At 66.3% G+C, this 55,037-nt stretch carries 51 protein-coding genes and 2 pseudogenes (2 of these 53 only partly in view); 26 read left to right on the forward strand and 27 right to left on the reverse strand.

What is annotated here, in order from left to right; genetic code table 11:
- The 3 genes in view from ACW9UL_RS07380 to ACW9UL_RS07390 are tightly spaced (at most 18 nt apart) and all read left to right on the forward strand, a layout consistent with a single transcriptional unit that may run on beyond the window.
- Window positions 1-1,158: the 3' portion of a permease gene (locus tag ACW9UL_RS07380; protein ID WP_457789833.1), read on the forward strand. 195 nt of this gene lie to the left of the window's left edge; 1,158 of the gene's 1,353 nt are visible here — the last part of the coding sequence; the start codon falls outside the window, past its left edge; its stop codon occupies window positions 1,156-1,158.
- Between the two features lie 8 nt (window positions 1,159-1,166).
- The gene (locus ACW9UL_RS07385; RefSeq protein WP_397496485.1) at window positions 1,167-1,397 is read left to right on the forward strand and encodes a thioredoxin family protein; all 231 of its coding nucleotides are present in this window, start codon (window positions 1,167-1,169) and stop codon (window positions 1,395-1,397) included.
- Window positions 1,398-1,415: 18 nt separating this feature from the next.
- A complete protein-coding gene (locus tag ACW9UL_RS07390; protein ID WP_397496486.1) occupies window positions 1,416-2,735 on the forward strand; it encodes a hypothetical protein in 1,320 nt (439 codons plus the stop codon).
- Here ACW9UL_RS07390 and arsJ read toward each other — a convergent pair whose 3' ends face one another.
- The 11 genes from arsJ to ACW9UL_RS07445 form a co-directional block, all read right to left on the reverse strand.
- The gene (gene arsJ, locus ACW9UL_RS07395; RefSeq protein WP_457789834.1) at window positions 2,736-3,953 is read right to left on the reverse strand and encodes an organoarsenical effux MFS transporter ArsJ; all 1,218 of its coding nucleotides are present in this window, start codon (window positions 3,951-3,953) and stop codon (window positions 2,736-2,738) included.
- A gap of 148 nt (window positions 3,954-4,101) precedes the next feature.
- Window positions 4,102-5,106, reverse strand: a complete 1,005-nt coding sequence (locus tag ACW9UL_RS07400; protein ID WP_457789836.1) for an ArsJ-associated glyceraldehyde-3-phosphate dehydrogenase — start codon at window positions 5,104-5,106, stop codon at window positions 4,102-4,104.
- 19 nt (window positions 5,107-5,125) lie between these two features.
- Entirely contained in the window at window positions 5,126-5,626 is a 501-nt protein-coding gene (locus ACW9UL_RS07405; RefSeq protein ID WP_457789838.1) for a cyclin-dependent kinase inhibitor 3 family protein, read from the reverse strand.
- A gap of 15 nt (window positions 5,627-5,641) precedes the next feature.
- Window positions 5,642-6,358, reverse strand: coding sequence for an arsenical resistance protein ArsH (arsH, locus tag ACW9UL_RS07410; RefSeq protein ID WP_457789840.1), 717 nt, complete (start codon window positions 6,356-6,358; stop codon window positions 5,642-5,644).
- Window positions 6,355-7,425, reverse strand: a complete 1,071-nt coding sequence (gene arsB / locus ACW9UL_RS07415; protein ID WP_457789842.1) for an ACR3 family arsenite efflux transporter — start codon at window positions 7,423-7,425, stop codon at window positions 6,355-6,357. Before arsB ends, arsH begins: the two co-directional genes overlap by 4 nt.
- The gene (locus ACW9UL_RS07420; RefSeq protein ID WP_397496493.1) at window positions 7,422-7,904 is read right to left on the reverse strand and encodes an arsenate reductase ArsC; all 483 of its coding nucleotides are present in this window, start codon (window positions 7,902-7,904) and stop codon (window positions 7,422-7,424) included. The genes arsB and ACW9UL_RS07420 overlap by 4 nt, the downstream gene beginning before the upstream one ends.
- 17 nt (window positions 7,905-7,921) lie before the next feature.
- Window positions 7,922-8,278 (reverse strand): metalloregulator ArsR/SmtB family transcription factor, encoded by a 357-nt coding sequence (locus tag ACW9UL_RS07425; RefSeq protein WP_397496494.1) that lies wholly within the window; start codon window positions 8,276-8,278, stop codon window positions 7,922-7,924.
- Between the two features lie 7 nt (window positions 8,279-8,285).
- Entirely contained in the window at window positions 8,286-8,699 is a 414-nt protein-coding gene (locus ACW9UL_RS07430) for an arsenate reductase ArsC (protein WP_457789844.1), read from the reverse strand.
- Between the two features lie 392 nt (window positions 8,700-9,091).
- Entirely contained in the window at window positions 9,092-10,336 is a 1,245-nt protein-coding gene (gene malE / locus ACW9UL_RS07435) for a maltose/maltodextrin ABC transporter substrate-binding protein MalE (protein WP_397496496.1), read from the reverse strand.
- 169 nt (window positions 10,337-10,505) lie between these two features.
- Entirely contained in the window at window positions 10,506-11,429 is a 924-nt protein-coding gene (locus ACW9UL_RS07440; RefSeq protein WP_397496497.1) for a MalM family protein, read from the reverse strand.
- A gap of 209 nt (window positions 11,430-11,638) precedes the next feature.
- Window positions 11,639-12,910 carry a maltoporin gene (locus tag ACW9UL_RS07445; protein ID WP_397496498.1) on the reverse strand — a complete coding sequence of 424 codons (1,272 nt, stop codon included), beginning with the start codon at window positions 12,908-12,910 and terminating at the stop codon, window positions 11,639-11,641.
- A gap of 364 nt (window positions 12,911-13,274) precedes the next feature.
- Between ACW9UL_RS07445 and ACW9UL_RS07450 the strand changes: the two genes are divergently transcribed.
- From ACW9UL_RS07450 to ACW9UL_RS07465, 4 genes and pseudogenes are all read left to right on the forward strand, one after another.
- Window positions 13,275-14,945 carry a glucan 1,4-alpha-maltotetraohydrolase domain-containing protein gene (locus ACW9UL_RS07450; RefSeq protein ID WP_397496499.1) on the forward strand — a complete coding sequence of 557 codons (1,671 nt, stop codon included), beginning with the start codon at window positions 13,275-13,277 and terminating at the stop codon, window positions 14,943-14,945.
- Window positions 14,946-16,032: 1,087 nt separating this feature from the next.
- Window positions 16,033-16,188: pseudogene (locus ACW9UL_RS07455) on the forward strand (HAMP domain-containing protein); the annotation flags it as partial.
- 129 nt (window positions 16,189-16,317) lie between these two features.
- Window positions 16,318-17,043 (forward strand): methyl-accepting chemotaxis protein, encoded by a 726-nt coding sequence (locus ACW9UL_RS07460; protein WP_397496633.1) that lies wholly within the window; start codon window positions 16,318-16,320, stop codon window positions 17,041-17,043.
- Window positions 17,044-17,260: 217 nt separating this feature from the next.
- A complete protein-coding gene (locus ACW9UL_RS07465) occupies window positions 17,261-17,791 on the forward strand; it encodes an REP-associated tyrosine transposase (protein WP_397496500.1) in 531 nt (176 codons plus the stop codon).
- 284 nt (window positions 17,792-18,075) lie between these two features.
- On the opposite strand, the gene ACW9UL_RS07470 is transcribed toward ACW9UL_RS07465, so the two are convergent.
- Window positions 18,076-19,155 (reverse strand): protein kinase family protein, encoded by a 1,080-nt coding sequence (locus ACW9UL_RS07470; RefSeq protein ID WP_457789848.1) that lies wholly within the window; start codon window positions 19,153-19,155, stop codon window positions 18,076-18,078.
- 65 nt (window positions 19,156-19,220) lie between these two features.
- Window positions 19,221-21,284 (reverse strand): alpha-amylase, encoded by a 2,064-nt coding sequence (locus ACW9UL_RS07475; protein WP_457789849.1) that lies wholly within the window; start codon window positions 21,282-21,284, stop codon window positions 19,221-19,223.
- 254 nt (window positions 21,285-21,538) lie between these two features.
- Here ACW9UL_RS07475 and malE (ACW9UL_RS07480) point away from each other — a divergent pair, with 254 nt between their 5' ends.
- From malE (ACW9UL_RS07480) to ACW9UL_RS07510, 7 genes are all read left to right on the forward strand, one after another.
- Entirely contained in the window at window positions 21,539-22,726 is a 1,188-nt protein-coding gene (gene malE / locus ACW9UL_RS07480; RefSeq protein ID WP_125881655.1) for a maltose/maltodextrin ABC transporter substrate-binding protein MalE, read from the forward strand.
- Between the two features lie 101 nt (window positions 22,727-22,827).
- A complete protein-coding gene (gene malF, locus ACW9UL_RS07485; RefSeq protein WP_371919684.1) occupies window positions 22,828-24,360 on the forward strand; it encodes a maltose ABC transporter permease MalF in 1,533 nt (510 codons plus the stop codon).
- Window positions 24,361-24,370: 10 nt separating this feature from the next.
- The gene (gene malG, locus ACW9UL_RS07490; protein ID WP_075748848.1) at window positions 24,371-25,261 is read left to right on the forward strand and encodes a maltose ABC transporter permease MalG; all 891 of its coding nucleotides are present in this window, start codon (window positions 24,371-24,373) and stop codon (window positions 25,259-25,261) included.
- Window positions 25,262-25,338: 77 nt separating this feature from the next.
- Window positions 25,339-28,083, forward strand: coding sequence for an HTH-type transcriptional regulator MalT (gene malT / locus ACW9UL_RS07495; protein WP_457789851.1), 2,745 nt, complete (start codon window positions 25,339-25,341; stop codon window positions 28,081-28,083).
- Window positions 28,084-28,373: 290 nt separating this feature from the next.
- Window positions 28,374-30,002 (forward strand): alpha-glucosidase, encoded by a 1,629-nt coding sequence (locus ACW9UL_RS07500; protein WP_397496506.1) that lies wholly within the window; start codon window positions 28,374-28,376, stop codon window positions 30,000-30,002.
- A gap of 98 nt (window positions 30,003-30,100) precedes the next feature.
- Window positions 30,101-31,216 (forward strand): maltose/maltodextrin ABC transporter ATP-binding protein MalK, encoded by a 1,116-nt coding sequence (gene malK, locus ACW9UL_RS07505; protein ID WP_457789853.1) that lies wholly within the window; start codon window positions 30,101-30,103, stop codon window positions 31,214-31,216.
- Between the two features lie 239 nt (window positions 31,217-31,455).
- On the forward strand, window positions 31,456-32,091 hold the full coding sequence (locus ACW9UL_RS07510; protein WP_457789855.1) for a glutathione S-transferase: 636 nt from the start codon (window positions 31,456-31,458) through the stop codon (window positions 32,089-32,091).
- A 230-nt stretch (window positions 32,092-32,321) separates the two neighbouring features.
- Here ACW9UL_RS07510 and ACW9UL_RS07515 read toward each other — a convergent pair whose 3' ends face one another.
- Entirely contained in the window at window positions 32,322-32,717 is a 396-nt protein-coding gene (locus ACW9UL_RS07515; protein WP_122107667.1) for a hypothetical protein, read from the reverse strand.
- Window positions 32,718-32,728: 11 nt separating this feature from the next.
- Window positions 32,729-33,808 carry an alkene reductase gene (locus ACW9UL_RS07520; protein WP_457789857.1) on the reverse strand — a complete coding sequence of 360 codons (1,080 nt, stop codon included), beginning with the start codon at window positions 33,806-33,808 and terminating at the stop codon, window positions 32,729-32,731.
- Between the two features lie 124 nt (window positions 33,809-33,932).
- On the opposite strand from ACW9UL_RS07520, the gene ACW9UL_RS07525 reads away from it, so the two are divergent.
- Window positions 33,933-34,805, forward strand: coding sequence for a LysR family transcriptional regulator (locus ACW9UL_RS07525; protein ID WP_457789859.1), 873 nt, complete (start codon window positions 33,933-33,935; stop codon window positions 34,803-34,805).
- A gap of 220 nt (window positions 34,806-35,025) precedes the next feature.
- On the opposite strand, the gene ACW9UL_RS07530 is transcribed toward ACW9UL_RS07525, so the two are convergent.
- The 4 genes from ACW9UL_RS07530 to ACW9UL_RS07545 form a co-directional block, all read right to left on the reverse strand.
- Window positions 35,026-35,979 carry an alpha/beta fold hydrolase gene (locus ACW9UL_RS07530; RefSeq protein ID WP_457789861.1) on the reverse strand — a complete coding sequence of 318 codons (954 nt, stop codon included), beginning with the start codon at window positions 35,977-35,979 and terminating at the stop codon, window positions 35,026-35,028.
- 156 nt (window positions 35,980-36,135) lie between these two features.
- Window positions 36,136-37,050, reverse strand: a complete 915-nt coding sequence (locus ACW9UL_RS07535; RefSeq protein ID WP_457789862.1) for a LysR family transcriptional regulator — start codon at window positions 37,048-37,050, stop codon at window positions 36,136-36,138.
- A gap of 143 nt (window positions 37,051-37,193) precedes the next feature.
- A complete protein-coding gene (locus ACW9UL_RS07540; protein WP_457789864.1) occupies window positions 37,194-38,189 on the reverse strand; it encodes an MBL fold metallo-hydrolase in 996 nt (331 codons plus the stop codon).
- A gap of 208 nt (window positions 38,190-38,397) precedes the next feature.
- Window positions 38,398-39,285, reverse strand: coding sequence for a LysR family transcriptional regulator (locus ACW9UL_RS07545; RefSeq protein WP_457789865.1), 888 nt, complete (start codon window positions 39,283-39,285; stop codon window positions 38,398-38,400).
- A 120-nt stretch (window positions 39,286-39,405) separates the two neighbouring features.
- Here ACW9UL_RS07545 and ACW9UL_RS07550 point away from each other — a divergent pair, with 120 nt between their 5' ends.
- Window positions 39,406-39,858 (forward strand): GFA family protein, encoded by a 453-nt coding sequence (locus ACW9UL_RS07550; RefSeq protein ID WP_021444265.1) that lies wholly within the window; start codon window positions 39,406-39,408, stop codon window positions 39,856-39,858.
- Window positions 39,859-40,335: 477 nt separating this feature from the next.
- On the opposite strand, the gene ACW9UL_RS07555 is transcribed toward ACW9UL_RS07550, so the two are convergent.
- The gene (locus ACW9UL_RS07555; RefSeq protein ID WP_457789867.1) at window positions 40,336-41,130 is read right to left on the reverse strand and encodes an SDR family NAD(P)-dependent oxidoreductase; all 795 of its coding nucleotides are present in this window, start codon (window positions 41,128-41,130) and stop codon (window positions 40,336-40,338) included.
- A 104-nt stretch (window positions 41,131-41,234) separates the two neighbouring features.
- Here ACW9UL_RS07555 and ACW9UL_RS07560 point away from each other — a divergent pair, with 104 nt between their 5' ends.
- From ACW9UL_RS07560 to ACW9UL_RS07575, 4 genes and pseudogenes are all read left to right on the forward strand, one after another.
- Entirely contained in the window at window positions 41,235-42,185 is a 951-nt protein-coding gene (locus tag ACW9UL_RS07560; protein ID WP_457789869.1) for a GlxA family transcriptional regulator, read from the forward strand.
- A gap of 185 nt (window positions 42,186-42,370) precedes the next feature.
- Window positions 42,371-42,565: a hypothetical protein gene (locus ACW9UL_RS07565; RefSeq protein ID WP_457789871.1), complete on the forward strand. Its 195-nt coding sequence runs from the start codon at window positions 42,371-42,373 to the stop codon at window positions 42,563-42,565.
- A gap of 302 nt (window positions 42,566-42,867) precedes the next feature.
- Window positions 42,868-43,008 carry a hypothetical protein gene (locus tag ACW9UL_RS07570; protein WP_457789873.1) on the forward strand — a complete coding sequence of 47 codons (141 nt, stop codon included), beginning with the start codon at window positions 42,868-42,870 and terminating at the stop codon, window positions 43,006-43,008.
- A pseudogene (locus ACW9UL_RS07575) lies at window positions 43,005-44,211 on the forward strand (MFS transporter). Before ACW9UL_RS07570 ends, ACW9UL_RS07575 begins: the two are co-directional and overlap by 4 nt.
- Before the next feature lie 130 nt (window positions 44,212-44,341).
- Here ACW9UL_RS07575 and ACW9UL_RS07580 read toward each other — a convergent pair.
- The 3 genes from ACW9UL_RS07580 to ACW9UL_RS07590 form a co-directional block, all read right to left on the reverse strand.
- Window positions 44,342-44,605: an Atu4866 domain-containing protein gene (locus ACW9UL_RS07580; protein WP_457789875.1), complete on the reverse strand. Its 264-nt coding sequence runs from the start codon at window positions 44,603-44,605 to the stop codon at window positions 44,342-44,344.
- Between the two features lie 119 nt (window positions 44,606-44,724).
- Window positions 44,725-45,462 carry an SDR family oxidoreductase gene (locus ACW9UL_RS07585; RefSeq protein WP_457789877.1) on the reverse strand — a complete coding sequence of 246 codons (738 nt, stop codon included), beginning with the start codon at window positions 45,460-45,462 and terminating at the stop codon, window positions 44,725-44,727.
- A 122-nt stretch (window positions 45,463-45,584) separates the two neighbouring features.
- Window positions 45,585-46,121: an NADPH-dependent FMN reductase gene (locus ACW9UL_RS07590; protein WP_457789879.1), complete on the reverse strand. Its 537-nt coding sequence runs from the start codon at window positions 46,119-46,121 to the stop codon at window positions 45,585-45,587.
- A 146-nt stretch (window positions 46,122-46,267) separates the two neighbouring features.
- On the opposite strand from ACW9UL_RS07590, the gene ACW9UL_RS07595 reads away from it, so the two are divergent.
- Both ACW9UL_RS07595 and ACW9UL_RS07600 read left to right on the forward strand, forming a co-directional pair.
- Window positions 46,268-47,176, forward strand: a complete 909-nt coding sequence (locus ACW9UL_RS07595; protein ID WP_457789881.1) for a LysR family transcriptional regulator — start codon at window positions 46,268-46,270, stop codon at window positions 47,174-47,176.
- Between the two features lie 248 nt (window positions 47,177-47,424).
- The gene (locus tag ACW9UL_RS07600; RefSeq protein WP_457789883.1) at window positions 47,425-47,982 is read left to right on the forward strand and encodes a flavin reductase family protein; all 558 of its coding nucleotides are present in this window, start codon (window positions 47,425-47,427) and stop codon (window positions 47,980-47,982) included.
- Window positions 47,983-47,995: 13 nt separating this feature from the next.
- On the opposite strand, the gene ACW9UL_RS07605 is transcribed toward ACW9UL_RS07600, so the two are convergent.
- Both ACW9UL_RS07605 and ACW9UL_RS07610 read right to left on the reverse strand, forming a co-directional pair.
- Window positions 47,996-48,865, reverse strand: a complete 870-nt coding sequence (locus tag ACW9UL_RS07605; protein ID WP_457790922.1) for a helix-turn-helix domain-containing protein — start codon at window positions 48,863-48,865, stop codon at window positions 47,996-47,998.
- Between the two features lie 43 nt (window positions 48,866-48,908).
- On the reverse strand, window positions 48,909-49,214 hold the full coding sequence (locus tag ACW9UL_RS07610; RefSeq protein ID WP_457789885.1) for a nuclear transport factor 2-like protein: 306 nt from the start codon (window positions 49,212-49,214) through the stop codon (window positions 48,909-48,911).
- A 257-nt stretch (window positions 49,215-49,471) separates the two neighbouring features.
- On the opposite strand from ACW9UL_RS07610, the gene ACW9UL_RS07615 reads away from it, so the two are divergent.
- The 4 genes from ACW9UL_RS07615 to ACW9UL_RS07630 all read left to right on the forward strand — a co-directional run bounded on the left by ACW9UL_RS07615 (window position 49,472) and on the right by ACW9UL_RS07630 (window position 51,975).
- Entirely contained in the window at window positions 49,472-50,236 is a 765-nt protein-coding gene (locus ACW9UL_RS07615) for an SDR family NAD(P)-dependent oxidoreductase (protein WP_457789887.1), read from the forward strand.
- A gap of 416 nt (window positions 50,237-50,652) precedes the next feature.
- On the forward strand, window positions 50,653-51,078 hold the full coding sequence (locus tag ACW9UL_RS07620; protein ID WP_457789889.1) for a YciI family protein: 426 nt from the start codon (window positions 50,653-50,655) through the stop codon (window positions 51,076-51,078).
- 13 nt (window positions 51,079-51,091) lie between these two features.
- Window positions 51,092-51,511, forward strand: coding sequence for a VOC family protein (locus ACW9UL_RS07625; RefSeq protein ID WP_397496515.1), 420 nt, complete (start codon window positions 51,092-51,094; stop codon window positions 51,509-51,511).
- Window positions 51,512-51,645: 134 nt separating this feature from the next.
- Entirely contained in the window at window positions 51,646-51,975 is a 330-nt protein-coding gene (locus ACW9UL_RS07630; protein ID WP_457789891.1) for a hypothetical protein, read from the forward strand.
- A gap of 44 nt (window positions 51,976-52,019) precedes the next feature.
- On the opposite strand, the gene ggpS is transcribed toward ACW9UL_RS07630, so the two are convergent.
- Both ggpS and ACW9UL_RS07640 read right to left on the reverse strand, forming a co-directional pair.
- Window positions 52,020-54,278: a glucosylglycerol-phosphate synthase gene (ggpS, locus tag ACW9UL_RS07635; protein WP_457789893.1), complete on the reverse strand. Its 2,259-nt coding sequence runs from the start codon at window positions 54,276-54,278 to the stop codon at window positions 52,020-52,022.
- 118 nt (window positions 54,279-54,396) lie between these two features.
- Window positions 54,397-55,037 carry the 3' portion of an MFS transporter gene (locus ACW9UL_RS07640; protein ID WP_397496518.1) on the reverse strand. The gene runs 610 nt beyond the window's last position, so only the last 641 of its 1,251 coding nucleotides appear in the window; its start codon lies beyond the right edge, outside the window — the gene reads right to left on this strand; the stop codon is at window positions 54,397-54,399.

A 55,037-nucleotide genomic window follows, 5' to 3' on the forward strand; every position in this document is an offset into this window, starting at 1 on the left:
GAGCACGTGATCCTGTGCCTGCTGCCGGCCTTCGTCATCGCTGGTGCCATGGCGGTCTATATCAGCCAGGGCGCGGTGATGAAGCATCTCGGGCCGCAGGCACCCAAGCCGCTAGCCTTCACCGTCGCCTCGGTGGCCGGCACCCTGCTGGCGGTCTGTTCCTGCACCGTGCTGCCGCTGTTCGGCGGCATCTACCGCCGCGGCGCCGGCCTGGGCGCGGCCATCGCCTTTCTCTATGCCGGGCCGGCGATCAACGTCATGGCCATAGTGGTCACCGCCAAGGTGCTGGGGGCCGAGCTGGGCATCGCCCGGGCGCTGGGGGCGATCGGCTTCGCCCTGATGATCGGCGCGGCGATGCAGCTGCTCTACCGCCGCGAGGAGGCGGCCCGGGCGACCGTGGGTGCGCGGGGCTTCGCCGAGGCGGATGACGGCCATCCGCTGCGCGACGTGGTGGCCCTGTTCGGCCTGATGGTGGGCATCCTGGTGTTCGCCAACTGGGCGCCTGCCGACAGTGGCCCATGGATGCTGATCCATGCCTGGAAATGGCCGGTCACCGCGCTGCTGGCGGCGCTGCTGGGCTGGCTGCTGGTGGTGCGCTGGCATTGGTCGCCACGCCCGCTATTGCTGATTGCGGCGCTGATCGCGCTGGTGGCGGTGGCCGCGCCCGCGTGGCCGGAACTGGCCATGGTCATCGGCATCGCCGGGCTGATGCTGCAGGCCAGCCGCGAGAATGACGCGGGCCGCGAGTGGGTCGGGCAGAGCTGGGACTTCACCAAGCAGATCATGCCGCTGCTGCTCGGCGGCGTACTGATCGCCGGCCTGCTGCTCGGCCGCCCCGGCCATGAAGGCCTGATCCCCGCAAGCTGGGTGGTGGCGGCGGTGGGCGACAACAGCCTGGCCTCGACCCTGCTGGCGGCGCTGCTGGGCGCCTTCATGTACTTCTCCACCCTGACCGAGGTGCCGATAGTCGAAGGCCTGCTCGGGGCGGGGATGGGCAAGGGCCCGGCGCTGGCCATTCTGCTCGCGGGGCCGGCGCTGTCGCTGCCCAACATGCTGGTGATCCGCACCGTGCTGGGGACCGAGAAGACTCTGGTGTACTGCGCGCTGGTGGTGGTGATGGCCACCCTCAGCGGCTATCTCTATGGCCAACTGATGTGAGGCAGGCGATGAAACTGACGATCTATGGTTCCGGCTGCGCCAAGTGCCAGCAACTGACCGCCAACGCCGAGGCGGCCGCGCGCCGGCTGGGCCTCGCGTTCGAGGTGGAGAAGGTCACCGAGCTGAACGCCATCATCGACGCCGGGGTCATGCGTACCCCGGCGCTGGCGGTGGACGACGAGATCCTGGTCGAGGGCAAGGTGCCGAGCAGCGACGAGATCCAGACGCTGCTCGGCTGAGCGGGCGGGAGCCGAGCAATGCACGAGAGTCTATCCGAGGCGCCGCTGGCGCAGCTGGCTTCGCTGGCCGGGCTGAGCGTCGAGACGCTGAACAGCCGCTGCTTCTGCATCAGTCTCGATGACGAGGCGCTGCGCACCGCGCTGGAAAGCAATCTGGGCCGGCCGGAGCTGTACCGCCTGCTGCGCGAGCGCTGCCCCTACCTGTTCGCCGCCCAGCCGGTGTTCGTCGCCCCGGCTCAGCTGCAGCGCATGGCCGCGGTGATCGCCGCCATCGAGGCGGTGGTGGCGCTGCCGGCCTACCGCGAGCGGGTGCTGGCGCGGGCGCCGGCCATCGCCCGGCACGATCCCGGCGCGCGGGGCGTGTTCTTCGGCTACGACTTCCATGTCACCGAGACCGGCTTCGGTCTGATCGAGATCAACAGCAACGCCGGCGGCGCCATGCTCAACGCGTTGCTGGCGCGTGCGCAGCGCGCCTGCTGCCCGGCCCTGGAACGCCTGCTGCCGCCGGCGCGCCAGGCAGAGGCGCTGGAGCAGGCGATCATCGCCATGTTCCGCGAGGAATGGACCCTGGCCGGGCAGTCGCGCCCGCTGCGCAGCATCGCGATAGTCGACCAGGCGCCCGAGCAGCAGTACCTCTATCCGGAGTTCCTGCTGTTCCAGCAACTGTTTCAACGCCATGGTCTGCAGGCGGTGATCAGTGACCCGGGCGACCTGCAGCTGCGCGACGGCCGGCTGTGGCACGGCGAGCTGGCCATCGACCTGGTCTACAACCGGCTGACCGACTTCGCCCTGCAGGCGCCGGAGCTTGGCACCTTGCGCCAGGCCTACCTGGACGGCGCGGTGCTGCTCACCCCGCATCCGCGCGCCCATGCGCTGTACGCCGACAAGCACAACCTGGCACTGCTCGGCGACGCCCGCGAGCTGCAACGGCTCGGCGTGCCACCGGCCACCTGCGCCCTGCTGCAGGCGGCGATCCCGGCCACCGAGGCGGTGGGCCCGGGCAACGCCGAGCGCCTGTGGCGCCAGCGCAAGCAGCTGTTCTTCAAGCCCTGCGCGGGCTATGGCAGCCGCGCTGCCTACCGCGGAGACAAGCTGACCCAGCGGGTCTGGCAGGAGATCCTGGCCGGCGACTACGTGGCCCAGGCCCTGGTGCTGCCGGGGCAGCGCGCACTGTCGGAGGCGGCGCCGGCGCTCAAGTACGACCTGCGCGCCTACGTCTACCAGGGCCAGGTGCAGTGGCTGGCGGCGCGCCTGTACCAGGGCCAGACCACCAACTTCCGCACCCCCGGCGGCGGCTTCGCGCCGGTCTACCCGGGGGCCGCCGAGGGCTGCAGCTGATCAGACCGGTCGGTGTCGCGGCAGCCCCAGCGAGATCAGCGCTGCGGCCAGCACGAAGGCGCTCGACACCCACAGGCAGGCCGCCAGGCCCCAGCTCTGGAACACCCAGCCGGAGAGCAGGGTGCCGAGCAATCGGCCGAGGGCGTTGGACATGTAGTAGAAGCCGACGTCCAGCGACACGCCGTCTTCCTGGGCGTAGCTGACGATCAGGTAGCTGTGCAGCGAGGAGTTGACCGCGAACAGCACGCCGAACGCCAGCAGGCCGCCGATCAGCACCGCCTGCGCCGGTAGCGCGCTGCCCAGGCCGAGGGCGATGGCCGCCGGCAGGCCGGCCAGCAGCGCGGCCCAGACGCAGGCGGCGCGGCCGTCCGGCACCTGGCCGCGGCGCTTGCCAGTGATCGCCGGAGCCAGGCTCTGGACGATGCCGTAGCCGATGATCCAGCAGGCGAGAAAACCGCCGACCCACCAGAAGTCCCAGCCGAGCGTGCTGGCCAGGTACACCGGCAGGGCCACCACGAACCAGACGTCACGCGCCCCGAACAGGAACAGCCTGGCGGCGGAGAGGATATTGATCGCCCGGCTCTTGGACAGCAGGTCGCGGAACTTGGGCTTGGCCTTGGCCCTGCCCAGGTCCTGCTTCAGCAGCGCCAGGCTGGCCAGCCAGATGACGCCGAGCGCCAGGGCCATGGCCAGCACCGCGCCGGCGAAGCCGAGCATGCCGAGCAGGGCGCCGCCGAGAAAGAAACCGACGCCCTTGAGCGCGTTCTTCGAGCCGGTCAGGCGCGCGACCCAGGCGTACAGGGTGGCCTGCCGGTCGCCGGGCACCAAGAGCTTGATCGCGCTTTTGGCGCTCATCTTGTTGAGATCCTTGGCGATGCCGGACAGTGCCTGCGCGCCCATTACCCAGGGCACCGTGAGCATGGCCGCCGGCACCGTCAGCATCAGCAGGGCGAGCACCTGCAGCGCCAGCCCCAGGTTCATGGTGCGGTTCAGGCCGATGCGTGCACCGAGCCAGCCGCCCAGCAGGTTGGTGACGACGCCGAAGATCTCGTAGAACAGGAACAACGCGGCGATGGCCAGCGGCGTATAGCCCAGGCTGTGGAAGTGCAGCACCACCAGCATGCGCAGCGCGCCGTCGGTGAAGGTGAAGGCCCAGTAGTTGCCGGTGACCAGCAGGTACTGGCGCACTTCGGGGGTGAGCCGGGCGAGGGCGTGCATAAGGTTATCCAGTAGGGTGTCGCGGGGCCGCCTAGGCTGTGCGCAACGTTGAGGAACATGGCCTGTGTGAGCGGCTGGGCGGCATTTCGCGTTAGCCGCGACTTGTGGCGCTCCGGTCGCGGCTAAAGCCCCTCCCACAAGAGCAGAGTCAGCTGGCCTGCCCGACCATGCGCGCCAGCTCCACGGCGCGGTTGGCGTAGCCCCATTCGTTGTCGTACCAGGCGTAGATCTTCACCTGGGTGCCGCCCACCACCAGGGTCGACAGCGCATCGACGATGGACGAGCGCGGGTCGCTGCGGTAGTCGATGGACACCAGCGGCCGCTCCTCGTAACCGAGAATGCCGGCCAGCGGGCCTGCGGCGGCGGCCTTGAGTAGGGCGTTGACCTCCTCGGCGCTGGTCGCGCGCTCGACCTCGAACACGCAGTCGGTCAGCGAGGCATTGGCCAGCGGCACGCGCACCGCGTGGCCGTCGAGCTTGCCGCGCAGTTCGGGAAAGATCTCGGCGATCGCCGTGGCCGAGCCGGTGGTGGTGGGGATCAGGCTCATGCCGCTGGCCCGCGCCCGGCGCAGATCCTTGTGTGGCGTATCGAGGATGCTCTGGGTATTGGTCAGGTCGTGGATGGTGGTGATCGAGCCGTGGCGGATGCGCAGGTTTTCGTGGATCACCTTGACCACCGGGGCCAGGCAGTTGGTGGTGCAGGACGCCGCGGTGACGATGCGGTGCACGGCCGGGTCGAACAGCTGCTGGTTGACCCCCATCACCACGTTCAGCGCGCCGGGCTCCTTGACCGGCGCGCAGACCACCACGCGCTTCACGCCCTGGTCCAGATAAGCCTGCAGCACCTCGACCGTCTTCATCTTGCCGCTGGCCTCGAGCACCAGGTCGCAGTCGCTCCAGTCGGTATCGGCGATGGCCTTGTTGGCCGTCACCTGGATGCGCTGGCCGCCCACCACCACGCAGTCGCGGTCGCTGCCCGCCTCGTGCTGCCAGCGGCCGTGCACCGAGTCGAAATTCAGCAGGTGGGCGTGGCTGGCGGCGTCGCCGGCCGGGTCGTTGATCCGTACGAACTCGAGTTCCGGCCAGTCCCAGGCGGCGCGCAGGGCCAGGCGGCCGATGCGGCCGAATCCGTTGATACCGACTTTGATGCTCATGTGCTGGTCTCCGCTGGGGTCAGTGAGTGGCGTCGAACTGGTTGATCCAGTCGACGTGCGCCGGGTGTTGGATGGCCTTGGGGCGCAGCGCCTGGACCAGGGCGATGGCCTCGCTGCGCGCTACGCCGGCCTCGATCAGCAGGCGCGCGGCGATCAGCCCGGTGCGTCCGGATCCACCCTTGCAGTGCAGGGCCAGGCGCTGCCCGGCGCGCAGGCGTGCCAGGATGGCGGCGCTGGACTGCTGCCAGGCCGCGGCGAAGTCGTCCAGCGGCACCTGTTCGTCGGCCACCGGCAGGTGGAACCAGGCCAGGCCCAGGGCCTGGCAGCGCGCGTCGATGGCTTCGACCGCATTGGCGGCCAGTTCGCTGTGCGGCATCAGGCTGATCACCGCGCTGGCGCCGGCCTGCTGCAGGGTGGCCAGGGCCTCGTCGAGCGAGCTGCCCTTGGTGCCGGGGCAGGGGGTGAAGATCAGCTGGCCGGCGCAGCCGGGAATGCTCAGCAGGTCGTAGGGATGGCTCATGCAGGCTTCCTTTATTCAGATGGCGCGCTGGTTGACCCGCGCGGACAGTTGTTCGGCGGATTCCTTGCGCTCGGAGTAGCGGTCGACCAGGTAGTCGGTGCGCTCGCGCAGCAGCAGGGTGAACTTGACCAGTTCCTCCATCACGTCCACCAGGCGGTCGTAGTAGGACGAGGCTTTCATCCGCCCCTGCCCGTCGAATTCGAGGAAGGCCTTGGGCACCGAGGACTGGTTGGGGATGGTGAACATGCGCATCCAGCGCCCGAGCACGCGCAGCTGGTTGACCACGTTGAACGACTGCGAGCCGCCGCACACCTGCATCACCGCCAGGGTCTTGCCCTGGGTCGGGCGCACCGCGCCCATGGCCAGCGGCACCCAGTCGATCTGCGCCTTGAACACCGCGGTCATCGCCCCGTGACGCTCCGGCGAGCACCACACCTGGCCTTCGGACCACTGCATCAGCTCGCGCAGCTCCTGCACCTTGGGGTGGCTGTCCGGCGCGTCGTCCGGCAGCGGCAGGCCGGCGGGGTGGAAGATACGGGTCTCGGCGCCGAAGCGCTGGAGCAGGCGCGCGGCTTCCTCGGTCAGCAGGCGGCTGAACGAGCGCTCGCGGTTGGAGCCGTACAGCAGCAGGATGCGCGGCTTGTGGGCAAACTGCCGGGCGATGTCGAGGCGCTCGGCGCTGGGCGGTTGGGCCAAGTCGGCAGCGAGTTGGGGGATGTGATCGTCGTTCATTTGCTCTGCTCCTGGGCCAGTGCGGCCTCGTCGCTATCGAACCAGCGGCGTTTGAGCCACGGCGCCACGCCGACCAGGGCGATCAGCACCGGTACTTCCACCAGCGGGCCGATCACCGTGGCGAAGGCCACCGGCGAGGCCAGGCCGAAGGTGGCGATGGCCACGGCGATGGCCAGTTCGAAGTTGTTGCTGGCGGCGGTAAAGGCCAGCGAGGTGGTGCGCGGATAGTCGGCGTCGAGCAGCCTGCCCATGGCGAAGCTGATGGCGAACATCACCACGAAGTAAATGGTCAGCGGGATGGCGATGCGCAGCACGTCCAGCGGCAACTGCAGCACCATGTCGCCCTTGAGACTGAACATCGCCACTATGGTCAGCAGCAGCGCCACCAGGGTCAGCGGGCCGATGCGCGGGATAAAGCGTTCGCTGTACCACTGCTCGCCGCGGCGCGCGATCAGCAGCTTGCGGGTGAGGAAGCCGGCGAGGAAGGGGATGCCCAGATAGATCAGCACCGACTCGGCGATGGTCAGGAAACTCACGTCGATCACGTTGCCTTGCAGCCCCAGCAGCGGCGGCAGCACGCCGAGGAACAGCCAGGCGTAGAGGCTGAAGAAGGCGATCTGGAACAGGCTGTTGAAGGCCACCAGGCCGGCGACGTACTGGTTGTCGCCGCCGGCGATCTGGTTCCACACCAGCACCATGGCGATGCAGCGCGCCAGGCCGATAAGGATCAGCCCGGTCATGTACTCGGGCTGATCGCGCAGGAAGATCACCGCCAGGGCGAACATCAGCAGCGGGCCGATCAGCCAGTTCTGCACCAGCGACAGCGCGAGGATGCGCTTGTCGCGGAACACCTGCGGCAGCTCCTCGTATTTCACCTTGGCCAGCGGCGGGTACATCATCAGGATCAGGCCGATGGCGATGGGGATATTGGTGCTGCCGAGCGACAGGCTGTCGAGCCAGGCCGGCAGGCCTTCGAACAGGCTGCCCAGGCCCACGCCCAGGCCCATGGCGAGGAAGATCCACAGAGTCAGATTACGGTCGAGAAACGACAGACGGCTGTTGCTCATGGTCGGGCTCCCAGGGTGCCGATGCGGGCCAGTTCGGCCTGCAGCTGCGCGCGGCTCAGGTGTTGCAGCGGCAGGGCGAGAAAGGCCTCTACACGGGTACGGATGATCGTCAGGGCGCTATCGAAGGCTGCTTCGATCTCCCTGGTGCAGCCTGTCAGCTCGGACGGGTCGCACAGGCCCCAGTGCGCCTTCGCCGCCGGGCCGAAGAACACCGGGCAGGACTCGCCGGCGGCCTTGTCGCATACCGTGATGACCAGGTCCGGGGCGAGCTCGGCGTGGGCTTCGCAGGCCTTGCTGTGCAGGCCTTCGCAGGCGATGCCGGCGCGGCGCAGGGCGGCCAGGCTCAGCGGATGCACCTCGCCCCGGGGCTGGCTGCCGGCGCTGTAGGCGCGCAGGCCGGCCGGGGCCAGGTGGTTGAACAGCGCCTCGCTCAAGATGCTGCGGCAGCTGTTGGCGGTGCAGAGAAACAGCAATTTCATCCGGGCTTCCTTGATCTTCAGCAGCACACGGCGATGCGTTGCGGGCGCTCGCCCATGGCGGCCAGGCGTTTGCTGTCCGGGCTCAGCCAGTGGCTGTTGGCCGCCAGCGTGGCGTCGAGCACGGCGATCACCCAGTCCGGCAGGTGCGGGTGCAGGCGGTAGTAGACCCACTGGCCCTGGCGGCGGTCGGCCAGCAGGCCGCAGCTGCGCAGTTGCGCCAGGTGGCGCGAAACCTTGGGCTGGCTCTCGCCGAGGGCGCAGGTCAGCTCGCACACGCACAGCTCCTGTTCGCGGGCGACCAGCAGCATCAGGCGTACACGGGTGTCGTCGGCCAGGCATTTGAAGACGCTGGTGGGGGTGAGCAGTTCGGCCATGGCTACCTCAGCGCTTGGTCTTGACCAGCACGAACATCTTGATCCGTTCGTGGATCTCGTGCAGGCAGTGGCGGAAGGCCTCGGGCTGGGTGCTGGTCACCGGGTCCTCGCAGTGCCAGGCCAGCCGCTGGCCCTCGAAGGGGATGTGCTGGCATTCCTGGCTGGCCTTGTCGCACAGGCTGATGACGTACTCGAAATCGTTCCAGTGGAAGGCGTCCAGGCCCTTGCTGTGCAGCCCGTCGGTGTTCACGCCGAGGTGCTGCAGGGCGGCCAGGGCGCGCGAGTCGACCTCGCCCGGCTGGCTGCCGGCACTGTGCGCCTCGAAGTTGTCCGAATCGGTGTGGCGCAGCAGGGCCTCGGCCATCTGCGAGCGGGCGGCGTTGGCGGTACAGACGAACAGCACGCGGGTCTTGTAGGCCATCTCTGACATCTCGCTTAGATATGGTTTGGCGAATATATGGATTTTCGTATGAGTGGTAAAGACGTCGCTGCCTTGTGCACTTGCCCGGGATTACCCAGATTATGCTCTGCCTGGCGGCAGTGCGTGCTTGATTGCCACACCGTTATATTCGCTTAATCGCATATTTGTGGCCGTTCACGAATCCGTCCTACCGGCGGCGCTCAGTCCTGCCCAACCCGATTCCCGCGAGGAACCTTGCGACGAGCAGCTAAGGCTCTGTTCCGTCCTCACTGACGAGAGTGCGTGTGTTGCTGGGGGCCTGCCGCGGGGCGAAGAGTCGGCGGCGGAGCGGACAAAAAAAGAGCGGCCGAGGCCGCCCGAATTTCCCTGGAGGGGATGGGGAGTGGGGGCGCTCAGGGCGCCCCCGCCGTGGAGTCGGCGAGCGGGTAGTGACGACGGCGCCAGGCCTGCACCTCGCCGGCGGCGCGCAGGCGCTGGGCGATCTGTTCCAGGGTGGCGGCGATCGGCTTCTCGCCCTTGAGCATGGCGCCCAGGCGCGAGGCGAACAGCACCCAGAAGCGCTTCATCTCCGGGATGTCCGGCATGATCTCGCCGCTGGCGGCGGACTCGTAGGTGTGTTCGATCAGCGGGTCGTGGCGCAGCTGGGCCATGACCTCTAGGTTAGCCACCGCCCCCAGCGGCTTGTCGGCGTTGAGGCTGCGCAGGCCCTCGGCGCTGCTCAGGTAGTCCTCGACAAAGCGTCGGGCCTGCGCCTTGTGCGGGCTGTTGGCGTTGATCGCTGCGGCGAGGATGCCGACGAAGGGCCGGCCCTGGCGCGTTTCGTCGATGCCCGGCACGTGGCCGACGGCGAAGTCGAGGCCGGCGTCGCGCAGCTCGTTCCACACCCAGGGACCGTTGACGATCATGGCGATGCGGCCCTGCTTGAAGCCGTCCAGGGCGCTGGCGTAATCGTCGCCGGGCTCCAGCACCCCTTGATCGAGCAGTTGCTTGAGCGCCTCCACGCCGGCGATGGCGCCGGGGGTGGCGACGCCGACATCGGCCAGGTCGTAGATGCCGCCCTGCTTGCGCAGGCTGTAGCCGCCGGCGCCGGCGATGATCGGCCAGGAGAAGTACAGGTTGTTGTAGTCCCAGGCGATGGCGCGCTTGCCCTGGGCGCGCAGGCGCCTGTCCAGCGTGGCGACTTCGGCGAGGGTGCGCGGTGGGCTGGCCAGCAGGCTGCGGTTGTAGATCAGGCTGACCACCTCGGTGGCCAGGGGGTAGCCGAAACGCTGCGCGCCCACGGTCAGCGCTTCCCAGGCGAAGCCGGGGGCGCGCTGCAGGGCTTCTGCGCTGGGCTGCACCGGCGCGAGCAGGCCGTTGTTGATCCAGGAACCGAAGCGGTCGTGGGCGAAGATGACGATATCCGGACCCTTGGCGGTGGCGGCGAGCCTGTCGTACTGGCCGGGCAGGTCATCCGGGGTGGCGACCTTGACCGGCATGCCGCTGTCGGCGGTGTAGCGCTGGCCGATCTCGGCGAGGCCGTTGAAGCCCTTGTCCTGGCCGATCCAGACGGTCAGCACGTTCTTCTCGAAGGCCAGAGCTGGCCAGGGGGTGGTGCACAGCAGAATCAGTGTCGCGAGCCTTATTGTTGTTCTCATCTCGACCTCTGGTTGGGCGGTCGGTCGTCAAGCCTGCCCGCCTCTGTAGGAGCCGCGCCCCGCGGCGAATGCGCGGGACGGCAACCCGGAGCCAGCACAGCTTCGCCCCGGGGTGGGGCTCCTACGGCTGCGGCGGTGGCGCCGGCCAGGTCACCCCGGGACGATCGTTTCAGCGGATCTGGATACGTTCGAGCAGATAGGCCTTGGCGCTGTCGTCGCCGACCCGCGCGGCCTCGTCGGCCAGGCGCAGGGCACGTTCGAGGTCCTTGCTGGCGAGGGCGGCGTCGATGGCCTGGCGGTAGTAGGCCTGGGTCTCGGGCAGTACCGCCGGGGCCGGCACGCTGGGCAGCTGGTTGCCCATCTCGCGGCCGATGCTGAACGGCGGCACGTAGCTGTTGGCCTGCTGGCCGGCGACCTTGTCCTCAATCAGCACCATCTTGATCACACCCACCGGCGCATGCTTGGCCACCGGGTCGGGGATGTTCGGCGCCTCGTTACCGAGGGCACGGGCATAGGCCTTGGCCGGGTGTTCGATGACGGTCCGGCCGCGCATCTGCGCCTCGCTGGTGTAGAGCACCAGGTAATGTTCGTTGCCCGGGTTGTCCAGGTACAGGCGGTCGACGCGCAGGCGCGCGTCCAGGCTGTCGCCCTTGAGGCCGGACGCCGGGGCGTAGACGAAATCCTCGGCGCCGAGCAGGCGCGTGACGCGGAACTGGCTGTCGAGCAGCATGGCGTTGGGCGCCAGCACCGTGTCGCCGGCCTGGCTGTACAGGCGGATCTCGAACGACTTGCTGGCGGCCGGCAGCTGGAAGGCGCGGAAATAGCTCTTGCCGCTGTCGAAGGCGAAGGCGGGCGCGCCAGTGTCGATGCGCACCTCGCCGCTGAAGTTCACCGGGATCGGCTGGTAGGGCAGCTCGCGCAGCGAGGTGCAGCAGGACGGGGCGGCGGCCAGGGCCTGTTCGGCGTTGCCGGCCGAGGTCTGCAGGGGGGCGGGGCTGGCGCTCAGGGCGTCGATGCGCCGCAGCGGTTCGCTGGCGCAGCCGGTCAATAGCAGGGTGAGCAGCGCGAGGCTGGCGATCTTGAACGGTGGCATGGGTTATTCCTCTTATTAGTCTGGAAGTCGCGCAGCGACGCCCTCCTTGATGCCCTTCTCCCCCTGGGAGAAGGTGGCGCGAAGCGCCGGATGAGGGCAGCGGGCACGCTAGGTAAAAGGCCCCGGCCTATTGCAGAACCGGGGCAAGGACCACAGGAGCAGCGTTACGGAATTTGCCAGTCATCCGGATGCAACGGATGACTGAGCGCTTACCACCAGGCTTCGGCCTGGACGCCAAAGGTGAGGCCGTCGTCGTCGCCGGCATCGATGGATTCGCTGGCGGCGTTGTACTTGCCGCCGTCCCACATGGCGTAGGTGGCGAACACGCGGATCTGCGGGCGTGCCCAGAAGCTGCGGCCGGCCGACCATTGCTGGGCCAGGGTGATCTTCTTCAGATCGCGGGATTCCTCGCCATCGGCCTGCGGGTCGATATGGTCGTAGCCGAACTCCAGCGCGGTGCTCATGGTGTTGCTCCACTTGTACACCGGGCGCACGCCGAACGACGCCCAGGTCTGCCCGGAGTCGTTGTCGAAGTCCTTATCTTCGTAGATCTGCACGTACATCATCTCGATGTCGTCGGTCAGGCCGACCACGCCCTGGTTGACCAGGCGGAACATCTTGCCGTCGCTGTTGCCGGTGCTGTTGCGCCCGGTGCTGCCGATGATGCCGTCGGTGCCGTACTGCAGGGCGAGCTTGTTGAAGCCGCCGAACCAGTTGCCCTGGATGTGTTGCGCGGTGAGCAGATGACCCTTCTGGTCGGTGTAGCCGGGATCGTCCTTCTGCTCCTCGGTGAGGTTGGCCTTGCCGTAGTCGTAGCCGAATTCCAGCTTGCCGTCGGTGTTGAAGTCGATATCGGTCAGGCGCAGGTCGAGGGTGTCGTTGGCCACGTTGGTGCCAGTGCCGGTGCCGTTGTAGACCCACTCGCCATCGGTGTTGCGCATCCAGGCCACGTGCGCCTTGGCGAAGCCCAGGTCGATGTCCTCGATGCCGGCGCCGGGGCCGGAAACGTCCCAGTAGTAGTAGTCGTTGATGTGCACGTCGTTGCGCTTGTAGTAGCGCTTGCCGGCCCACAGGGTGGCGCCGGGCAGGGCGGGCAGGAAGTTCTTGGCCTGCACGTTGAACTGGCGGATCGAGCTGGTGCCGTTGGCGTAGGGGTTGCCGTCGCTGTCGGTGGCTTCCCAGTCGTTCGCCTGATCCGACTTGTAGGCGATCATGCTGTCGATATAGAAGCTCTGATCGCCTTCCTTCCACGCCTCGTGACCGAGACCGATCTCGGCATAGGTCTCGCACTCGTTGCCGAGGCGATACTTGGCCGGCGCGCCGGCGGCCTGGAAGCAGGCCTGGTCGCCGCCGCCGGCGGTGGCGCCGATGCCGGAGCGCATGTAGCCATGGAAGTCCACGGCCAGGGCCGGGGTGGCCAGCAGCATGGCGGCGAACAGGGCGCTGGGACGCAGCAGCTGGGCGGGTTGCTTGGTGTTCATCGTGGGTCCTTCTTTCTTGTTGGATTCGGTGTCGGACTGACTGGGCGCGACAGGGCAGGCAGTCGGCCCGGTGGCGCTGCGGGCAAGAGTCGGGCAAGGCAAGGCGCCACCACATCCTCCCCGGGGCGCTTTTTTCGAGGTGGAGCGGCAGGGCGTAGCGAAGCGGCGGGGGGTATGGCTGGCAGGCGGAATTTCTACGCCTGTGCCCTACGCCTGCAGAAAGTGCGCGGGGGAGGTTTGGTGGTGCGGCCAGGCGCGGCAGGCTGCCGTGATCGGGTCGCCCGCGCGGTGCTCCGATCAGTCCATCCGGGGGCTGTCCCCCGTAGTCGGATGCTCACAACAATGACAAGAACGGAGCTTCAAGATGAACCGATACCTGCGAATGGCCGGCCTGGTGCTGGCCATGGCCCCGCTCGCCTACCCCTGGGGCAACCTGGTCAGGGCGGCGGACGCGCCGGGCAAGAGCGCCAGCGGCGTGCGCTACCACGGCGGTGACGAAGTCATCCTCCAGGGCTTTCACTGGAACACGGTGCGTACCACCTCCAGCAACTGGTACGCGACCCTGTCCAGCATGGCGCCGACCCTGGCCGCCGATGGTTTCAGCGCGATCTGGATGCCGGTGCCCTGGCGCGACTTCTCCAGCTGGAGCGACCCCAACAACGGCACCTCGGGCGGCGGCGAAGGCTACTTCTGGCACGACTTCAACAAGAACGGCCGCTACGGCAGCGACAGCCTGCTCAAGCAGGCCGCCAATGCGCTGAACGCCGCCGGGGTCAAGCCGATCTACGACGTGGTGCCCAACCACATGAACCGCGGCTACCCGGACAAGGAAATCAACCTGCCGGCCGGCCAGGGGCTGTGGCGCCACGACTGCAATGACCCGGGCAACTACGCCAACGACTGCGACGACGGCGACCGCTTCATGGGCGGCGACGCCGACCTCAATACCGGCCACCCGCAGAACCAGGCGATGTTCCGCGACGAGTTCGCCAACCTGCGCAGCCAGTACGGCGCCGGCGGTTTTCGCTTCGACTTCGTCCGCGGCTATGCCGGTGAGCGGGTCGACGGCTGGATGAGCGATGCCCACGACAACGGCTTCTGCCTCGGCGAGCTGTGGAAGGCGCCGGGCGAATACCCGAGCTGGGACTGGCGCAACGGCGCCAGCTGGCAGCAGATCCTCAAGGACTGGTCGGATCGGGCCAAGTGCACCATCTTCGACTTCGCCCTCAAGGAGCGCATGCAGAACGGCGGCATAGCCGACTGGCGCCACGGCCTCAACGGCAATCCCGATGCGCGCTGGCGCGAGGTGGCGGTGACCTTCGTCGACAACCACGACACCGGCTACTCGCCCGGCCCCAACGGCGGCCAGCACCACTGGCCGCTGCCGGATCATCGCCTCAAGCAGGCCTACGCCTACATCCTCAGCAGCCCCGGCACGCCGGTGGTGTACTGGCCGCACATGTACGACTGGGGCCATGGCGACTTCATCCGCCAGCTGATCCAGATTCGCCGCGCGGCCGGGGTCAAGGCCGCCTCAGCGATCCAGTTCCATGAGGGCTTCTCCGGCCTGGTGGCGACGGTCAGCGGCAGCCAGCAGCAGCTGCTGATCGCCCTGGACTCCAACCTGTCCTCGCCCGGCCAGGTGGCCAGCGGCGACTTCACCCAGGCGCTCAACGCCGACAACGGTGCGATCCGTATCTGGCGCAGCGGCCAGGGTGACGATGAAGAGCAGGGCGAGCTGGTCAGCGTCAACTTCCGCTGCGACAACGGCGTGACCCAGTGGGGCGACAGCGTCTATGCGGTGGGTAACGTCGCCCAGCTGGGCAACTGGAGCGCGGCCAGCGCGGTGCGCCTGAGCGACACCAGCGCCTACCCGACCTGGAAGGGCAGCATCGCCCTGCCGGCCGGCCAGCAGGTGGAGTGGAAATGCATCATCCGTAACGAGAGCGACCCGACCCAGGTCAAGACCTGGCAGCCGGGAGGCAACAATAGCCTGACGGTTACGGCCGGGGCCACCACCAGCGGCGGCTTCTGAGTCTGCCGGGCCGCCGCGCCGTTCCCGGCGGCCCGGTCTCTATCGACAGGAGAGATCGATGTTGTCCCCTCTTGTAAACCGGCTGACCGCCTTCAAGGTCGGCTTCCTGCCGCGGCTGTACCTGCTGATCGCGGCGCTGGCCCTGCTGCTGGTGCTGCTCGGCGGCAGCAGCCTGAGCGCCATCGGCGAGCTGCAGGGCTCGGGCGAACGCATCGCCCACAGCGCCGCGCGGCTGCAGGCCAGCCAGAGCTTCTTCAGTGCCCTGCAGGGCCTGACCCAGAACCTGTCCGATGCCCTCGGCGCCGAACGCGCCGAGGAGCTCGAGGCCTTCGCCACCGCGCATGGGCAGCATGCCGAACGGGTCGACGCCCGCCTGGACGTCATGCGGACCCTGGGGAACGGCGCCGAACAGGCCGAGCTGGTGCGGCTGGGGCAGTTGCTGCCGCAGCTGGACGCGCAGAGCCGCGAACTGCTGGAGGCGCAGCGCCAGGTGCTGGCGCGGGTCGAGCGCACCGCGGTGACGCTGCGCAACCTGCAGCTGCAACTGTCGCGCTTCAAGCAGGACCTGCTCAGGGTGCAGGCGGTCACCAAGGACGACTACGTCGCCTACTCGCTCAAGCAGTTCATCATTCCGCTGGAGCAGGTCGAGGCACTGGTCTTCGACGCGGTCGGCAGCGCCTCGCCGCAGCGCCTGCAGCAGGCCGAGGCCAAGGTCAGGGAACGCCTGCCCAATCTACATGACAAGCTGGGGCGGGTGCTGGACGACCTACTGCCCCACCAGGACAGTCGCACCGACTATGTGCATACCTATCGGGGTGAGTTCGCCGAGATCGAGCGCAACCTGCTGCTCGACGGCCAGGGCGCGCTGGCCCAGTACGCCGGCTGGCTCGCCGACAAGCAGGCTAACCAGGAGCGCAAGCGCCAGCTGCAGGCGTTGCAGGCGCAGGTGGGCGAGCAGGTCGGGCAACTGATCGAGGCGAGCGAGCGCGACGCCCGGGCGCAGCTCGAACAGGCGCGCCTGACCTATCGGCGCGGCTTCGATCGCCTGCTGTGGCTGGCCGCGCTGTCGCTCGGCATCGCCCTGAGCATGGGCGTTTGGCTCAGCCGCACCATGCGCCGGGCGCTGGGCGCGGTGTCCGGCGCGCTGAACCGGTTGGCCGAGGGCGATCTGCGCGGCCGCTGCGATTACCAGCGGGCAGACGAGTTCGGCCGGGTCGCAGCGGACGTCAATCGGGTCGCCGGCAACCTGCGCGACGCCCTGGCGCAGCTGGGCCGCGCCGCCGACCAGCAGGACGCCATCGCCCGTGGCAATGCCGATTCCTGCGCCGACGCGCGCCAGGGCCTGGATCGGCAGCGCTCGAGCATCGGTGCGCTGGCCGCCAGCCTGACCCAGATGGAATCGAGCTTCGCCGAGGTGGCGGTGCATGCCGAGCAGACCGCGCGGCGGGTCGACAGCGTCGGCGCCTGCGTCGACAGCGGCAGCCAGATCATGGCCGGCACCATCCGCAGCACCCAGGCGCTGGCGCAGCAGCTGCAGGGCAGCGTGGCCGAGATCGCCGAGGTCGAGGCCGGCGGGCAGCGCATCGGCCAGATCCTCGCGGTGATCCGCAGCATCGCCGAGCAGACCAACCTGCTGGCCCTCAACGCGGCCATCGAGGCGGCGCGTGCCGGCGAGCAGGGCCGCGGCTTCGCCGTGGTCGCCGACGAGGTGCGTAGCCTGGCCTTGCGCACGGCCAGCTCCACCGGCGAGATCCAGTCGCATATCGACGGTCTGCTGCAGGGCATCCAGGCGGCGGTACAGTCGCTGGAGCTGAGCCGCCAGCACATGCAGGCCAACCTGGCCCAGGTCGGCGAGGCCGATCAGGCGATGCAGCGGATCCACGAGCAGGTCGGCGCCATCGCCGGCATGTCGCGGCAGATCAGCCAGGCCACCGCCCAGCAGCGCCTGGCTGCCGAAGACGTGACGCGCAGCATGCACGACATCCACGCGGTGGCCGAGGACAACATGCAGCGCATCGTCGGTATCACCGAGAGCAGCGAGCGCCAGGCGGCCATGGTGGCCGAGCAGCAGGCGCTGTGCGCCCGCTACCTGACCTGAGCGATCGGTGCCTGCTGCGCGAAGGCGTGTATCCGGCGGATTGGGGCGGTGCCGGGGACAACGATAAGGGCGGGTTCGGCGACTGACCGCGCAAGCCGCGGTGCGCACGGTGCACCCTACGAAATGCAGCACCGTGCCGAGCGTGGCGATCCCGGTAGGCGGCGCTGCGCGCACCGGAGGCTATCCTGTACAGGCAATCAGCGCCAGGAGACAGGGAATGTCCGACTACCGCCGTGCCCGGGAGCAGGGCGCCTGCTATTTCCTCACCCAGGTCAGCCACCAGCGTCGGCCGCTGCTCACCGAGGCGCCGCTGCGCGCGGCCTTGCGCGGGGCCATCGAGCAGGTGCGCCAGCGTTATCCCTTTGCCATTCACGGCTGGGTGCTGCTGCCCGATCACCTGCACTGCCTGTGGCAACTGCCACCGGGCGATGCCGACTTTGCCCTGCGCTGGTCGATGATCAAGCGCCTGACCAGCCAGGCCCTGCCGCAAGCCGATGGTGTCAGCCTGAGCCGGCGTCTGCGCCGCGAGGCGGGGCTGTGGCAAAGGCGCTTCTGGGAACACCGCATCCGCGACGAGCAGGACCTCAGTAGGCACCTGGATTACCTGCACTGGAATCCGGTGCGCCATGGCCTGGTGCGGCAGGTGGCGGATTGGCCCTGGTCGAGCTTCCACCGCCTGGTGCGCGAAGGCGTGTACCCGGCGGATTGGGGCGGGGTGGCGGAGGATGAGGGGGCGTTCGGCGAGTGACCGCGCAAGCTCGGTGCGCACGGCGCACCCGATGGTGCCGATACGCCGATATGTAGCTCTGCGGATATGGTGCGGCGAGCCCTAGGGTGCGCCGTGCGCACCAGGGATAAACGCCGATCTGCCAGGCCGGCGCCTATTCCCGATCCGGTCGGGTTGTCGCCGCTGGATGGGGTATGCAGAAAGAGCCACCGAGGCCGCGGTGCGCCGCGGCGCACCCTAAGAGCACGGCAGGCTTTTGTAGGGGGCGCGCGGGGCCGCCTAGGTTGTGCGCACCAACCCTCTGCCTATTCACCAACCTGCCACTCATGCGCCTGCTGCAGCGCCTGTTCCAGCTCGGCGCGCCAGGCGTCCGGGGTGCGCCCGGCGAGCAGTTCCAGGCGCTGCAGCTGGGCGCCGCACTCGTGCAGGCATTGCTGCAGCCAGTCGATGCGCTGCAGGGTCAGCGGCGTGCAGGTCTGGCCGCCGAGGTCGTCCTCCAGATCGCTCAGGTGCGAGCGCCAGGCCTCGCGCAGGTACAGGCCGTCGAGGCCGCCGCCCAGCGCGTCCTGCCACTGGTCGATGATGCGTTGCAGCCAGGCCAGTACCGTGGCGCTGGCGCCGCGTCCAGCCAGATGGCTGCGCAGGCGCCGGTAGCACTCCAGGGCGATGCGCTTTTCCAGTTCCAGCGCGGCCAGCGCGGCGCTCTGTCCGCGCTCGCGTTCCAGGTGCAGCAGGTGGGCGTAGTAGCAGCGCGTTTCGAAGCGTTCGGCGGCGTGGCACTGCGGGGTCAGCTGGCCGTTGCTGTTGAAGCTGTGCAGCGGCTCGAAGCGGTACATATAGCCGAAGTCGAACAGGCGGATGCGGCCGTCGTCGAGCAGGTTGCCGGGGCACAGGTCCCACTCGAAGAAGCCCAGCTGCAGCAGCGCCAGCAGCGTATCGAACAGCTGCAGCAGGCGCCGCTCGTCCCATTCGCCGATCGCCTCGCCGGCGATCCAGGGCGACAGCAGCAGGCCCTGGCGGTAGCTGGCGTAACGCGTCTCGACGATGCCGGCCAGGGCCTCGCCCCAGGCCGGCTGCTGTTTCAAGGCCTGCAGCTCTGCGCGGCGCTGCACTTCGTTGAGAAAGGAGGTCTGGCCGTCGGGGTTCTGCACCTTGCACGGGTTGCGTGCGCGCTTGAGTGTCCATAGCTGGCCCCCCGCCTCGATCTGGTAGACCTCGGCGGTCAGTCCTCCGGCGAAATGGCGGCGTACCCAGGGGCTGCCCGGGCCGGTGGCCAGCAATTGGTCGAGGGGCAGCGGGCAGTGGGCGAGCGAGCCCACTTCGAGTTCGGCGCGGCTGGAGGCGAAGGCCAGCTGGCTTTGGCGGCGTTGCTGTTCTGGAGTCATGGCGGTACCGGGCAGGGCAGGTGGTGCGCGCGACCTACCCTGCGAACGTCGCGCGCCGGGAGATTTCAACGACCCTGGACGATCACCACGCGGTCTGCGCCGAGGGTGCGGGCGAAGGCGTAGGGCAGGGTGGATAGCTGCTGGTGGCGGCCGGCACCGATGGCCGGGTGGCGCGCGCGGAACTGGCCGAGCAGGCGCCAGTGCGCCAGCAGCTCGGCGATCGGCCCCTGCTGCTGGGCTGCCCAGTTCATCGGCGAGCGCGTGCCCTGTTGCGGGTCGGAGCCGCCGGGGCCGAGCGGGCGGGCGCTCTCGTCGCCGTAGTAGATCTGCACCGCGCCGGGGGCCAGCAGCAGGGCGCCGGCGAGGCCGCGCTGGCGCGCCAGCTGCTCGCCCTGTTCGGCGAAGAACAGCGAGGTGTCGTGGGACGAGGCGTAGCTCATGAAGTTGTGTCCGGCATTCTTGGCCAGCAGCTCGGCATAGTCGCGGTAGCCGTCCTCGGCCTGGCGCAGGCACTCGCTGCCCTTGGCGGCGAGCTCGCCCTGGAAGGCGAAGTTGATCAGCGCGTCGAAGCCGTTGTCCTGATAGACATTGACCTGCGGACCATGGCCGAACACCTCGCCGACCATCCAGAACGGGCTGCCGCTCATGGGATCATCGGGGTTGGCCGCCGACCACTCGGCGCGCGCCTTGTCGGCCGCCTGGCGCAGCGCCGCCCAGCTTTCCAGTTCGACATGCTTGACCGTATCGCCACGGAAGCCGTCGACGCCGAACTCGCGCACCCAGAAGGTCAGCCATTCCACCAGGTAGTCGCGCACCCGGTAGCCCTCGCGCGGCACCGCGCGGGTGTCGGCCTTGCGCTGCAGGAAGGGCGGCAGCGTCACCGGCTGCGGGTTTTCGGTCTTGAAGTCGGGCAGGAACGCCAGCGAGCCCTTTACCGGATCGACCAGCACGCTGGGCGGGGCGTCGTAGTCGGCGATGCCGGCGCGCACCCAGTCCTTGCCCCACCAGTTGCGCCAGGCGTCGTGCTGGTAGTCGATCAGGTTGTGGTAGGCGTGCAGGTTCTCGAAGCCCTCCGGCCGCCAGTCGCTCCAGCGCGGCGGCAGGTACTGGGCCATGCCGCTGCGCAGCGCGCCGAAGCCGAGCCCCTGCATGTCGGCCAGGGTCGAATAGCCGGCATGGTTGAGCACCACGTCGAACAGCACGCGGATGCCGCGGGCGTGGGCCTGGGCGATCAGCTCGCGCAGGTCGTCGTCGCTGCCCATGTTGGCGTCCAGGCGGGTGAAGTCCATGGGGTAGTAGCCGTGGTAGCCGTAGTGGCGGAAATCGCCCTTGTCGCCGCCGCCGACCCAGCCGTGGATCTGCTCGAAGGGCACGCTGATCCACAACGCGTTGACACCCAGTTGCTGCAGGTAGTCGAGCTTGCCGGTCAGGCCGCGCAGGTCGCCGCCGTGGAAAGTGCCGATCTCCTGCTCGCCATCGGGCTGGCGGCCGTAGCTGCGGTCGTTGCTCGGATCGCCATTGGCGAAGCGGTCGGTCAGGACGAAATACACCGTGGCGTTGCGCCAGTCGTGCGCGGCGGTGGCGCTCGTCTCGGCCGGCTCGAGCAGCAGCAGGCCGTCGCTGTGCGCCGCCGGGGTCAGCTGCACCCGGCCGTTCGCAACCGTCGCCCGCTGGCCACTGTAGGCGTCGCGTAGCACTTCGCCGTCGGCGAACACCTGGCTGACATCGACGCTCAGGGATTCGCCCGTCCAGGCCTGGCAACTGCCGCGCGAGGCTTGCCGGGGCAGCGGCAGCAGGCGCAGGTGGGGCTGGCCGTCTTCCTGGAACAGCAGGCGATAACGTCCGGGTTCGCTGATCTGCAGGCTGAGCTGGCTGTCTTGGTGCCAGTCCTGACGCTGATACAGCGCGAGCGGTTGGGCGCTGCCGGCCGCATTGGGCGCCTGCAGGCGCAGCTGGCCGGGCGCCAGGTCCAGCTCGACGCTGTAGCGCTGCGGCGCCGGGCTGCTCCATTGCAGCGGCAGCGGCCGCTGATCCAGCCAGGCCTGCAGCTGCGGTTCGGCGCTGGCAAACTGGCAGAGCAGGGCGCAGGCCAGGGTGGTGAGCGAAGTCGGCAACGAAGGGTGGCGCATGGGGTTCTCCCGCAACTGGCGAGCCTCCAGTACACCCGCACCACGCCGCCTGCAACAGGCGCAGAAGGGGCAGGGGTGCATACTTTTTTCAGGGAGGTGCTGGCAGACTACGCCCCCGCTTCTACGCCCTCGAGAGCGCGACCGGGGAGGATGTGGCGCTTGCCCTTTCGGTCGAGGATGACCGGGCTGGCAGAGCGCTCACCGGCTCGCCGCGGTTGTGGATCAAAAACAAGAAGCCACGAGGACAACAAGACATGAACAAGACGCTGCTCAGCGCAGTCGCCATCGGCCTCGCCGCCACCCTGAGCCATTCCCTGCCGGCCCAGGCCGCCATCGAGGAGGGCAAGCTGGTCATCTGGATCAACGGCGACAAGGGTTACAAGGGGCTGGCCAAGGTCGGCGAGCGCTTCACCGCCGACACCGGCATCGCCGTGGAGGTGGCCCATCCGGACAGTGCCACCGACAAGTTCCAGCAGGCCGCCGCCACAGGCAACGGCCCGGACATCTTCATCTGGGCCCACGACCGCCTCGGCGAATGGGCGCAGAGCGGGCTGATCTCGCCGATCACCCCCAGCGCCAAGGTCCAGGGCGAGATCGAGGACTTCGCCTGGGAGGCGGTGACCTACGGCGGCAAGCTGTGGGGCTACCCGATGGCGGTCGAGGCCATCGGCCTGCTCTACAACAAGGCGCTGGTGCCGACCCCGCCGGCCAGCTTCGACGAGGTGCTGGCGCTCAACGCCGAGCTGGCCAAGTCCGGCAAGCGCGCCATCCTCTGGGACTACAACAACACCTACTTCACCTGGCCGCTGCTGGCCGCCAACGGCGGCTATGCCTTCGCCGCCGCCGAGGGCGGCTACGACACCAGTCGCACCGGGGTCAACAACGCCGGCGCCAAGCAGGGCGCGCAGACCCTCAAGGCGCTGATCGACGCCGGGGTGATGCCCAAGGGCGCCGACTACAGCGTCGCCGAGGCCGCCTTCAACAAGGGCGAGTCGGCCATGTTCATCAGCGGCCCCTGGGCCTGGGCCAACGCCAAGAAGAGCGGCATCGATTTCGGCGTGGCGCCGATTCCCGCGGTCGGCGACGCGCCGAGCCGGCCCTTCAGCGGGGTGATGGCCGCCGCGCTGAACGCCGCCAGCCCCAACCAGGCGCTGGCCGTGGAGTTCCTCGAGAACTACCTGCTGCAGGTCGAGGGGCTCAAGACCGTGAGCGCCGACGTGCCGCTCGGCGCCGTGCCGAACAAGGCCTATATGGCCGAGCTGGCCAGCGACCCGTTGATCAAGGCCACCTTCGACAACGCCCAGCTCGGCCAGCCGATGCCCAACGTGCCGGAGATGGGCGCCTTCTGGTCGGCCATGGCGCCGGCGCTGAGCAACATCACCTCCGGTCGGCAGACCGTGGACGCCGCGCTGGACGACGCCGCCAAGCGCATCGCCAAGTGAAATCCGGCCGCCGTCGACGCCTGGCGTCGCGGCGGCCCCGCTCCGAGGCTATAAACCTGATGTCCGTCGTCAATCTTTCCGCCGCCGTGGCCAGTACGCCCATGAAACTGTTTTCCCTGCCGTCGCTACGTGCCGGCCTGCGCTGGAGCCTGTGGGGCCTGTTCAATGTCCTGGCGCTGTACCTGGTGCTGGCGCTCTATGCCCAGCAGCAACTGGCCTTCGCCCTGCTCGGCCTGGTGGTCACCGGCATCGCCAGCTACGTGTTCATCAGCCGCCGCACCTACGCCCATCGCTACATCTACCCGGCGTTGGCGGGCATGCTGGTGTTCGTCATCTTTCCGCTGCTGTACACCGTGGGCATCGGCTTCACCAACTACAGCGGCAGCAATCTGCTGAGCTTCGAGCAGGTGCAGCGCTATCACCTGCGCCAGACCTACCTGGCCGGCGAGCGCTACGCCTTCAGCCTGCACCGCGATGAGGCCGGCGAGCTGCGTTTGCGCGTCGACAAGGGCGAGCGCGGCGCGTTCGTCTCGCCGCCTCTCGTTGGGGATGCGACCGGCGACGCGGCCGGCGAGCCGCTGGCGCTCAGGGCCGAACGCGAACCCGGCGAGCTGGGCGAGGCACTGGCGCTGCGCGAGGTGATCCAGCGCCGCGCCGAGCTGGAGCAGTGGGTGCTGCGCGGCAGCGACGGCGAGCTGCTGCGTCTGTACGGCCTGCGCGAGGTGGCGGCGGTCAAGCCGCTGTACCGCCTGCTGGAAAACGGCGACCTGCTCAACACGCGTAGCAACGAGCGCCTGGAGCCCGACCATACCACCGGCTTCTACCTCGACAGCCACGGCAACAAGGTGGCGCCGGGCTTCACCGTGTTCGCCGGCACCAGCAACTTCACCCGGGTACTGACCGACCCGAGCATCCGCGGCCCGTTCCTGGAGATCTTCGTCTGGACCGTGGCCTTCGCCGGCCTCACCGTGCTCTTCACCCTGGCCGTCGGCCTGGTCCTGGCCAGCCTGCTGCAGTGGGATCTGGTGCGCGGCAAGGCGTTCTACCGGCTGATGCTGATCCTGCCCTACGCGGTGCCGGCCTTTATCTCCATCCTGGTGTTCCGCGGCCTGTTCAACCAGAACTTCGGTGAGATCAACCTGTTGCTCAACGGCCTGTTCGGCATCCGCCCGGACTGGTTCAGCGACCCGACCCTGGCCCGCTCGATGATCCTGATGGTCAACACCTGGCTGGGTTACCCCTACATGCTGCTGCTGTGCATGGGCCTGCTGCAGGCCATTCCGCGCGACCTCTACGAGGCCTCGGCGATGGATGGCGCCACGCCCCTGGACAACCTGCTGAAGATCACCCTGCCGCTTCTGATCAAGCCGCTGGCGCCGCTTTTGATCGCCAGCTTCGCCTTCAACTTCAACAACTTCGTGCTGATCACCCTGCTGACCCGCGGCGGCCCGGACATCATCGGCGCCACCACCCCGGCCGGCACCACCGATCTGCTGGTGAGCTACACCTACCGCATCGCCTTCCAGGACTCGGGGCAGAACTTCGCCCTGGCGGCGGCCATCGCCACGCTGATCTTCCTGGTGGTGGGCGCGCTGGCCTGGCTCAACCTGAAACTGTCGAAAGTCAAAGTCTGAGGAACCCGCCATGGCGATGGTGCAACCGAAATCCGTGAAATACCGCCTGTGGCTGACCCATGCAGGTCTGCTCGGCTTCATCGCGCTGATCGTCTTCCCGCTGCTGATGGTGGTGTCGATCAGCTTCCGCGAAGGCAACTTCGCCACCGGCAGCCTGCTGCCGGACAACCCGACCCTGGAGCACTGGTCGCTGGCCCTTGGCATTCCCTACCAGCATGCCGATGGCTCGGTGACCCAGCCGCCGTTCCCGGTGCTGACCTGGCTGTGGAACTCGGTGAAGATCGCCTTTATCAGCTCGGCGCTGATCCTGCTGCTGTCGACCACCAGCGCCTATGCCTTCGCCCGTATGCGCTTCGCCGGCAAGGGGCCCATCCTCAAGGGCATGCTGATCTTCCAGATGTTCCCGCCGGTGCTGTCGCTGGTGGCCATCTACGCCCTGTTCGACCAGCTCGGCAAGCACGCCGGCTGGCTCGGGGTGAACAGCCACGGCGCGGTGATCGTCGCCTCGCTCGGCGGCATGGCCCTGCATATCTGGACCATCAAGGGCTACTTCGAAAGCATCGACGCCTCGCTGGAGGAGGCCGCCATCGTCGACGGCGCCACCACCTGGCAGGCCTTCGTGCACATCCTGCTGCCGATGAGCGTGCCGATCCTCGCCGTGGTGTTCATCCTCGCCTTCATCACCAGCATCACCGAATACCCCATGGCCTCGGTGCTGCTGCTGGACGTGGACAAGCTGACCCTGTCGGTCGGCGCCCAGCAGTACCTGTACGAGCAGAACTACCTGTGGGGCGACTTCGCCGCCGCCGCCGTGCTCTCCGGTCTGCCGATCACCCTGGTATTCCTCTATTGCCAGAAGTGGATAGTCGGTGGGCTGACCGCGGGGGGCGTGAAGGGGTAGGGTGGTGGAACCCGCCGCCCCGATACCGATGTAAGATTCGCCATAGCCCGGACAACTACAAATAACGGGAGAGGATCATGACCACAGCGGCGCGTCCGCCCCTGCCCCTGATACCGGCCAAGCTCGCTGCGCCGGCGCTGCATCCCGGCCTGCTGCCGCGGCCGCGCTTCGACGAGTGGCTGCAGCGCCTGCCGCAGGTGCGCCTGGCCGTGCTGCAGGCGCCCAGCGGCTTCGGCAAGACCGTGCTGGCCAGCCAGTGGGCGGCGGCCTTTGCCGGCGCCGTGGCCTGGCTCAACCTCGACGGCAACGACAACAGCCCGCGGCAGTTCGGCCGCTATCTGCTCAACGCCCTGCATCGCCAGCTCGACGGCGGCTGCCCGCAGTGCGTCGGCCGCGCCGAGCAGGGCGACGACGGCCTCGACGGCCTGCTCACCCGCCTGCTCGCCGAGCTGCCGGCCGAGCATGCGCCGCTGTTGCTGGTGCTCGACGAGTTCGAGGTGCTGCGCAACCGCGAGGTGATCGCCGCGCTGCGCTTCTTTCTGCGCAACGCCCCCGACTGGCTGACCCTGCTGGTGTGCAGCCGCGGCCTGCCGGACCTCGGCGTCGCCGAGTTGCGGGTCAAGCGCCAGCTGCTGGCGCTGGATGCCGGCCAGCTGGCCTTCGAGCTGGACGAGGTACAGGCGCTGCTGGAGCTGGGCCTGCGGATCGAGGTAAACCGCGAGCAGGTCGAGCGCCTCAACCGGCGCATCGGCGGTTGGCCCTGCGCCCTGCAGCTGACCCTGCAGGAGGTACAGACCGGGCGCGGCATGGACCTGTTCCTCGAGGCGCTGCAGCTCGGTCACCCCTATATCCGCGACTATTTCCGTGAGCAGGTGCTCTATGGCCTGGACGGCGCCACCCAGGATTTCCTCCAGTCCACCTGCCTGCTGGAGCGCTTCAGTGCGGCGCTGGCCGACCGTCTGACCGACAGCTGCAACGGCCGCGAGATGCTCGAAACCCTGGAACGCAGCGGCCTGTTTATCCAGGCGGTGGACCCGCTGCGCCAGTGGTTCGCCTACCACCCGCTGTTCGCCAGCTTCCTGCGCAACGAGCTGTCCACCCACCAGCCGCAGCGCGTCGCCGAACTGCACCTGCGCGCCGCCGAGGCGCTGCTGGAGGAGAAGATGGCCGAGGAGGCGGCGCGCCATGCATTGCTGGCGCGCGACCCGCAGCGGGTGGCGCAGATCCTCGAGGCCCATGGCCGGCATTTCTACCGCCAGGGCCGCCTGGAACTGCTGCAGCGCTGCCTGGCCGTGCTGCCGGAGAGCCGCGTGGCCGAATCCCCGCTGTTCACCCTGCTGCAGGCCTGGGCCTCGCAGAACCAGTATCAGAGCGATCAGGTCGAGCGCTGGCTGCAGGCCGGCGAGGCGGTGCAACGCGAGCAGTTCAGCGCCGAACAGTGGCAGCGCATCGAGGCCGACTACCAGGCGGTACGCGCTCAGGTGGCGATCAACCAGGGCGACCAGCAGCGCGCCATGGCCTTCGCCCGCCAGGCGCTGGCCTTCGAGCCGCTGACCATGCGCACCTCCAAGGTGGCGGCGATGTCGGTGCTGGCCGAGGCGCACTTCGTCCAGGGCGAGCTGGCCAAGGCCCAGCAGCAGCACGAGGAGACCGTGCGCCGTGCGCAGCAGATCAACGCCTCGCACCCGGTGCTGTGGAGCCTCGGCCAGCTGTCGGAGATCGCCGTGGCCCAGGGCCACCTGCAGAAGGCCTACAACCTGCAGGAGCGGGCGCTGCAGTACATCGAGCAGGAGCAGTTGCCGATCACCCCGATCATGGAATTCATCCACCGCGTGCGCGGCCAGGTGCTGCTCGAATGGCACCACCTGGATGCGGCCGAGCAGTGCGCCCTGCAGGGCCTGGAGATACTCGACACGGTGGGCGACCACTGGTTCCTGCAGTGCTACGTGCTGCTCGCCCGCGTCGCCCACGCGCGGGGCCAGCAGAGCCAGTGCGCCGACTACATCGGCCGGCTGAAGAGCCTGCTGGCCGGCGACGACTACCACATCGACTGGCAGGCCAACGCCCACGCGGCGATGCTCGCCTACTGGGACTCGACCCAGGACAAGGACAGCATCCGCCAGTGGCTTTCCACCGCGCCGCCGCTCAAGCCCGGGGCCAACCACTTCGCCCAGGGCAACGCGCGCAACCACGTGCGCGCCTACCTGGCATTGAACCAGGGCGAGCGTGCGCTGCCGATCCTGCGCCAGTTGCAGCTAGACGCCGAGCGCCATCAGCTGGTGATGGACCAGAACCGCAACCATATCCTCCAGGCGCTGGCCTACTGGCAACGCGAGGAGCGCCAGAGCAGCCTCGACCACCTGCACCAGGCGCTGACCCTGGCCAGCGGCACCGGCGCCATCGGCAGCTTTCTCAGCCTGGGCAAGCCGCTGATCGCCATGCTCAAGGCGCTGCAGCTCGAGCGCCGGCTCGACGAGCTGGAGCAGCAGCGCGCAGAACGCCTGATCCAGCTGGCCCAGCAGCAGCGCGACTTCAGCCGGGCGATCCGCATCACCCTGGATGAGGCGGTGATTCAGGACATCATCAACCGTCCCGACGTGCCCGAGCTGATCCGCCATTCGCCGCTGACCCGGCGCGAATGGCAGGTGCTCAGCCTAATCCACGCCGGGCTGTCCAACGAGCAGATTTCCGAGCACCTCAACGTCGCCCCGACCACCATCAAGACGCATATCCGCAGCCTCTACCAGAAGCTCGCCATCACCCAGCGCAGCGAGGCGGTGCAGCTGGCGCGCAGCCTGCTGAGCAAGATTCAGGGCGAGTAGGGGAGAGCCGATACCCCGACCTCGCAGGGTGTCGCGGGGCCGCCTAGGCCGTGCGCACCGATGCATTTCCCAGGATCGCCGTCGTGCGTGTCGTTCCTCCCAGTAAGCGCGGATTGGTGCGCACAGCGCACCCTACGGTTCGCCCCCGCGCCCGCGGTGTCCATCCCGAAAACTCCTCCCCCTTGCCGGCCGAAAGCTACGCCGGTGAAAACCCCGCCGGGGAGGATGTGGCAGCGATCACCCTTGCCTAGAGTGGTAAGCACACCACGAACAACAAAAGGCTTTGCTGTATGGCTGTTATCCGCAAGGAATGGTGGCGCGGCGGCGTCATCTACCAGGTCTACCCGCGCAGTTTCCTCGACAGCAACGACGACGGCGTCGGCGATCTGCCCGGCGTGCTGGCCAAGCTGGACTACATCGCCAGCCTCAACGTCGACGCCATCTGGCTGTCGCCCTTCTTCACCTCGCCGATGAAGGACTTCGGTTACGACGTCTCCGACTACCGCGGCGTCGACCCGCTGTTCGGCACCCTCGACGACTTCCGCGCGCTGGTGGCGGCCGCCCACGAGCGCGGCCTGCGCATCATCATCGACCAGGTGCTCAACCACTGCTCCGACCAGCACCCCTGGTTCGAGGAAAGCCGCAGCAGCCGCAGCAACGCCAAGGCGGACTGGTTCGTCTGGGCCGAGCCGAACCCGGACGGCACGCCGCCGAACAACTGGCTGTCGGTGTTCGGCGGCTCGGCCTGGAGCTGGGACGGCCGGCGCAAGCAGTACTACCTGCACAACTTCCTGGCCAGCCAGCCGGACCTCAACTTCCACTGCGCGGCGGTGCAGCAGCAACTGCTCGACGACATGCAGTTCTGGCTGGAGCTGGGCGTCGACGGCTTCCGCCTGGACGCCGCCAACTTCTACTTCCACGACCAGGCGCTGCGCAACAACCCGCCCAACCCGGATATCCGCGAGGGCGGCATCGGCGTGCGCGCCGACAACCCCTACGCCTACCAGCGCCATCTGTACGACAAGACCCAGCCGCAGAACCTCGACTTCCTGCGCCGCCTGCGCGCGCTGCTGGAGCGCTACCCCGGCACCGCCACGGTGGCGGAGATCGGCTGCGACGACTCGCTGCGCACCATGGCCGCCTACACCAGCGGCGGCGACACCCTGCACATGGCCTATTCCTTCGACCTGCTCACCGCCCAGTGCAGCCCGGCATTCATCCGCCACACTATCGAGAGCATCGAGCGCGAACTGGGCGACGGCTGGCCCTGCTGGTCGGTAGGCAACCACGACGTGGTGCGGGTGATCAGCCGCTGGGCCCTGGCCGGCGAGGAGAGCCCGGCGCGCGGCCGCCTGCTGATGGCGCTGCTGCTGTCGCTGCGCGGCAGCGTGTGCCTGTACCAGGGCGAGGAGCTGGGCCTGCCGGAGGCCGAGCTGGCCTATGAAGACCTGGTCGACCCCTACGGCATCCGTTTCTGGCCCGAGTTCAAGGGCCGCGACGGTTGCCGCACGCCGATGCCCTGGAGCCGCGACGGCGCCCACGCCGGCTTCTCCAGTGAGCGGCCCTGGCTGCCGCTGGACGAACGCCACCGCGCCCTGGCGGTGGACGTGCAGGAGGCCGACGCGGCCTCGATGCTCAACAGCTACCGGCGCTTCCTCGCCTGGCGCCAGGAGCAGCCGCTGCTGATCGAGGGCGAGATCCGCATACGCCACCACGACGACGACCTGCTGGTGTTCGAGCGACGCCTGGGCGAGCAGGCCTGGCTGTGCCTGTTCAACCTCGGCGCCCGCGAGCGACGTTACGACCTGCCGCTGATGGTCGAGCCGCTGGAGGGCGTGCCGGCCAGCACTGCCGAGTTCCTCGGCAGCTGGGTACACTTGCCGGCCCACGGCTTCGGCTTCGCCCGCCTGCTGGGCTAGGGCCCCTGCGTTTGCAGGAGCCCCGGCTCCTGCAGGTTTATCAAGCTTTCCGGCCGGGCCGAGTCCATCGCTGCCCGGCCCCTCTCGAGAGGCATCCCATGGCCAGCCTTACCCTGCGCAACATCTGCAAGCACTACGACGGCACCGCCATCACCCGCAACATCGACCTGGACATCGCCGACGGCGAGTTCGTGGTCTTCGTCGGCCCGTCCGGCTGCGGCAAGTCCACCCTGCTGCGGCTGATCGCCGGGCTGGAGGAGATCAGCTCCGGCGACCTGCTGATAGACGGCCAGCGGGTCAACGACCTGCCGCCGATGGAACGTTCGGTGGGTATGGTGTTCCAGTCCTACGCCCTCTACCCGCACATGACGGTGGCGGAGAACATGGCCTTCGGCCTCAAGCTGGCCAAGACCAACAAGGCGCAGATCCAGCGCAAGGTGGACGAGGTCTCGCGCATCCTGCAGCTCGATGCGCTGCTCGAACGCAAGCCCAAGGACCTCTCCGGCGGCCAGCGCCAGCGCGTGGCCATCGGCCGTACCCTGGTGCGCGAGCCCAAGGTGTTCCTGTTCGACGAGCCGCTGTCGAACCTCGACGCCTTCCTGCGCGTGCAGATGCGCATCGAGATCTCGCGCCTGCACCAGCGTCTCAAGTCGACCATGGTCTACGTCACCCACGACCAGGTCGAGGCCATGACCATGGCCGACAAGATCGTCGTGCTCGAGGCCGGACGCATCGCCCAGGTCGGCGCACCGCTGGAGCTCTACCACTACCCGCGCAACCGCTTCGTCGCCGGCTTCCTCGGCTCGCCGCAGATGAACTTCCTCCAGGTGCGCGCGCTCAGCGCCAGCAGCGAGGCGGTGGAGATCGAGATGCCCGGCGGCTACCGCATGCGCGTGCTGGTCGACGGCACGGGCGTCGAACCCGGCGAGCAGCTGACCCTGGGCGTGCGCCCGGAGCACTTCGTTGCCAGTGAGCAGGCCGACTTCGCCTTCTGCGGGCAGATCAGCGTGGCCGAGCGGCTGGGCGATCACAATTTGATCTACCTGAGCCTGGAGGGGGTGGAGGACATCATCACCCTGCGCAGCGACGGCGACCGCCGCGTTGCGGTGGGCGAGACCTTCGCCGCCGGGCTGATGGCCAACAAGTGCCACCTGTTCCGCGCCGACGGCCAGGCCTGCCCGCGGCATTACCGCGAGCCGGCGATCTACGGCTGAATCTGCGTGGCTCACCGCGCAGCTTCTCTGTAGGAGCCGCGCCCCGCGGCGAATGGCGGCAGGTTCAGGCAACGCGCAAACCCGTTTTCGCCCCCGGGGCGGGGCTCCTACAGGTTGCGCTGGTTTGCCGGGGGATGATGCTTCACCCATCGACCGTGGCACTATCTGGTGGATGAAAGAGCGTCATCGACCCTAGGGGTTGGTTGCACCACTCACCATCCTGCGCGCAAGGAGCCGCCATGCAACTGATCGGAATGCTCGACTCACCCTACGTTCGCCGCGTGGCGATCTCCCTGCAGCTGCTCGGGCTGCGCTTCGAGCACCGCGCCCTGTCGGTGTTCAGCACCTTCGACGAATTCCAGCGGATCAACCCGCTGGTCAAGGCGCCGACCCTGATCTGCGACGACGGCAGCGTGCTGATCGACTCCGGGCTGATCCTCGACTACGCCGAGACCCTGGCCGCGCCGCGCAGCCTGATGCCGAGCGCGCTGGCGCAACGCACCCAGGCGCTGCGCCGCGTCGGCCTGGCCCTGGCCGCCTGCGAGAAGAGCGTACAGGTGGTCTACGAGCTCAACCTCAGGCCGCGCGAGAAGCTGCACCAGCCCTGGCTGGAGCGGGTGACCGGCCAGCTGCACGCGGCCCTGCAGGCGCTGCAGGACGAGTGGGCAGGGCGGGTGCCGCAGCTGAGCGAGGCGAGCATCGACCAGGCCGCTGTCAGCACCGCGGTGGCCTGGCAGTTCGCCGTGCAGATGCTGCCCGAGCTGATCGACCCGGCGCGCTACCCGGCGCTGGTCGAGCTCTCGACCCGCACCGAACGCCTGGCGTCCTTTCGCGCGGCGCCCCACGGGCTGGGGACCTGCAGCGACTCGGCCTGATACGTGGTGCGACGGGGATGTCGCCATGGTCGATGGGGGGGCAGGAGCTATGGGAGCGGGGGCATGGCCCAGAGCGGATTGTCAGCGCCGGCAAAGCGGCCAGAAGCCGTAATGAAGGTTTCTACAAAGCGGTGGCGACTCAACAGCGAGCACTAGCCGGCCAGTGCTCGCCGCAACTCGGCAGTCAGTCACAGCGCAGCCGTGTAGCCAATCCAGTCAGAGGCCGATGTTCACCTCTCGTTGGAGCGCTGCAGCAGCACGCCCAGCCCTGTGATGCCAAGTAGCACTGCTGCCAGTATCAGATTGATCGGGATCCCCAACTCACGCAAAGATTCGCTGGCATATACGTCTGTACCAGGGATTAGGTAGGCGACGAACAGACCAGGCCAGAAGCTTGCCGGTGCCAGTGCGGAAGCCCACACCTGGCCACGCCTCAGCGCGGCCAGGGAAAACAGGCTGACCAGCACCAGGGTGGTGAACTGCATGCCGATATGAAATCGCGCATGGCCTGGCCAATCCGGATTGAACAAGTGGCTAGCGTTGAATACGTCGGCGATGGCCACTATTGCCACGGTGGCGACAATAGCGAAACCAAGCATGGCTTTACCAAGCGATGAGCGAGTCATGATGGACGGCCTCACAGGCTCGGATAATCAATGAAGCCCGCATCCTCGCCGCCATACAAAGTGGCTCGGTCGGCTTGAGCCAGTTCGGCGCCTCGGGCAAAGCGCTCCGGCAGGTCTGGATTGGCCACGAATGGGGTGCCGAACGACACTAACGCGGCCTCGCCGGCTTTGAGGGCCGCCTCGCCACCCTCTGCGTCATAGCCACCGTTGGCGATCAATGGGCTGTTTATTTGCGGACCGAAAGTTGCCAGTACGTCACGCGGCCAGTGGGGGAAGTTGTCCAGCGGAAACAGTGCGCGCATCAGGTGCACATAACCGGGCTGCAGCCTATTTAGCTCATCAATCAAGTAGCTGTAGAGCGCCAGTGGATCGCTGTCGATCATGCCGTTGAACGGAATCACCGGCGACAGTTTGATCCCCACGCGAGTGGAGCCCCACACCTCGATCAACGCCTGCATCACTTCGAGCACGAAACGGCTGCGCTTGGCGATGCTGCCGCCGTAGGCGTCGGTACGCAGGTTGGCCGAGTCCACCAGAAACTGGTTCGGCAGATAGCCGAACGCGGCATGCAACTCGACACCGTCAAAACCGGCACGCTTGGCGTTTTCCGCGGCGCGGCGGTAATCGACGATGACCGCCTGGATTTCGCTCAAGGTCAGTGCGCGCGGCACCTCGTAATCCCGCATGCCGTCCAGGGTGAAGTGCTGCTGTCCCTGAATCGCGACCGCCGACGGCGCCACCGGCAGCAGGCCGCCGCGCACACTGGAGTGGCCGACCCGGCCGGTATGCCAGAGCTGCGCGAAGATCTTGCCGCCGGCCGCATGCACCGCCGCCGTTACCTGTTGCCAGGCGGCAATTTGCTTCTCGCTGTAGAGGCCGGGAGTCAGCGGACTGCCGATGGCATCTGCCGAGATATTGATCGCCTCGCTGATGATCAGTCCGGCACTGGCTCGCTGGGCGTAGTAAGTGGCCGTGGACGCCCGCGGCACCCCGGCAGCATCGGCTCGTGAGCGCGTCATCGGCGCCATCACCATGTGGTTGCGCAGATCAAGATCATGCAAGCGAGCCGGGCTGAGCAATTGAGCGGTCATGGGAAAGTCTCCAGGTTCACGCAGAGGGACATCAGGCGTGAACGGATCATCCGGTCCGGCATGTATAGGATAAAGTCACGAAATCAGGAATGATTGCTCCACCAATGGAGCAATGGAGTGCTGGATGAAACTGCTCAATGACATGGCCCTGTTCGTCGAGGTGATCAAGGCCAACAGCTTTCGCGGCGCCGCCGAGGCGCTCGGCATACCCAACTCCACGGTCTCGCGGCGCATCGCCGAATTGGAAAGACGTATCGGCCTACGCCTGCTCAACCGCACTACACGGCGTATCGAACTCACCGAAGGCGGTCGTCTGTATTTCGAGCGCTGCCGGCGTATCGTCGACGAGGCGCGCCTGGCCCATGAAGAGATTTCCGAGCTTGTGGACAACCCGAGCGGCCTGATCCGCTTGTCCATGCCTATCGACTTCGGGGTGGTCTACCTGGCACCACTGTTGGCCGAATTCGCCGAGCGCTACCCGCAGATCCGGTTCGACTTGGACCTCACGCCCAAGCGCCTGGACCTGATCCGCGACCCGGTTGATCTGGTGATTCGTATCGGCGCCCTGCCTGACTCACAGTTGATTGCCCGGCCCCTTGGTACCCTGCAGCGCAGTCTCTATGCCAGTCCGGGCTACCTGGCCCGGCATGGTATGCCGGACAGCCCGGCAGCACTGCTGCAGCATGAGTGTCTGCGCATGCTTGATGCACCCTGGGTACTGCACGATACCCAGCAGAGACTTAGCCTGGCGGTGGAGGGGCGCTACTTGCTGAACAACATCGGCATGCTGCGTCGCCTGGCCCTGCTCGGCCAGGGAATCGCCATGCTGGTGGACGAAATGATCAGCGAGGATCTTGCCCAAGGCCGCTTGCATCGCGTACTGCCCGACTGGAAGGCGGAGGCCCTGCCGGTTTACGCGATTACCGAGACGCGTCTCGTGCCGGCCAAGGTACGGGTGTTGATTGATTTCCTCACGGACCAGTTCAACCGTGGCTGAAGGAAGCCAGCTGCATGCGCGTTGGCAATTGCTTGGCAAGAAAGCCGACCTGAGTCGACCAAAAATTCGTAGACGCCGGATGGCTTCCTGTTGCGAGTTGGGTTACTGGTGCTGCAGCAGAGGTATTGCTCATGTGCTGCCCAGGACGCCGTAGGAGCGTTGCTTGACTTATGGCGACCTGGGAATCACATGCGCAGGAAGGATCGGGGATCTGCTCGACTTACTTCTTGAGGAAGTCCAGCAGATCTTGGTTAAGCCGCTCCTTGTGGGTGTCTGCCAGACCGTGGGGGGCGCCGGGATACACGATCAGAGTCGCGCCCTTGATCAGTGCTGCCGAGGCCCGTGCCGAAGCATCCAGGGGGACGATCTGGTCGTCGTCGCCATGGATGACCAAGGTTGGCACGTCGAACTTCTGCAGATCCTCGCGGAAGTCGGTAGCCGAGAAGGCCGCGATCGAGTCGTAGGTGTTCTTGTGGCCGGCCTGCATACCCTGCACCCAGAACGACTGGATCAGGCCCTGCGAGGGCTTGGAACCCGGGCGGTTGAAACCGAAGAAGGGGCCCGAGGCGATATCCAGGTAGAGCTGCGAGCGGTTCTCCAGGGAGGCCTTGCGCAGGTCGTCGAACACCTCGATGGACAAGCCGTCGGGGTTGCTCTCGGTCTTCAGCATCAGCGGCGGAACGGCGGCGACCAGCACCGCCTTCTTCACTCGAACGGTGCCATGGCGGCCGATATAGCGTGCTACTTCGCCACCGCCGGTGGAGAAACCGACCAGGGTTACCCCCTTGAGGTCCAGGGCTTCCAGCACTGCGGCCAGGTCATCGGCATAGTGGTCCATGTCGTTGCCTTCCCAGGGCTGGCTGGAGCGACCGTGGCCGCGACGATCATGAGCGACCACGCGGTAGCCCTTCGAGGCGAGGAACAGCATCTGTGCTTCCCAGCTGTCCGAGTTCAGCGGCCAGCCGTGGCTGAAGGCGACCACCTGGCCGTCTCGTGGCCCCCAGTCCTTGTAATAGAGCTGTACGTCGTCTTTGGTTGTGATGTAGCTGGCAGACTGGACGACGCTGCCGACGGCGGGAGCGCTGGCGCCAGCCTTGGCGGGTTGTGCGGCCTCGGCGGACAGGGTGGCGAGCGCCAGGGTGGCCAGAGCCAGGGTGCGATTCAGAGTGTTCATCGTGTTTCTCCAAGAGTGTCGGGTTGACTGGTTGCGACCGGCGATGATCGCGTCTTGGAGACTAGGGAGAGACAGGGGGCACGAGAACTGCAGCGGCGCCGATGGCTGTCATAGCCACGGCCGATGGCCATTCAGCCAGGGCCGTTCGGCCCCACGCTACGTGCTGGGCTCCAGTTGCGCACTGAGATAGATCTGACGGCGCAGCCATTGGTGGCCGGCATCCTTCTGATTGCGGGGATGCCACGCCAGTGCCAAGCGAAGCGCAGCCAGACCCAAGGGCGGTTCGAAGAGGTCCAGACTGTCGGCGTACTGGTTCATGAAGCGCGAGGGCAGCGTGCACACCGCGTCGGTTGCGGCAAGAACCAGCGGAACATGGGAGTAATTCTGAACCGAATAGACAACGTTGCGCGAGCGGCCCAGTTCAAGGAGCACGTCGTCCACCCTGCCGGCGAAACGTCCGCCCTGGGTGGAAACGAGTACGTGGTCGAGGGCGCAGAAGCCGTCGATATCAAGGGGGCCGGTGCCGCGTGGGTGTCCCTTGCGTTGCGCGGTTCGAAAACCGTCCTCCCATAGCGGGCGCTGCATGAGGTCTTCGGGCAAGCCGTCCGGCACCGTGATCAACAGATCGATCTGCCCTCTCTCGAGCCTCTCGTACACATCGGATGGCGGGTAGACGCAGGCCAGCCTTGCGTTCGGAGCCTCGCTCGCCAGGCTTGCACTGAGCCCGGGAAGGAGCGCCGCTGCCGGGGTTTCGAACAGGGCGACGACGAAGGTGCGCGTGGTGGTGGCCGGGTCGAAGAGCTCGGGCTGGCTGACCAGCCGCTTGAGCCCCTCCAGCACATGCAGCAGCTCCTGCTCCAACGCCTCCGCGCGCGGCGTAGGCACCACGCCGCGGCCATTCGCCGCCGGCACGAACAAGGGGTCGGCGAGGATATCGCGCAGGCGCGCCAGGCGTCCCGAGAGAGCCGGTTGGCTGATCCCCAGTTGCGCGGCGGCACGCGTGACGTTGCGCTCCTCGAGCAGGGCCTTGAGCGCGAGCAGCAAGGCTCCGTCGATATCCGTGTAGTTCATCGCCCGCTCCCGGTTGGCGTGGTGACCTACCGGGGATGAAAGCAGACCTGGCGTCGAGTTGCATAGCCTTGCGATGGCGCCGGGCCGATAAGCCGCTATCGCCGCCTTGGCCGCCGGGAGAGCGCTCGGCTAAACCTCTGACCTCAATCGCGATTGCGGTACTCGGCCGGTACCCAGTCGTACTTGCCGGCCTCACGACGTATGTGGCCAACGCCGGGGAACGGCAGGTGGGCAACCGCCGACAGTCGCCTCTCGCGTGCGGCCGTCTCGAACTGTTGCAGGCGCTGGGCGCGCGCCGCCTGCTGATCGACGTCGAAGGTGATGGTCACTTCGGGCTGGGGGAACTGGACGAGACCGACATGCATGATGTCGCCCCAGAAATCGATGCTTTCACCCGCACTTTCCACCCTGTAGAAGCTGTGCCCGGGGGTGTGGCCCGGCGTGGGGATGGCGGTGATACCGGGCAGGATCTGGGATCTGGCGGAGAAGCTCTTGACCTTGCCGGCATCCAGATAAGGACCGATGGTCTTCTGTGCTTCCTCCAGGTGGGCGGGCTTTAGGCCCCTGGCCAGGTTGGCGGGGTCGAGGAAGAAGTTGATGTCGGCCTGTCCGACATGGATGGTCGCGTTGGCGAACAGCATCCGCCCGCCGCGCGTCAGGCCGCCGGAGTGATCGGTATGGATGTGGGTGATCAGGATGTCGCTGATCTGCTCCGGCCGGTACCCGGCCGCTGCCAGGCTCTCGGGCAGCTTGCCCGCCACGGCGCCGAAAAGCTCGCCGGCCCCGCTGTCGACCAGCACCACTCGCGCACCGGTGTCGACCACATAGGCGTTGATCGAGGTCTCCAGTGGATTACGGGCAAAGCCTCTGTGCAGCAGCGCGTCGATTTGCTTCGCGCTGATGCCCCGCAGCAGCGGATGCAGGTCCAGCGGTAGCGTACCGTCGCTCAGGGCGGTGATGCGGAACTTGCCGAGGGTGAAGCGGTAGACTCCCGCGACCTGCGGCTTATGAGCCGAAGCAGTGTTCGCCACCGATACCGCGGGGGTTTCCGTCGCAGTGGCCGACCAGGAATAGAGTGCGCCAAAAGATAGGCTGGCAATGAGTAGCGCCTTGAGAGGACGCTGCAGCTGATGGTTCATGGTGAGCACCTTTGCTGACGCGACCATCGGTGATCGCTAGGACAACGATAGATAGCTTGCGAGCGGCAGAGAACCCGGGGCGCGCTTATACGAGCCATAGTCATGGCCGATGGCTTCGACGCACGTACACATCGACCTGGCGCGGCTGTCTGGCGCGTATCCCCTGCTCTCTGGCGGCGCGGAACTCGCCCCTCGGCATCCGGCTCGCCTAGCTTTGCAGGAAGGCCGTGAGGCCGCTTGCCAACTGATCGAAGGCCAGGTCGATGCGTGGTATGCGGCGCAGATCCCGGTGCGTGGCGATCCAAACCTCCACGGCGAAATCCACCTGGCGCGGCAGCACCCGGACCAGTCCCCAGCGTTCGGCCAGCTGCCTGGGGCATACGCCGATGCCCATTCCGGCGCGCAGGGCCGCCTGCTGGGCATTGTGATTGTCCGTACGCAGTTGCAAGCGCAGCCCCTCGCCGGCAAAACCCTGCGCGGCGAGCGTGCGCAGGTCGGCGAGGCTCCTGTCGGGGCCGATCATAGGCAGCTTCGACAAACTCTCCAGATCCTCTGGGTGTCCGTGGTGTTCAAGAAACTCCTGGGTTGCATACAGCCCGACCTGCAGTGCGCCGAGGCAGCGCGTGAGCACATCCGACTCGGTCGGGCGTTGGGTGCGGATGGCAATATCCGCCTCCTGCAGGGCGATGGCTTCGAGGCGATTGCTCACGCTCATCTCAAAGACCAGCTCGGGGTGCGCTCGGCAGATGGGTTGCAGCAGCGCCGGCAACACTTCGATGCCGAGCAGGTCGCTGCTGGTGATACGCACCGTGCCGCCCTGGCTCTTCTGCGCCGATGCCGCACGATTGAAGGCCTCGGCCGCGACAGCCATGGCCTCCGCATGGGCGATCAGTTCGCGCGCCATGTCGGTGGGGATCAGTCCGGATGCAGTGCGGGTGAACAGACTCACGCCGACACTGGACTCCAACGCTTCGATGCGCCGGCGTGCCGTCGCTTGGGCGATGCCGAGCAGGCGTGCGGCTCCGGAAAGACTACCGGTACGCAGCACGGCGAGGAAGGCGCGTTGGTTGTCCCAGTGCAGGTTCGGCAGGCTCATACATTTCCTACTAGCGGCGCAGCAGATTTGGGGAATAGGCTCAGGGCGAGCCGGTCTGCATGCTATTGAAAAATCGACCATGCGGCACAGATCGAGCGCCGCTCGCACAAGGAGTTTCACATGAAGGTTACTGGCCAGTGCCATTGTGGCGCGGTGACGTACCGACTCGTCACCGAGGAGCTGCCCGCCATCTATGCCTGTCATTGCCTGGATTGCCAGACCACCAGCGGCAGCGCCTTTGGCTTGCATGCATTGTTGCCAGCGGAGGCTATCGAAGTCGAAGGGCCACTCAGCGAGTACAGCTACGAGCGCGCGGGCCATGTCAGTCGTCAACGGCGTTGCTCGAGGTGCCATACGCGCCTCTACAACAGCACCAGCGCTGCGCCAGGCATGCTGGTGTTGAGAGCCGGAACACTGGACAACAGCACGCAAATCAGCCCCATGGCGCACCTCTGGACCCGTCGCAAACAGAGCTGGGTCACAATTCCAGACCATCTACCGGCCTGGCCGGAGAGCCCGACTGCGCAGGAGTTTGCCGACGCGATAGCGCTGTCACGTACAGCGAGGTGCTAGGTTACGGCGGCCTTCGAACCTCGGCGCCGGTTCGGTTTTTTCACCTAAAGCCCTTGCCGCCCTAGAATTGTGCGCATTGTCGCTGACGGCAGGGGCAATAGCCGAACCTCAGAAATAACTCTGGACCGGAGCGACTGTCCATGCCGCAGCCACTGTGGAGATTTATGGGCCTGGAGCTTTAATGAGCTGATGGTCGCTTAGAACCTGTCGCATCGAGCCGAAGCCGCCCATTAGCTGACGGTCAGAGCAGTAGTGAAAAGGGTGGCAGATTTATTTATCGGGATCACTGTCCGCTTTTGGCCGATTGCAGCCGGTTACGACGGGCAGCTACCGCCTAAAAGCGGACAATCCGATCAGGGAGTGGGCGCAGAAGCCAGCCCCCCCTTCTAAATCAGAAATCCAGCGCAACATAAAGCTCATGTAGGGCAAGTTGGCTTGCCCTACATGAGCTGCTGTGTCTACCTGAGAGAGGCGTAATCAGCTGGTATAGCGATCGGCGGGAACGCTCAGGGACAGGTTTGGCATGAGCTTTTGCCGCGCGGCCTCATAAGCTTCCAGCTCGGTGATGTCCGGCAGGGCGGGGATGGTGACCAACTCGCCTTGGTCGAAGCCGGCCAGCGCGGCATCCACCATGGCATCCGCCTGCATGACGATGGCGCTGGGTAAGTACTCTACAGGGGTGCCGGCCGCAGCCCAGAAATCGGTTGCGGTTGCGCCGGGCAGTACGGCCTGGACCCTGACGTTCAGCTCGTGGAGCTCCTTGTGCAGAGACTGGCTGAAGGCGAGGACGAAGGCCTTGGATCCGCCGTACACACCATTCAGTATCTCCGGCGCGATGGCGACGATCGAGGCGATGTTGATGATGGTGCCGCCACCTTGGGCGACGAAGCCCGGGGCGGCCGCGTACGTCAGGCGCATCAGCACGTTCACGTTGAGCGTTAGCAAGTCTTCCAGTTCGTCGACGTTCGACTCCAGCAATGGATGGGTTGCACCGACGCCGGCGTTGTTCACCAGCGTCGTGATGCTGTAGTCCTTGCGAAGGATGTCTTCGACCCGCGCCAGATCGGCCTTGTTGGTTAGGTCGGCAACTACAACCTCAATGTTTCTTCCGGTTTCGTCGCTCAGGCACTTGGCCAGCGCATTGAGGCGCTCACGATTGCGGGCGATCAGGATCAAGTCGTGGCCACGGCGAGCCAGGCGGTCGGCGTAGACGGCACCGATGCCGGACGAGGCGCCGGTGATGAGTGCGGTACCAGGATGGGAGTGAGTCATGTCATTTCTCCAGGGTGGGGGGGACTGGAGAGCAGAGTGCGACGGTTTTACTATGTCTTAAATGACATTTATAGTCGTGTTTTAGGTCATCTGCGGAGGCGCACATGCATCGAATCGGCTACCTGCTGATGGATGGTTTCCAAGTGCTTTCGTTGGCTACCCAGACCGTATTCGAGTACGCCAACCTCGTCGCGAAGGAACCCTTCTACAGCATCGAGAACTTCTCTCCGGCTGGCGGATTGGTGCGCTCCTCGCTGGGGCTGGCCGTCGAGACGCGCCCATTGGACGCCCCCCGCCTGGCGGACACCTGGATGGTCATCGGGGTCAATGACCCGCTGGCAGCGGCGACTCCGGAGGCGGCCCTCGATTTCGTGCGTCAGGCCGGCAGCCAGGCACGGCGTACGGTGGGCGTCTGCACCGGCGGCTTCGTGCTGGCCGAGGCGGGCCTGCTGGCCGGGCGCCGCGCGACGACCCACTGGGCCTTCGCCCAGGCAATGCGCAAGCGCTTTCCAGACATCGAAGTCGAGGACGATCGCATCTTCCTCATCGACGGGCCCATCTGGACCTCCGCCGGTATGACCGCAGGGCTCGACCTGGCACTCGGCATGGTGGAGAAGGACCTGGGCGCGGAGGCGGCCCGCTCGGTCGCCCGCAAGCTGGTGATGCACCAGCGGCGCTCCGGCGGGCAGTCCCAGCATTCGGAGATGCTCGATCTGGCGCCCAAGTCCGACCGTATCCAGAACGCGCTGAACTATGCGCGCAACCACCTGAGTCGCTCGCTCAGCGTCGAGGAGCTGGCGGAGGTCGTGCACCTGAGCCCGCGTCAGTTCACCCGCGTATTCACCGCCGAAACCGGTCATTCCCCGGCCCAGGCCATCGAGGGGCTGCGTCTGGAAGCGGCGCGCCTGATGATCGAGCAGAGCCGCCACTCCCTGGACGTGGTCGCCAGGGAAACCGGGTTTCGCGATCGCCGCCACATGCGCGAGGCTTTTCTCCGTGGCTTCGGCGTGCCACCCCAGGCCGTGCGGCGGGATGCCCGTGGCGTGACGGGGTGAGGGCCGCCTCGGTCGGGTTGTATCCCTCCGTATCCCAGCGCCTGCGCGCACATGCGCATGCAAACCGGCCGCGGGACGACACACCTGAGACCTCTGCGTCTTCGAGTCTTGGTCCGACCACCTGGTCGCCGAGATGAGCGAAGCAGGTCAGGAATGATGCCCACAATCCGAGCGGAAGCTATCCGATGATGGCCCTGAAGAACCTGCTGACGTCCGTCGTCTTTTCGCTGGCTGGCGTTGCCGTACACAGCAACGCCGCCAGCGAGAATCACCGTAACTCCAGCGGTGTTTGTTTCCAGACGACGCCAATAAGGAGTCTGCTGCTGGCTGCTGATCGCCCTCCCAGTCCGGCCAAGCTTTTATCCTGGATGAGTGACTGAAGCTCAGTGCCAGTGCGCACAGCGCCGGTAGGGACAGCAGGGGCTGAACGGTACCCACCAGCATGCCGCCCATTAGCACAAAGGTCAGGGACGACCAGAACACCGGAGAAAGCCAGCAGAGACGCGGGAGTCGGGGCAAGCAGGGCAAGGTGTTTCATAGTGCGATCTTTGGATAGGGCGGCTGCCGGGGCGGAGTACCACACGTCTAAAATATGATGGTCATAATCTAATTTCGTGTATATATGTTGCTCATAATATGAATTGTCCTGCCGAGGACGAAACAACCAACGGAGGTGCACTCGATGAGCAATGAACAACAAGCGGTGCAGTGCGATGCGAAATGCGCTTTGGCGCTCGCCGTTAGCAACGACGACTGGCAGGCCATGGAATGGCAGTTGATTGCCCTGGCATTGAAAGGCGTAGAAGAAGGAGCCAGGTCATGAGCCCATCCCGTCTGCTGCTTGCAATCCTGATGATGCTAACTGCCCTGGGGGAAATCTCCACACAGTTGTTGATTCCTGCCCTGAGCAGGATCGAACAGGGCCTCGGTGCGATGCCTGGAGCCAGCGTTGCGGCGTTGTCCGGTTTTGTCGCCGCATTTGGTATCGGACAGTTGCTGCTGGGACCGCTATCCGATCGGATTGGCCGGCGGCCGGTTCTGATCGGCGGCCTCACGCTTTATTTGGCCGCCACTGGCTGGATGCTGCTGGCCGACAGCATGACCGGCTTCATCCTCGGGCGTGTGGCCCAAGGTTTTGGTGCCTGCGCCGCTTTGGTCCTGGCGCGAGCTATCGTCCGCGATGCTTGGAAGGCCCAGGCCGCGCCGGCCTTGGCGCTGACGGTCATCGGTATGCTCAGCGCAATCGCCCTGGCTCCGATGGTAGGTGGTCTGCTGACCCAATGGGGTGGCTGGCATGCCCCCGTTCTGGCGTCGATGGCTATAGGTAGCATCGCGTTGCTGTTGGTGCTGGCGTTCTACCGTGAGTCCAATCTCAGCCTTGATCCCACAGCTGGGCATCCGGCTACCTTGGCGCGGGACTACTTCGACCTGCTCAAGCAGCGTTCTAGTCGTGCCCTGGCCTTGACCCTTGCGGGTACCTACGGAGCGATGTTCGCTGTGATAGCAGGCTCATCCGCGGTCTACATCAATCTGCTGGGACTGAGCTCGGCGCAGTACGGAATGGTGTTTGGAATAACAATCTCTGGCCTGATCGCCGGTGCCCTGTTCACCCAGCGCAAGATCATGCAATTGGGGCCGCAGCGCATTGTGGGGATTGGCATCAGTTTGGTCGCTGCCGGTGCCGTACTCTCTATTCTGGTGCACTCTGCACTCTGCACTCGGTTTGTCGGTGCTGGGCGTCTCCCTGCCGCAGGTACTGGTAACCCTGGGGGGCGGCATGCTGATCCCTGCGTCGGTTGCTGGCGTGGTCATACCCAATGCTCATCGTGCTGGGCTCGCCGCTGGCCTGATGGGCTTCTCGCAGATGCTCGGTGCTACTTGCAGTGGCTTATTGCTAAGCGCCCTGCAGGACGGCACTGCCTGGCCGATGATGGGTCTGCAGGGCGCATTCGCTGTAAGTGCCTTTAGCCTGTTCCATCTAATGACCCGCAAGGCGCGTAGCGCGGCTGTGTCAGCAGCGGGTTAGACGGTTGCATAAATATCTCTGGCATCGGCTGTAGATATCTATCGCAATGGGATTGAAAGGTCAGCTATTGGCCGGTAGCTGCGTGTCACCGATGACCGCTTCCGGCCAATAGCGGACGGTCAGCTCCTAGTTAGGATTCCATCTCTTCGCGATAGAGAACCATCCCGGCGTGGTAGAGCACACCATCGCGGAACTCGCCATCTGCGGTGAAGCCGGTATCGTCCACATATTCGATATGGTCGCCCTCAAGCCAGTAGCGCCCCTGATAGGCACTTTTCTTCTTGCCGCGGGCTTCATCATAGCGGCCACCGGCAAGCAGCTCGTGACGAATGCGGCCATCCGCGGTAACCCACATGCCAACGTACTTGTTCTGATCTCCCCACGGTTTCGCCATTTTGCTGATCCTCTGCTTGGGAAAGATGCGACTTGCCTTGCCTGGTCTTGGCGATGCGGCTGCGCGAGCCTGCGCGCTAGCTGGCCTTACAGAAGGCCAGCCGCGTAGTTGCTCAACCGTCAGAAGGGGCTCGCGGTGGGCCGCACGATCAGCTCGCTGACGTCTACGTCCGCGGGCTGTTCGACGGCATAGGCGATTGCTCGAGCGATGGCCTCGGCAGGGATGGCGATCTTGCGGAACTCCACCATTTCGGCGCGACCGCCCTCATCGGAGATACTGTCAGCCAGCTCGGATTCGGTTACGCCAGGTGCGATGACGGTCACCCGGATGTCGCCGCCGACCTCCTGCCGGAGGCCCTCGGAAATGGCTCGCACGGCGTACTTGGTCGCACAGTAGACAGCCGCGGTCGGACTGACGGCGTATGCACCAATCGAGGCGATGTTGATGATCTGCCCGGCGCGTTGCTGCTGCATCAGCGGAAGAGTCGCTGCGATGCCGTGCAGCACCCCACGAATGTTGACATCGATCATGCGGTCCCACTCGTCCACCTTGAGAGCTTCGAGTTTGGAAAGCGGCATTACGCCCGCGTTGTTGATCAGGACATCGACCCGACCGAAGCGAGTGACGGTGAAGTCAATGAAGTCCCGGACGTCCTGTCTGCTGGTCACATCGAGGGCCCGAAACGCGGCAGTTCCACCGGTTCCCTGAATCTCGCCTGCAATCTGCTCGAGACGGTCAGTGCGCCGAGCGCCCAGCATCACCTTCGCTCCGCGGCTGGCCAGCAGCCGTGCAGTGGCTTCACCAATACCGCTGCTGGCGCCAGTAATGACGATGACCTTGCCTTCAACATTCTTCATGGTCTTTTCCTCTCCGGTTCACTGTTCACCCGCAGGTGGGCCTGGAAAAAGATTAGGGTTAAGGGACGGGTAGTCGTTAATCGATTACTGCGCAGTTATTGCCTAATCCTGTACAACTGCCGTTACTGGCTCACCAGCTCATAAGGCTTTTTCTCCCGTGCTGACCTAAGGCCTATTGCCCACCAGTTCAGTAATACCAACATGCGTGCCATGGGAATTCTTGCCTGATCCGCCAGGCGACAAGATCCATTCTCATCCAATAGCGCCCACGGATTGGGCAGTGTGACTACGCTGCAGATGGGAACGGCGTGCCGCCCCGCCAGGACCTGGCGAAGCTGAGCTATGGCGTTCATGCCACCCGATGCACCGCCATAGTCAATGAAGGCCACCGGTCTGGCCTGCCAGCGAATCGTCACCTGGTCGATGAAGGTCTTCAGTTCGGCGGAGTAACCATGGCTTTGTTCCGACGCGAGGATCAGGAAGGCATCGGCCTTGGCGAGTTGACCAAGCGCTGCTCGCTGTTGAGAGGTATCGAGCAGGCAGCAGTCGAATTCAGCGCGTTGCGCTATAACCATCGAGGCCCAGCTCGCCAACGCAGTGCCTATGGCTTCTTCATCGTTTCCTTCGTAGATCAGGACCAGTTTGACCTTGCTGTTCATCTCATCCTCCCGACACATTTCCGCTTGCGGTGGCACGTCTGTTGCTGAATTTCGAGGTTCAGCTCGGGCTTTGAGAAACAGCGTAAGAGCGATGATCCGGCCGATATAGCCGGTCCTCAGGCATACCACTTGTGACTTGAATTCATATGAGACGGCTAGACATAAACTGCTTCGCCGAAATGAGCGTCTTCGTCAGAGTCGTCGAGGATGGCGGTTACACGGCAGCGGCCAAAAGCTGCGCGATGAGCCCCTCGGCGGTAAGCAAGTTGGTTTCTCGTTTGGAGAGCAGGCTTGGCGCCCGCCTGCTCAATCGCTCGACACGTCGGCAACTGCTGACTCCCGAAGGGGCAGCCTTCTATGAGCGCTGCCTGACCATCCTGGCCGCTCTCGATGAGGCGGAGCAGGAGGCTGCAGCCAGCTCGGCGCCTCAGGGAATCGTGCGGGTCAACTGCAACGTGGACATCGGCCGACTGTATCTGCTGCCGCTGCTGACCGAGCTTCTCGAGCACCACCCAGGGGTCTCGGTAGAGGTGTACCTGAGCGATGAAGTCGTTGACCTGATCAGCTCCCGTGCGGACGTCGCGATCCGCAGTGGCCCGCTCAAGAACTCGAACCTGGTCGCCAGACGTTTGGGGGAGACTCGGACCCTGATCGTGGCATCGCCTGCCTATCTCGAAGCGCACGGTACCCCGCAGGTGCCGTCGGAGCTCGCGGCCCATAACTGCTTGGGGTTCACCTTCAGCCAGCCTTCCATGGAGTGGGGCCTCAGGGAAAAGAATGGCGAGGCGATCTCTGTGCCGGTGGCGGGCAACGCTCGAGTCAGTGATGGCAACGGCGTTCGCGACCTGGCGCTCCTGGGGCTCGGCCTCGCGCGCGTCGGCTTCTGTCAGGTCGAGCAGGATCTGGCCGCAGGCAGGCTTCTGCCGGTGCTGGAGGATTACCTGCCCGCGGTGAAAACCGAGGTCCACGCGGTCTACGTGGGGCAAGGCGGGCGGTTGCCCACCAGGGTCAGAGTGTTCATGGATTTCCTGGCGGCCCACCTCACTATCCGTTGAGCGGATGACTGCTCCGCTTGCTGGCACCAGCCATCCCCGCGTCACGGCGCCTCGCAAGTGATCGACTATAACCAGTCGCCATTCGAGTCCGTGGTCGTCGGACCTCGTGTCCCAGGCGCATCAAAAGCCGCGCAGATGCCCGGCTTCTTCTGGCCGTAATTCCCCGACAGGGTAGGCAGGCTCGCGACAGCAAAGGCGCCGGGACTGCGGAAGCCTGGCGCTCCATTGTTCAAGCAGAGGAGACGGGCATGCGCCGCTATCAGAAAACCGACTTTCCGCTGGTCGAAACCCGACGTCATCTCGAGACGGGCCCGATAGTCCTGGTCACCTCCAGTTGGCGAGGTGAGCGCAACATCATGACCATGGGTTGGCACATGATGATGCAGTTCAGGCCTGCGCTATTCGGTTGCTACATCTGGGAAGGCAACCATAGCCATGAGCTGATCCGCCGAAGCCGGGAGTGTGTGATCAACGTGCCGACCGCCGAGCTGGTCGAGGCCGTCGTCGCCGTGGGCAACAGCTCGGGCAGATCCTCCGACAAGTTCGCAACCTGTGGCCTGACGGCGGCGCCTGCAACGCGGGTGAAGGCGCCCCTCATCGACGAATGCTACGCAAGCTTCGAGTGCCGCTTGGCCGACGACAGCCAGATTGACGAGTACGGTCTGTTCATCGGGGAAGTCGTCAAGGGGCATGTGGCCTCGACTGTTACCGAGCCGGCCACGTTGCACTACCAGGGGCGAGGACAATTCCGCGTTGCCGGTCGAACCCTGGATTTGAGTGAGCGCTTCTTGCCCCAGAATCTCTGAGATCTGGCGTGGCTCAGGTTTGCCGATAGGCGCTGGGGGTGACGCCCACCTCCCGGCGAAACACTTGCGAGAAATGGCTCGGGCTCGAATACCCGACCTCCAGCCCAATGTCGATGACGCTGCGGTCGGTCTCGAGCAGCAGACTCCGGGCGCGGTTCATGCGCAGACGGATGAAGTACTGCGAGGGTGAAAGGCCGGTGGCGCGTTTGAACATCCGGCTGAAGTGGTATTCGCTGAGGTCCGCGATCTGAGCCAGGTAGGCCAGGCTGAAATCTTCGGCAAGGCGCTCGTTCATCGCCTCGACCACACGGCGAAGCTTGTACGCCTGCAGCGCATTGGCTCTCCGAGTTGGGCTGTGCGGATCCAGGTAATTGCGTACCAGATGCACCGCGAGCGCCTGGGCCAGGCAATTCACCAACAGAGGGCTGGGTTGGTGTTCGTCGACCTGCTCTTTGCGTATCTGCTGCAACATGGCGGTCACCCGCTCATCGCGGGCACCGGAGATATCGCGAAAGGTTACCGGCCTTTGCTGATCGCCCAGCACCTCGCGTGCAGCCAGATCGATCAGCGGCAAACCCAGATAGAGGTGCATCACCTCGAAGCAATCGGCGCCGTGGGTTTGCCAGCGCATCTCATAGGGTTCGCTGGTGCTGGTCAGGAAGAAGTCGCCGACCTGCACCTCTGCCGCCTGCCATGGCCCGCCGAGTGAGCGCTCCTCGACCCTGGCCGATCCTGCCAAGACCAGCACCAGTAATGGCTCCACAACCGCAGGGACCAGTACCGGGTCGGTAACGGTGTGATGGCTGTACAGCTGCATCACGGCGTCCTGCAATTGCGGGCGCGCCGGCAATAGGCGAGGCTTGCCCGGTAGGTGCTGCGGCATCGATTCGGCGGCGATGCGTTGCTGACCGCTGGCAGCGCGCTCGTCAGATTCGAGAGGGCCCACAGGTTCTCCATCGGCGATGCCCCGCGCAGGGGGCGGCACCGTTAGGGTAACGCAGCGCGCCGTTTTCGAGCAGGTTGCAGCGCTCGGTCCACCAGCCCGACTCTGGTGCGTCCAGGGCGATCGCAGCCCTGGCCGGATCGAGGCATGCGTGGCTGGAAGCCGGCTTGCCGTTTTCGACGCGCACGAACAGAACATAAGCCAGTTGATAGATTCGTCCCGTCTGCTTGCAGAGCCCTTCAGCCTTGATCTCAGCGCCCGCCAGCGCAGGGGGCCGGCCCTGAATCATTTCTCTTCCCTCGAACGTTGATCCCATCTTATCCCGGGCTCAACGACAGGCCGTGAACACTCGCTTGGCCCACAGGGACATACAGGCGCAGCAGCCCTTCTCCGACAGGACCAGTTCAGCGCAAAACTCCGACATCGCCGGCAATTACCCCAAAGCCCGGCTGATTCCATTGCGAGACAGTGAGCCCGTCGAAAACGACAGCGCCTGAGGGCGCTGGGCCGCGAATTTCTCGCCGGCTCGTGACGAAGGAGATCACCATGACTGTTATCAACAACACCGTTATCCAAGAGGTCGCCGGCAAAGTTGCACTGGTTACCGGCGCAGCCAGCGGTATCGGCAAGGCCATCGCACTGATGCTGCACGCGAGGGGAGCCAAGGTCATCGCCGAGGACCTTAACCCTGCCGTCGAGGAGCTTGCGCGCCCAGGGCTGGTGCCGCTGGTGGCTGACATCACCGAGGACGGAGCCGCCGAGCGCGCCGTCGGGCTGGCTGTGGAGAAGTTCGGCCGGCTGGACATCCTGGTCAACAATGCCGGCATCATCATCAACAAGCTGGTGATCGATATGACGCGCGAAGATTGGGAGCGTATCCAGGCGGTGAACGCCACCGCGGCCTTCCTGCATTCCCGCGAGGCGGTCAAGGCGATGATGCCGAACAAGTCGGGCGCCATCATCAACATCGCCTCCTACGCCTCCTACTTCGCCTTCCCGACCATTGCTGCGTACACCGCCTCCAAGGGCGCGCTGGCTCAGCTGACCCGCACCCTGGCACTCGAAGCCATCGAATACGGCATCCGGGTCAATGCCATCGGCGTCGGCGACGTCATCACCAACATCCTCAACGACGTGGTCGAGGATGGCCCGGGGTTCCTGGCGCAGCATGGCGAGGCCGCCCCCATCGGTCGTGCGGCTCAACCGGAGGAGATCGCCGAGGTGGTGGCATTCCTCGCCTCGGATCGGGCCAGCTTCATCGTCGGATCGGTGGTTATGGCAGATGGCGGTATGACCGTTACGGCCGGTTGATCCAGCGAAGATGGCGACCAGTGCCAATCGGCACTGGTCGTACCGTCCAGCCGGAGAGTCCGCTAATGGTCGCGCCTGTCGCGGCCAAAGGATATCGGGCGCTTCCGGCCCTTGATGATGGCTCCTTGCGCCCGCCAGATAGGATGGCCAGCGTCGCCAGCATCCGCATGCCCTGGTTGCCCGTACCGGTGCGCACGGCGCCCTTTACGTGGTTATGCTCGGCGCTTCGTTCCATGGCCCAGAAAGGATTTCGCCATACAGACGCCGTCGTCTTTATCCACGGCCTGAAATTTTTTTCCGATCGCTGTCGAATCGTCCATCGCCCGCTCGACTAGTCTTCAGAACCCCAGCCATGGGTTCAGTGTCAGCCGTAGGGAGACCCCTGCGCTACTTCGACTCGAACAAGGAGACAGGCGATGCGTTTCATGGTGATAGTCAAGGCCACCGCGGATTCCGAAGCCGGTGTGATGCCCAGCGAGGAGCTGCTGGCGGCGATGGGGCGCTACAACGAGGAACTGGTGGAGGCCGGCGTGATGCTCGCCGGCGAAGGCCTGCAGCCCAGCAGCAAGGGCGCGCGGGTGCGCTTTGCCGGCAGTCAGCGCACGGTGATCGACGGCCCCTTCGCGGAAACCAAGGAGCTGATCGCCGGCTTCTGGATCTTCCGGGTGGCCTCGCTCGCCGAATGCATCGAGTGGGTCAAGCGCTGCCCCAACCCGATGCCCGGCGATTCCGAGATCGAGATCCGCCAGATCTTCGAGGCCGAGGATTTCGGCGAAGAGTTCACCTCCGAGTTGCGCGAGCAGGAAGACCGCATTCGCGCGCGCATCGGCATTGAAAACTAAGGAGAGTGCTGTGATGAAGATTCATGCCTATCTGATGTTCGACGGCCAGTGCGAGGCCGCCTTCAACCGCTACGCGGAAGTTTTCGGCGGCCAGCTGGAAATGATGCGCTACGCCGACAGCCCGGAGGATATGGAGGTCCCGGCCGAGTACCAGCAACGCATCATGCATGTGTGCCTGACGGTCGGCGACCAGTTACTGATGGCCTCCGACAATCTGCCGCAGTACCCCTATGAGGGCATCAAGGGCTGTTCCGTTTCCCTGCAGGTGGACAACGTGCCCGAGGCCGAGCGCCTATACGCCGCGCTGTCGGCTGGCGGTTCGGTGCAGATGGAGTTGCAGGCCACCTTCTGGGCCACGCGTTTCGCCATGCTCACCGACCGTTTCGGTGTGTCCTGGATGATCAACTGCGCGGTGGATAGCCAGCAGGGTTGAGCCGGACCGCCTCGGGCGGTGTCGGCCCGCGCATGTCGCGGGGCGCGCTGCCCGCCTGGCCCCCAGGTCGCCTGAAAACCACGCGAAGAAGCCGAGGTCTAAGCTCAAGACAGGGCCGGCAAGAGGGCTTCGCGATGAAACTGCGCTATCTGCTGCTGCTGGTGGGCCTGGCGGTGCCGCTGACGGCCTGCAGCGTGCACGTCGGCGGGCACCGTCCGCCTCCGTACTATGCGCCGCCACCTCACGTCGAGTGGCGCTGGGATCCGGGTATCGACGCCTATGTGGTCATCGGCTGGCCGCACCTGTACTACCGCGACCACATCTATTACCGCTGGCACGACAACCACTGGTATTCCTCCGGCCGGCACGACGGCCCTTGGGCCAAGGGAGCCAAAGGCGTGCCGCCTGGCCTGAACAAGAAGTACGGCAAGCCGGGACGCGGCCGCGGCGGTGGGGGGTACTGAGCCGGGGAGGCGCGCGGCCGCCTGGGCCGTGCGCAGCAACGGATTCAACCGGCCAGCTCCAGCACCTCGCTTTCCTGCAACGGTTCGACCCCGGCGAGAAACTCCTCGCCCCAGCGGCGGATGTCGTTGTAGCAGACGATATCGAACAGCTCGCGCAGGCGCGCCTGGGCCTCGCTCGCGGGCAGGTTCAGCGCCAGGTAGCAGGTCTGCGCCAGATCGGCCGGGTCGTGCGGGTTGGTCAGCAGCGCGCCCTTGAGTTCGGCCGCGGCGCCGGCGAATTCCGACAGCACCAGCACGCCGCGCCCACCGAGCAGGCCCTGCGCTGCGACAAACTCCTTGGCCACCAGGTTCAGGCCGTCGCGCAGCGGGGTGATCCACATCACGTCGGCCATGGCGTACCAGGCGCTGACTTCCTCGAACGGCAGGCTGCGGAAGAAGAACTGCAGCGGTGTCCAGCCGATGCGGGCGAAACGGCCGTTGATGCGGCCCACCGCCTGTTCGATCTGCGTCTGCAGCTCGTCGTAGATGGTCATTTCCTTGGCTGCCGGCACGCACACGCTGACCAGGGTGACCTTGCCCAGCAGCTCCGGGTTGTCGGCCAGCAGCCGCTCGTAGGCGTTGAGCTTTTCCAGGATGCCCTTGGTGTAGTCGAGGCGCTCGACCGAGAGGATCAGCTTGACCCCCTGCATCTCCTCGCGCAGGTGCGCCATCAGCTCCTTGATCTTCGGCGCTTCCAGGGCGCTGCGCACGCGGTCGATATCCAGCCCGACCGGGTGGGCGCCGAGCCTGACCTGGCGGGTGCCGGTGTCCAGCGCGGTGGTCATGCGCTCCAGACCCACGGCGCAGCCATAGGTGATAAAGCGCGGCGCGCAGTTGTGCCGGCTCAGGGTCTGCAGCGGGAATACGCCGCGGGCGACGTCGACGAAGTTCTCCACCTGGCGCGGGATGTGAAAACCGATGTAGTCGCACTGCAGCAGGCTGCCGACGATCTGCCGGCGCCAGGGCAGCACGTTGAACACGTCCGCCGAGGGGAAGTAGGTGTGGTGGAAGAAGGCGATACGCAGGTCCGGGCGCAGCTCGCGCAGGTAGGCCGGCACCATCCACAGGTTGTAGTCGTGCAGCCAGACGATGGCGCCCTCGGCGGCCTCCAGCGCGGTGCGCGCGGCGAAGGCGCGGTTGACCTTGCAGAACACCTGCCAGTCGTCCTCGTTGAAGGTGGCGCGCTCCCAGAAGGTGTGCAGGGTCGGCCAGAAGGCTTCCTTGGAGAAGCGCTTGTAGAAGATGTCCACTTCTTCCTTGCTCAGCTTGACCCGCGCGGCGGTGAGCTTGGGATAGCGCTCGGCATCCACCGTGGTGTGGCTGTCGAAGGGCTCGGCGTCGTCCTCGTGCACGGCCCAGGCGACCCAGGAGCCGGGGCGGCCGTCGCCGAAGAAACTCAGCAGCGTGGGGATGATGCCGTTGGGCGAGGTCGGGCGGCGGCGTTGCAGCTTGCCGGCGGCATTGCGGTATTCCTCGTAGGGCAGGCGGTGATAGACCATCACCAGCTCGGCCTTGCCCGGTTGCGCGGCCTGGCGGCGTTCGGCGGCGATGCCGTGCTCGCCGAGAAAGCCGAAGTGGGCGAAGGCTTCGAGGATGCCGCCGCAGCCCGGTCGGCTGGCGTGCAGGGTGCGCGAGTGGTTGGCGGTGGCTTCCAGCAGTGCGGTTTCCGACTGGCCGACGCAGACGCCGTGGAAGCTGGCGCTGAGCATGGACAGGTCGTTGAGGGTGTCGCCAGCAGCCAGCACCTGGTCGTGGTCCAGCTCAAGCCAGTCGGCCAGGGCCTTGAGGCTGCTGCCCTTGTTCACGCCCTTGGGCAGGAAATCCAGGTACAGCTCGGCGGAGTAGAGCAGGTCGCAGCCCAGCGCGTCGGCGATCTCGCGCAGCGCCGGGTTGGCCGCCTGCTCGGGCGTGCAGAAGTAGGAACAGCGGCGCGCCTGCGGCACGTCCTGACGCTCCAGGGCGAACGGCTCGATGGCGCTGGCCACCTGGGTTTCGCCGGGCCAGCGGGCATCGACCAGGCTTTGCAGCTGTTGGATAGGTTGCAGGCTGTCGCCATGCACCAGCGTCGCGCCGACGTCGGCGATGATGTAATCCGGCTGCGGCAGCGTCGGGTCGGCCAGCAGCGGCAGCACCGCCTCCAGGCTGCGCCCGGTGACGTAGGCGAGCTTGATCTCCGGGTGGGCGGCGATGGTCTGATAGAGGCTCAGGCGATCTTCGGGGTCGCCGGCGAGAAAGGTTCCATCCAGATCGGTAGCTAATAGCATCGTAGTTTCTCCAGAAGTGGCCTGTGCGGCTCGGCGCTAATGCGCGCGGCCGACGGGCCGGGTTTCTGGCTGCTTGGGATAGGCTCGGGGCCTTGCCGAAACAGCCGGTGGCATGACTTCAGGACGTGGTCGTCTCCTCCGTCGAATCATGGGGCGGTGCATCGGGCATCAGTTCCAGCACCGTGGGGCTGGTGCGCAGCATGGGCACGAAGTGGGCGGCGTCGCCGCTGACCAGGTCGCTGACATGGCGCAGCCGGTAGAAGGCGTAGGCGGCCAGCAGGCCCAGGGTGCAGGCGAAGTACAGCGGCAGCGCGCCGGCGCCGAGTTGCTCCATCAGTACGCCGGCCAGCAGCGGCCCGCACACCGAGCCGATGCCGTTGACCATCAGCAGGCTGGCGGAGCCGGAGAGGATCTCGTCGCTGCGCAGCTGGTCGATCAGCTGCGCCACAGCGATGGGGTAGATGGCGAAGGCCAGGCCGCCCCAGACGAAGATCGCGCCGAGCAGCAACGGGCCGGCCGGCAGCAGGCTCATGACCAGCGCCAGGGCCACGGCCAGCAGCACCACCCAGAGCAGCACCCGACGGCGGTCGTGGCGATCCGAGTAGAGGCCGATGGGCCATTGCAGCAGGGCGCCGCCGAGGATGGTCGCGGTCATCAGCAGGCCGACGCCGGGCGTATCGAAGCCGGCCAGGCTGGCGTACACCGGCGCCATGCCCCAGAAGGCGCCGAGCGCCAGGCCGGACAGGCCCGCCGCGACTA

Source organism: Pseudomonas sp. PL-6, from assembly GCF_054110165.1.

What these genes read in the sequence shown, in the direction of transcription:
- ACW9UL_RS07565 (WP_457789871.1), top strand. Translation starts at nt 42,371, where the DNA reads ATGATGGCCCTGAAGAACCTGCTGACGTCCGTCGTCTTTTCGCTGGCT.
- arsJ (WP_457789834.1), bottom strand. Translation starts at nt 3,953, where the DNA reads ATGCACGCCCTCGCCCGGCTCACCCCCGAAGTGCGCCAGTACCTGCTG.
- ACW9UL_RS07470 (WP_457789848.1), bottom strand. Translation starts at nt 19,155, where the DNA reads ATGACTCCAGAACAGCAACGCCGCCAAAGCCAGCTGGCCTTCGCCTCC.
- ACW9UL_RS07530 (WP_457789861.1), bottom strand. Translation starts at nt 35,979, where the DNA reads ATGAACACTCTGAATCGCACCCTGGCTCTGGCCACCCTGGCGCTCGCC.
- ACW9UL_RS07550 (WP_021444265.1), top strand. Translation starts at nt 39,406, where the DNA reads ATGAAGGTTACTGGCCAGTGCCATTGTGGCGCGGTGACGTACCGACTC.
- ACW9UL_RS07580 (WP_457789875.1), bottom strand. Translation starts at nt 44,605, where the DNA reads ATGGCGAAACCGTGGGGAGATCAGAACAAGTACGTTGGCATGTGGGTT.
- ACW9UL_RS07525 (WP_457789859.1), top strand. Translation starts at nt 33,933, where the DNA reads ATGAAACTGCTCAATGACATGGCCCTGTTCGTCGAGGTGATCAAGGCC.
- ACW9UL_RS07515 (WP_122107667.1), bottom strand. Translation starts at nt 32,717, where the DNA reads ATGACTCGCTCATCGCTTGGTAAAGCCATGCTTGGTTTCGCTATTGTC.
- ACW9UL_RS07540 (WP_457789864.1), bottom strand. Translation starts at nt 38,189, where the DNA reads ATGAACCATCAGCTGCAGCGTCCTCTCAAGGCGCTACTCATTGCCAGC.
- ACW9UL_RS07620 (WP_457789889.1), top strand. Translation starts at nt 50,653, where the DNA reads ATGCGTTTCATGGTGATAGTCAAGGCCACCGCGGATTCCGAAGCCGGT.
- malE (WP_125881655.1), top strand. Translation starts at nt 21,539, where the DNA reads ATGAACAAGACGCTGCTCAGCGCAGTCGCCATCGGCCTCGCCGCCACC.
- malT (WP_457789851.1), top strand. Translation starts at nt 25,339, where the DNA reads ATGACCACAGCGGCGCGTCCGCCCCTGCCCCTGATACCGGCCAAGCTC.
- ACW9UL_RS07545 (WP_457789865.1), bottom strand. Translation starts at nt 39,285, where the DNA reads ATGAGCCTGCCGAACCTGCACTGGGACAACCAACGCGCCTTCCTCGCC.
- ACW9UL_RS07630 (WP_457789891.1), top strand. Translation starts at nt 51,646, where the DNA reads ATGAAACTGCGCTATCTGCTGCTGCTGGTGGGCCTGGCGGTGCCGCTG.
- arsB (WP_457789842.1), bottom strand. Translation starts at nt 7,425, where the DNA reads ATGAGCAACAGCCGTCTGTCGTTTCTCGACCGTAATCTGACTCTGTGG.
- ACW9UL_RS07385 (WP_397496485.1), top strand. Translation starts at nt 1,167, where the DNA reads ATGAAACTGACGATCTATGGTTCCGGCTGCGCCAAGTGCCAGCAACTG.
- ACW9UL_RS07605 (WP_457790922.1), bottom strand. Translation starts at nt 48,865, where the DNA reads ATGCCGCAGCACCTACCGGGCAAGCCTCGCCTATTGCCGGCGCGCCCG.
- malK (WP_457789853.1), top strand. Translation starts at nt 30,101, where the DNA reads ATGGCCAGCCTTACCCTGCGCAACATCTGCAAGCACTACGACGGCACC.
- ACW9UL_RS07420 (WP_397496493.1), bottom strand. Translation starts at nt 7,904, where the DNA reads ATGAAATTGCTGTTTCTCTGCACCGCCAACAGCTGCCGCAGCATCTTG.
- ACW9UL_RS07450 (WP_397496499.1), top strand. Translation starts at nt 13,275, where the DNA reads ATGAACCGATACCTGCGAATGGCCGGCCTGGTGCTGGCCATGGCCCCG.
- ACW9UL_RS07430 (WP_457789844.1), bottom strand. Translation starts at nt 8,699, where the DNA reads ATGGCCTACAAGACCCGCGTGCTGTTCGTCTGTACCGCCAACGCCGCC.
- ACW9UL_RS07615 (WP_457789887.1), top strand. Translation starts at nt 49,472, where the DNA reads ATGACTGTTATCAACAACACCGTTATCCAAGAGGTCGCCGGCAAAGTT.
- ACW9UL_RS07610 (WP_457789885.1), bottom strand. Translation starts at nt 49,214, where the DNA reads ATGATTCAGGGCCGGCCCCCTGCGCTGGCGGGCGCTGAGATCAAGGCT.
- ACW9UL_RS07440 (WP_397496497.1), bottom strand. Translation starts at nt 11,429, where the DNA reads ATGCCACCGTTCAAGATCGCCAGCCTCGCGCTGCTCACCCTGCTATTG.
- ACW9UL_RS07510 (WP_457789855.1), top strand. Translation starts at nt 31,456, where the DNA reads ATGCAACTGATCGGAATGCTCGACTCACCCTACGTTCGCCGCGTGGCG.
- ACW9UL_RS07600 (WP_457789883.1), top strand. Translation starts at nt 47,425, where the DNA reads ATGCGCCGCTATCAGAAAACCGACTTTCCGCTGGTCGAAACCCGACGT.
- ACW9UL_RS07585 (WP_457789877.1), bottom strand. Translation starts at nt 45,462, where the DNA reads ATGAAGAATGTTGAAGGCAAGGTCATCGTCATTACTGGCGCCAGCAGC.
- ACW9UL_RS07570 (WP_457789873.1), top strand. Translation starts at nt 42,868, where the DNA reads ATGAGCAATGAACAACAAGCGGTGCAGTGCGATGCGAAATGCGCTTTG.
- ACW9UL_RS07500 (WP_397496506.1), top strand. Translation starts at nt 28,374, where the DNA reads ATGGCTGTTATCCGCAAGGAATGGTGGCGCGGCGGCGTCATCTACCAG.
- ACW9UL_RS07625 (WP_397496515.1), top strand. Translation starts at nt 51,092, where the DNA reads ATGAAGATTCATGCCTATCTGATGTTCGACGGCCAGTGCGAGGCCGCC.
- ACW9UL_RS07400 (WP_457789836.1), bottom strand. Translation starts at nt 5,106, where the DNA reads ATGAGCATCAAAGTCGGTATCAACGGATTCGGCCGCATCGGCCGCCTG.
- ACW9UL_RS07405 (WP_457789838.1), bottom strand. Translation starts at nt 5,626, where the DNA reads ATGAGCCATCCCTACGACCTGCTGAGCATTCCCGGCTGCGCCGGCCAG.
- ACW9UL_RS07520 (WP_457789857.1), bottom strand. Translation starts at nt 33,808, where the DNA reads ATGACCGCTCAATTGCTCAGCCCGGCTCGCTTGCATGATCTTGATCTG.
- arsH (WP_457789840.1), bottom strand. Translation starts at nt 6,358, where the DNA reads ATGAACGACGATCACATCCCCCAACTCGCTGCCGACTTGGCCCAACCG.
- ACW9UL_RS07445 (WP_397496498.1), bottom strand. Translation starts at nt 12,910, where the DNA reads ATGAACACCAAGCAACCCGCCCAGCTGCTGCGTCCCAGCGCCCTGTTC.
- ACW9UL_RS07555 (WP_457789867.1), bottom strand. Translation starts at nt 41,130, where the DNA reads ATGACTCACTCCCATCCTGGTACCGCACTCATCACCGGCGCCTCGTCC.
- malE (WP_397496496.1), bottom strand. Translation starts at nt 10,336, where the DNA reads ATGAGAACAACAATAAGGCTCGCGACACTGATTCTGCTGTGCACCACC.
- ACW9UL_RS07535 (WP_457789862.1), bottom strand. Translation starts at nt 37,050, where the DNA reads ATGAACTACACGGATATCGACGGAGCCTTGCTGCTCGCGCTCAAGGCC.
- ACW9UL_RS07560 (WP_457789869.1), top strand. Translation starts at nt 41,235, where the DNA reads ATGCATCGAATCGGCTACCTGCTGATGGATGGTTTCCAAGTGCTTTCG.
- ACW9UL_RS07595 (WP_457789881.1), top strand. Translation starts at nt 46,268, where the DNA reads ATGAGACGGCTAGACATAAACTGCTTCGCCGAAATGAGCGTCTTCGTC.
- ACW9UL_RS07390 (WP_397496486.1), top strand. Translation starts at nt 1,416, where the DNA reads ATGCACGAGAGTCTATCCGAGGCGCCGCTGGCGCAGCTGGCTTCGCTG.
- ACW9UL_RS07425 (WP_397496494.1), bottom strand. Translation starts at nt 8,278, where the DNA reads ATGGCCGAACTGCTCACCCCCACCAGCGTCTTCAAATGCCTGGCCGAC.
- ACW9UL_RS07465 (WP_397496500.1), top strand. Translation starts at nt 17,261, where the DNA reads ATGTCCGACTACCGCCGTGCCCGGGAGCAGGGCGCCTGCTATTTCCTC.
- ACW9UL_RS07475 (WP_457789849.1), bottom strand. Translation starts at nt 21,284, where the DNA reads ATGCGCCACCCTTCGTTGCCGACTTCGCTCACCACCCTGGCCTGCGCC.
- ggpS (WP_457789893.1), bottom strand. Translation starts at nt 54,278, where the DNA reads ATGCTATTAGCTACCGATCTGGATGGAACCTTTCTCGCCGGCGACCCC.
- ACW9UL_RS07590 (WP_457789879.1), bottom strand. Translation starts at nt 46,121, where the DNA reads ATGAACAGCAAGGTCAAACTGGTCCTGATCTACGAAGGAAACGATGAA.
- malF (WP_371919684.1), top strand. Translation starts at nt 22,828, where the DNA reads ATGAAACTGTTTTCCCTGCCGTCGCTACGTGCCGGCCTGCGCTGGAGC.
- malG (WP_075748848.1), top strand. Translation starts at nt 24,371, where the DNA reads ATGGCGATGGTGCAACCGAAATCCGTGAAATACCGCCTGTGGCTGACC.